Source organism: Sphingobacterium gobiense, from assembly GCF_002980575.1.
GTDB classification, from domain to species: domain Bacteria; phylum Bacteroidota; class Bacteroidia; order Sphingobacteriales; family Sphingobacteriaceae; genus Sphingobacterium; species Sphingobacterium gobiense.
Window position 1 is genome coordinate 115,344 of sequence record NZ_PVBS01000004.1, and the last position, 57,671, is coordinate 173,014.

The 57,671-nt window shown below is 43.7% G+C and carries 49 protein-coding genes (2 of these 49 cut by a window edge); 27 read left to right on the forward strand and 22 right to left on the reverse strand.

The genetic code is table 11. The annotated features are described in order from the left end of the window. From C5749_RS16805 to C5749_RS19910, 10 genes are all read right to left on the reverse strand, one after another. Window positions 1-406, reverse strand: partial view of a type 1 glutamine amidotransferase domain-containing protein gene (locus C5749_RS16805; protein WP_105727398.1) — the 5' portion only. It extends 368 nt beyond the left edge of the window; the window shows 406 of its 774 coding nt (coding positions 1-406); the start codon lies at window positions 404-406; its stop codon lies beyond the left edge, outside the window. A 71-nt stretch (window positions 407-477) separates the two neighbouring features. Further along, the gene (locus tag C5749_RS16810) at window positions 478-1,053 is read right to left on the reverse strand and encodes a Crp/Fnr family transcriptional regulator (RefSeq protein WP_105727399.1); all 576 of its coding nucleotides are present in this window, start codon (window positions 1,051-1,053) and stop codon (window positions 478-480) included. Window positions 1,054-1,078: 25 nt separating this feature from the next. After that, the gene (locus C5749_RS16815) at window positions 1,079-2,887 is read right to left on the reverse strand and encodes a heparinase II/III domain-containing protein (protein WP_105727400.1); all 1,809 of its coding nucleotides are present in this window, start codon (window positions 2,885-2,887) and stop codon (window positions 1,079-1,081) included. Continuing rightward, a complete protein-coding gene (locus tag C5749_RS16820) occupies window positions 2,884-3,882 on the reverse strand; it encodes a DUF4466 family protein (RefSeq protein ID WP_105727401.1) in 999 nt (332 codons plus the stop codon). Before C5749_RS16820 ends, C5749_RS16815 begins: the two co-directional genes overlap by 4 nt. 32 nt (window positions 3,883-3,914) lie before the next feature. Continuing rightward, window positions 3,915-4,337 (reverse strand): hypothetical protein, encoded by a 423-nt coding sequence (locus tag C5749_RS16825; protein ID WP_105727402.1) that lies wholly within the window; start codon window positions 4,335-4,337, stop codon window positions 3,915-3,917. A gap of 20 nt (window positions 4,338-4,357) precedes the next feature. Further along, the gene (locus C5749_RS16830; protein WP_105727403.1) at window positions 4,358-6,223 is read right to left on the reverse strand and encodes a RagB/SusD family nutrient uptake outer membrane protein; all 1,866 of its coding nucleotides are present in this window, start codon (window positions 6,221-6,223) and stop codon (window positions 4,358-4,360) included. A 12-nt stretch (window positions 6,224-6,235) separates the two neighbouring features. After that, window positions 6,236-9,409, reverse strand: coding sequence for a SusC/RagA family TonB-linked outer membrane protein (locus C5749_RS16835; protein WP_105727404.1), 3,174 nt, complete (start codon window positions 9,407-9,409; stop codon window positions 6,236-6,238). Window positions 9,410-9,457: 48 nt separating this feature from the next. Continuing rightward, a complete protein-coding gene (locus C5749_RS16840; protein ID WP_105727405.1) occupies window positions 9,458-10,816 on the reverse strand; it encodes an alpha-L-fucosidase in 1,359 nt (452 codons plus the stop codon). A gap of 27 nt (window positions 10,817-10,843) precedes the next feature. Continuing rightward, window positions 10,844-12,244 (reverse strand): alpha-L-fucosidase, encoded by a 1,401-nt coding sequence (locus C5749_RS16845; RefSeq protein ID WP_245893824.1) that lies wholly within the window; start codon window positions 12,242-12,244, stop codon window positions 10,844-10,846. Beyond that, on the reverse strand, window positions 12,234-14,855 hold the full coding sequence (locus C5749_RS19910) for a BNR-4 repeat-containing protein (protein WP_342748720.1): 2,622 nt from the start codon (window positions 14,853-14,855) through the stop codon (window positions 12,234-12,236). Before C5749_RS19910 ends, C5749_RS16845 begins: the two co-directional genes overlap by 11 nt. Before the next feature lie 229 nt (window positions 14,856-15,084). On the opposite strand from C5749_RS19910, the gene C5749_RS16855 reads away from it, so the two are divergent. Continuing rightward, window positions 15,085-15,990 (forward strand): helix-turn-helix domain-containing protein, encoded by a 906-nt coding sequence (locus C5749_RS16855; RefSeq protein ID WP_105727406.1) that lies wholly within the window; start codon window positions 15,085-15,087, stop codon window positions 15,988-15,990. A gap of 10 nt (window positions 15,991-16,000) precedes the next feature. Here the strand turns inward: C5749_RS16855 and C5749_RS16860 are convergent, their stop codons facing one another. Both C5749_RS16860 and C5749_RS16865 read right to left on the reverse strand, forming a co-directional pair. Further along, entirely contained in the window at window positions 16,001-16,831 is an 831-nt protein-coding gene (locus C5749_RS16860) for a CvfB family protein (RefSeq protein ID WP_105727407.1), read from the reverse strand. A gap of 172 nt (window positions 16,832-17,003) precedes the next feature. Further along, window positions 17,004-17,519 (reverse strand): RNA polymerase sigma factor, encoded by a 516-nt coding sequence (locus C5749_RS16865; RefSeq protein ID WP_105727408.1) that lies wholly within the window; start codon window positions 17,517-17,519, stop codon window positions 17,004-17,006. A 444-nt stretch (window positions 17,520-17,963) separates the two neighbouring features. Here C5749_RS16865 and C5749_RS16870 point away from each other — a divergent pair, with 444 nt between their 5' ends. Together C5749_RS16870 and bioB are read left to right on the forward strand one after the other, a co-directional pair. Beyond that, window positions 17,964-18,155 (forward strand): hypothetical protein, encoded by a 192-nt coding sequence (locus C5749_RS16870; protein WP_105727409.1) that lies wholly within the window; start codon window positions 17,964-17,966, stop codon window positions 18,153-18,155. A 190-nt stretch (window positions 18,156-18,345) separates the two neighbouring features. Further along, a complete protein-coding gene (gene bioB, locus C5749_RS16875) occupies window positions 18,346-19,338 on the forward strand; it encodes a biotin synthase BioB (protein WP_105727410.1) in 993 nt (330 codons plus the stop codon). Between the two features lie 193 nt (window positions 19,339-19,531). Here the strand turns inward: bioB and C5749_RS16880 are convergent, their stop codons facing one another. Further along, entirely contained in the window at window positions 19,532-20,686 is a 1,155-nt protein-coding gene (locus C5749_RS16880) for a PepSY-associated TM helix domain-containing protein (RefSeq protein ID WP_219848019.1), read from the reverse strand. Between the two features lie 105 nt (window positions 20,687-20,791). On the opposite strand from C5749_RS16880, the gene C5749_RS16885 reads away from it, so the two are divergent. Together C5749_RS16885 and C5749_RS16890 are read left to right on the forward strand one after the other, a co-directional pair. After that, window positions 20,792-22,993 carry a TonB-dependent receptor gene (locus C5749_RS16885; protein WP_105727412.1) on the forward strand — a complete coding sequence of 734 codons (2,202 nt, stop codon included), beginning with the start codon at window positions 20,792-20,794 and terminating at the stop codon, window positions 22,991-22,993. Window positions 22,994-22,999: 6 nt separating this feature from the next. Beyond that, complete coding sequence (locus tag C5749_RS16890) at window positions 23,000-24,238, forward strand: DUF4374 domain-containing protein (RefSeq protein WP_181151499.1); 1,239 nt, start codon at window positions 23,000-23,002, stop codon at window positions 24,236-24,238. A gap of 106 nt (window positions 24,239-24,344) precedes the next feature. On the opposite strand, the gene C5749_RS16895 is transcribed toward C5749_RS16890, so the two are convergent. From C5749_RS16895 to C5749_RS16910, 3 genes are all read right to left on the reverse strand, one after another. Next, window positions 24,345-24,806: an Hsp20/alpha crystallin family protein gene (locus tag C5749_RS16895; RefSeq protein ID WP_146113780.1), complete on the reverse strand. Its 462-nt coding sequence runs from the start codon at window positions 24,804-24,806 to the stop codon at window positions 24,345-24,347. Between the two features lie 374 nt (window positions 24,807-25,180). Beyond that, on the reverse strand, window positions 25,181-25,513 hold the full coding sequence (locus C5749_RS16905; protein WP_105727416.1) for a hypothetical protein: 333 nt from the start codon (window positions 25,511-25,513) through the stop codon (window positions 25,181-25,183). Between the two features lie 12 nt (window positions 25,514-25,525). Next, on the reverse strand, window positions 25,526-26,077 hold the full coding sequence (locus tag C5749_RS16910; RefSeq protein ID WP_105727532.1) for an RNA polymerase sigma factor: 552 nt from the start codon (window positions 26,075-26,077) through the stop codon (window positions 25,526-25,528). Window positions 26,078-26,447: 370 nt separating this feature from the next. Between C5749_RS16910 and C5749_RS16915 the strand changes: the two genes are divergently transcribed. Continuing rightward, entirely contained in the window at window positions 26,448-26,663 is a 216-nt protein-coding gene (locus tag C5749_RS16915; RefSeq protein WP_105727417.1) for a hypothetical protein, read from the forward strand. A gap of 118 nt (window positions 26,664-26,781) precedes the next feature. On the opposite strand, the gene C5749_RS16920 is transcribed toward C5749_RS16915, so the two are convergent. The 3 genes from C5749_RS16920 to C5749_RS16940 form a co-directional block, all read right to left on the reverse strand. Beyond that, window positions 26,782-27,441 (reverse strand): HIRAN domain-containing protein, encoded by a 660-nt coding sequence (locus tag C5749_RS16920; protein WP_105727418.1) that lies wholly within the window; start codon window positions 27,439-27,441, stop codon window positions 26,782-26,784. 631 nt (window positions 27,442-28,072) lie between these two features. Continuing rightward, window positions 28,073-29,536, reverse strand: coding sequence for an ATP-binding protein (locus tag C5749_RS16935; RefSeq protein ID WP_105727421.1), 1,464 nt, complete (start codon window positions 29,534-29,536; stop codon window positions 28,073-28,075). 39 nt (window positions 29,537-29,575) lie between these two features. Continuing rightward, window positions 29,576-30,184, reverse strand: a complete 609-nt coding sequence (locus tag C5749_RS16940; RefSeq protein ID WP_105727422.1) for a helix-turn-helix domain-containing protein — start codon at window positions 30,182-30,184, stop codon at window positions 29,576-29,578. 655 nt (window positions 30,185-30,839) lie between these two features. Here C5749_RS16940 and C5749_RS16945 point away from each other — a divergent pair. Genes C5749_RS16945 through C5749_RS16955 form a run of 3 tightly spaced genes read left to right on the forward strand, consistent with a single transcriptional unit; the run spans window position 30,840 to window position 36,225 of the window. Next, window positions 30,840-31,637: a TlpA family protein disulfide reductase gene (locus tag C5749_RS16945; RefSeq protein ID WP_181151500.1), complete on the forward strand. Its 798-nt coding sequence runs from the start codon at window positions 30,840-30,842 to the stop codon at window positions 31,635-31,637. Beyond that, complete coding sequence (locus C5749_RS16950; protein WP_105727424.1) at window positions 31,634-34,849, forward strand: SusC/RagA family TonB-linked outer membrane protein; 3,216 nt, start codon at window positions 31,634-31,636, stop codon at window positions 34,847-34,849. Before C5749_RS16945 ends, C5749_RS16950 begins: the two co-directional genes overlap by 4 nt. Before the next feature lie 11 nt (window positions 34,850-34,860). Further along, window positions 34,861-36,225, forward strand: coding sequence for a RagB/SusD family nutrient uptake outer membrane protein (locus C5749_RS16955; RefSeq protein ID WP_105727425.1), 1,365 nt, complete (start codon window positions 34,861-34,863; stop codon window positions 36,223-36,225). A gap of 62 nt (window positions 36,226-36,287) precedes the next feature. Here the strand turns inward: C5749_RS16955 and C5749_RS16960 are convergent, their stop codons facing one another. Both C5749_RS16960 and C5749_RS16965 read right to left on the reverse strand, forming a co-directional pair. After that, a complete protein-coding gene (locus C5749_RS16960; RefSeq protein ID WP_105727426.1) occupies window positions 36,288-36,671 on the reverse strand; it encodes a hypothetical protein in 384 nt (127 codons plus the stop codon). Window positions 36,672-36,922: 251 nt separating this feature from the next. Then, complete coding sequence (locus C5749_RS16965) at window positions 36,923-37,438, reverse strand: Crp/Fnr family transcriptional regulator (RefSeq protein ID WP_181151501.1); 516 nt, start codon at window positions 37,436-37,438, stop codon at window positions 36,923-36,925. 203 nt (window positions 37,439-37,641) lie between these two features. Here C5749_RS16965 and C5749_RS16970 point away from each other — a divergent pair, with 203 nt between their 5' ends. The 9 genes from C5749_RS16970 to C5749_RS17010 all read left to right on the forward strand — a co-directional run bounded on the left by C5749_RS16970 (window position 37,642) and on the right by C5749_RS17010 (window position 43,640). Further along, window positions 37,642-38,001: a hypothetical protein gene (locus tag C5749_RS16970; RefSeq protein WP_146113783.1), complete on the forward strand. Its 360-nt coding sequence runs from the start codon at window positions 37,642-37,644 to the stop codon at window positions 37,999-38,001. 63 nt (window positions 38,002-38,064) lie between these two features. After that, a complete protein-coding gene (locus tag C5749_RS16975) occupies window positions 38,065-39,024 on the forward strand; it encodes a hypothetical protein (protein WP_105727429.1) in 960 nt (319 codons plus the stop codon). 49 nt (window positions 39,025-39,073) lie between these two features. After that, window positions 39,074-40,162, forward strand: coding sequence for a sensor histidine kinase (locus C5749_RS16980; RefSeq protein ID WP_105727430.1), 1,089 nt, complete (start codon window positions 39,074-39,076; stop codon window positions 40,160-40,162). Continuing rightward, window positions 40,159-40,902 carry a LytR/AlgR family response regulator transcription factor gene (locus C5749_RS16985; RefSeq protein ID WP_105727431.1) on the forward strand — a complete coding sequence of 248 codons (744 nt, stop codon included), beginning with the start codon at window positions 40,159-40,161 and terminating at the stop codon, window positions 40,900-40,902. The genes C5749_RS16980 and C5749_RS16985 overlap by 4 nt, the downstream gene beginning before the upstream one ends. 11 nt (window positions 40,903-40,913) lie before the next feature. After that, complete coding sequence (locus C5749_RS16990; protein ID WP_105727432.1) at window positions 40,914-41,237, forward strand: helix-turn-helix domain-containing protein; 324 nt, start codon at window positions 40,914-40,916, stop codon at window positions 41,235-41,237. 381 nt (window positions 41,238-41,618) lie between these two features. After that, entirely contained in the window at window positions 41,619-42,260 is a 642-nt protein-coding gene (locus tag C5749_RS16995; protein WP_105727433.1) for a DUF6266 family protein, read from the forward strand. Between the two features lie 58 nt (window positions 42,261-42,318). Next, a complete protein-coding gene (locus C5749_RS17000) occupies window positions 42,319-42,705 on the forward strand; it encodes a hypothetical protein (RefSeq protein WP_146113784.1) in 387 nt (128 codons plus the stop codon). After that, window positions 42,624-43,193 carry a CHAP domain-containing protein gene (locus tag C5749_RS17005; RefSeq protein WP_146113785.1) on the forward strand — a complete coding sequence of 190 codons (570 nt, stop codon included), beginning with the start codon at window positions 42,624-42,626 and terminating at the stop codon, window positions 43,191-43,193. The genes C5749_RS17000 and C5749_RS17005 overlap by 82 nt, the downstream gene beginning before the upstream one ends. A gap of 12 nt (window positions 43,194-43,205) precedes the next feature. Further along, window positions 43,206-43,640 carry a hypothetical protein gene (locus C5749_RS17010; RefSeq protein ID WP_146113786.1) on the forward strand — a complete coding sequence of 145 codons (435 nt, stop codon included), beginning with the start codon at window positions 43,206-43,208 and terminating at the stop codon, window positions 43,638-43,640. A 46-nt stretch (window positions 43,641-43,686) separates the two neighbouring features. Here C5749_RS17010 and C5749_RS17015 read toward each other — a convergent pair whose 3' ends face one another. Continuing rightward, window positions 43,687-44,796: a Fic family protein gene (locus C5749_RS17015; RefSeq protein ID WP_105727437.1), complete on the reverse strand. Its 1,110-nt coding sequence runs from the start codon at window positions 44,794-44,796 to the stop codon at window positions 43,687-43,689. A 168-nt stretch (window positions 44,797-44,964) separates the two neighbouring features. Between C5749_RS17015 and C5749_RS17020 the strand changes: the two genes are divergently transcribed. From C5749_RS17020 to C5749_RS17060, 9 genes are all read left to right on the forward strand, one after another. Beyond that, a complete protein-coding gene (locus C5749_RS17020; RefSeq protein ID WP_105727438.1) occupies window positions 44,965-45,603 on the forward strand; it encodes an RNA polymerase sigma factor in 639 nt (212 codons plus the stop codon). Between the two features lie 105 nt (window positions 45,604-45,708). Beyond that, window positions 45,709-46,878, forward strand: a complete 1,170-nt coding sequence (locus C5749_RS17025) for a FecR family protein (protein ID WP_105727439.1) — start codon at window positions 45,709-45,711, stop codon at window positions 46,876-46,878. A 22-nt stretch (window positions 46,879-46,900) separates the two neighbouring features. Then, window positions 46,901-50,365 carry a SusC/RagA family TonB-linked outer membrane protein gene (locus C5749_RS17030; protein WP_105727440.1) on the forward strand — a complete coding sequence of 1,155 codons (3,465 nt, stop codon included), beginning with the start codon at window positions 46,901-46,903 and terminating at the stop codon, window positions 50,363-50,365. Window positions 50,366-50,398: 33 nt separating this feature from the next. After that, window positions 50,399-51,874: a RagB/SusD family nutrient uptake outer membrane protein gene (locus C5749_RS17035; RefSeq protein ID WP_181151503.1), complete on the forward strand. Its 1,476-nt coding sequence runs from the start codon at window positions 50,399-50,401 to the stop codon at window positions 51,872-51,874. Between the two features lie 21 nt (window positions 51,875-51,895). Then, a complete protein-coding gene (locus C5749_RS17040; protein WP_105727442.1) occupies window positions 51,896-53,107 on the forward strand; it encodes a TlpA disulfide reductase family protein in 1,212 nt (403 codons plus the stop codon). A gap of 11 nt (window positions 53,108-53,118) precedes the next feature. Next, window positions 53,119-54,336: a TlpA disulfide reductase family protein gene (locus C5749_RS17045; RefSeq protein WP_105727443.1), complete on the forward strand. Its 1,218-nt coding sequence runs from the start codon at window positions 53,119-53,121 to the stop codon at window positions 54,334-54,336. A 29-nt stretch (window positions 54,337-54,365) separates the two neighbouring features. Then, window positions 54,366-55,436, forward strand: coding sequence for a TlpA disulfide reductase family protein (locus C5749_RS17050; protein ID WP_105727444.1), 1,071 nt, complete (start codon window positions 54,366-54,368; stop codon window positions 55,434-55,436). Window positions 55,437-55,453: 17 nt separating this feature from the next. Further along, a complete protein-coding gene (locus tag C5749_RS17055) occupies window positions 55,454-56,653 on the forward strand; it encodes a TlpA disulfide reductase family protein (protein WP_105727445.1) in 1,200 nt (399 codons plus the stop codon). Between the two features lie 208 nt (window positions 56,654-56,861). Beyond that, window positions 56,862-57,671 carry the 5' portion of a gliding motility protein RemB gene (locus tag C5749_RS17060; RefSeq protein WP_105727446.1) on the forward strand. The gene runs 717 nt beyond the window's last position, so only the first 810 of its 1,527 coding nucleotides appear in the window; its start codon is at window positions 56,862-56,864; the stop codon falls past the right edge of the window.

A 57,671-nucleotide genomic window follows, 5' to 3' on the forward strand; every position in this document is an offset into this window, starting at 1 on the left:
TCATTAATCCTTGGCCCCCAGGAACAATCATGCCTGAATATCGATCGATGTTTTCCAGTACTTTTTCAAGTGTATGAGGCTTACTGAAGTTTTCATTGTTCCGAACGAAATCTTCAGCCTCCGCAATTAAATGACTTCTTTTACCCCAATATTTTTTATTACGGCTTTCAGCGTCAATCGATGGTTTGATGCCATTGGGAGTCGCAAAGTCCACCTCATAACCTAATAGCGTGATATCCTTATACGCCAGATAAAACTCACTCAGAAACACGCCTGTGCTATAGGTCTTGTTATCTTTAAGCTTTAGTTCGTTGGCACCGCTCATTACAAATAACACCCTTTTTTGTGCCACTGCCGTAACGGACGCCATAGCAAGCGTCGTCAATAGAAGAATTTGCTTTGTCATCTTTTTAAATGTTAATCCAATAACAAAGGAAATCTAATGGAACAACACTTTCATTTACATATGTAAAGGAATTACTTTTTACTAAATTTTCTTCTAATGCGGCTCAGTTGTGTGGGCGTAATTCCTAGATACGATGCAATATGATACTGGGGGATTAATTGTTCCAGATTCGGAAATTGACGTTGGAAAATAAGGTATCGTTTATCCGCCCCCAGCATCACAATATTGACTTCACGCTCCTCTTTATGTACGAAAAACATTTCGGCAAGCCTTCTTCCAAAACGTTCGAAATCCGGATGATCATCATAGAGCATGATCAGATCATGATAATTAGCCGTTAACAACTGACAGTCCGTAAGCGCTTGCAGATAAATTTTATTGGGCGTTTTTGTGACTAAAGATGAATATCCCCCCACGAGATTATTGGACGTAAAAAAATGCTTGTTATATTCCGAGCCTTCACCGTTTCGATAAAAGGCCCTGATAACACCATCTTTTAAAAAGCCAATCTTTCGAGCTGTCACCCCTTCCTCCAAAAAATAATCTCCTTTGTTAAGTCTTGTTTCCGTAAACAAGTCTTTCACCAGACCCCAGGTGCTGGCCTGAATAGGCGAAATCGAAGACAGGTATTTATAGAGTCCATCCATGGTTAAATTTGTGCAGATCAATATTTTATCTGCAAGGTACTAATTGTACCACAATTTCTCCCGTTTGATCAGGTGCGACTTTTATGTCGAAGCCAACGATTACCGTCTCGTTCTTTCTATAATCAACGCCAGTAGCCCACGTTTTTAAAATTACATCGTGTGGAGCGTTTACCTGTAACCGCAATTTTTTGCCACCTTTTGTGAGTTCCGCGCGCATGCCATCAACCAAGCGCACATCTGCATCCGTAAGCATCGACCACCGTATGGTATTTTCTTCTGTCCCACCAGCATATAAGTCACTGATGGTTACATTTTCCGCATTGTTGACCGTGATTTTACGCTTCAAGGCTTTCAATTGAGGGTAGAGCGTCGAAATATCCATTGTCGCTGTTGTACTTTCAGCCGTTTCGGAGAAATCGATCAAGGGTGCATGGCCTTTAACACTTTGCAATTCTCCGTTAACCGTCAACGTATTATGCGCCAAATTGGAGTATTTAAATACGCCCCATCGCTCAGAATCTTGGTCGAATTTCCAGATATTTATTTTTTGCGCTTCGAGCAGTCGGTAATCTTCCCGGCCAAAGTCTATCGCCCATCGCACGCCATCGGACTCCATGACAAAAGATCCAACATCCATATGCCCGTGATTGGTCGATGGCGACCCACCTTTAAATCCCACATATAGGGCTGTCGAGTCCACCCATGACGAACGCATGAGCGCTACCGGCGTCTTACCTTTACCTACCCACAGCTTACCTTTCGGAGGATCGATAGCTTGGAGATCGCTGTCCTTGCTCCATATCAACGTTAGTGGTAGCAAACGGTTATCTTCTCGCACATTCGCGCTTAACTTAATCATATGTTCTCTTTCGATCCAAAGCAAAGAAGGGTTATCCGTCTTTTGAGCAAACCAGAACATGGCCGGCTGCAAAACACCGCCCAGATCAGAATCAGAAAAATTAAATGAGTCCCCCGTCACGCCGGTCATATTTTGCATAAAGGAAGCCGTTCTTACGAAACCCGGGCTTGATGACAAATCATAAGCTTTGCCAAAAGCGCGTTCCATCGCATTTATAAATAACACATGGAACGTCGTTCCGTATCCCCAATACATATATCCTTCGGGGTATGCCCCGTCCGGTTCATAATCTTTCATCGGCAATTGGATGCTTTCCTTGCCCCTTTTGATGAGCTGTTCAGCAAGTTCAACGTCATCTTCATAAATGGCCAAGGCCCCCATGAGCATTCCGGCATTACATACTTGATTCCAATTATGGGTGGCCTTTAGCCACCAGTTATACTGGCTATCAAGCGAAGGCGCCAAGCCTTTCGTGCGGATCGCTTCCCTGATTTGCGCCCGTTCGTCCGACGACAATTCATCATATAGCCAATCATACCCGATGGCAGCGGCGATGGTCATTTCCGCGACATCCAAAAAATGCGATGGATTCCAGTCGCTAAATAACGAAATGGCGGCAAGCTCTTCCTTTGCCCGCTCCACATAGCGTTTGTCGTCGGTCATTCGCCAGGCATAGGAAAGGTAAAAAATGCGTAACATGGCTTCGCGAGAAGCCGAGAGCATACGCATCCCGATTTTGATGCGCTCTACCCGAACGGTGTGGAGGATTTCTTCGCACTCCGCGAGTATTTCGTTATGTACCTTGAGTTTGTACCGATCCGCTTTGACGGCTTGATCAAGTGCTTTTTCTTCTCCTTTTAACAAGAGTAAGCGCGGATGACTAGCTATGGTAGCCCTATCGCCGTTAAACTGTGCGTAAACCGTAGCATACGGAATAACTAAAACAAAAGCGATAAAAAAAGAGAAATATCTCATAATCTGTAACGCTTAATTCCGATTACGGCACTTCCATTCGTATTGATAGAATTGACATAAATATAGCCTCTGTATTTGCGGTCTGCCGTTTCTATCCATATCCCCGATTGCGCCAGTATATTGATAGCATAATTGGGGGCTGCACTAAGATTCAATGTCTTAAAATCTTCATCATCTAAATAGACATACGAGTTATTCCCAGTACCTGCATTGGCACCAAGATGGATATCTCTTACGTTCCAAGCTTTTTGTATTTTCGTATTTCGGTTAACCCCATTTGGCAGTGTTATCCCCGGACGATACTTAGCATCCGCTGCTGGAGCGACTAACGAGTGGCCAAATGTTATTCCGCTAATCGTTCTGAATAAGTAGAGCACGTCAATCTTATCTGGCCTTGCTGCAGCCTCCGCCTCGTCATAAACAGCCATGTCTTCTACGGAAACATAAAATTTGTTGCCATCGGAAACGGCCAAATTTGGTGCTACCTCCATTCTCCTGATCTTGTAAGGGCCCATTTTGTAGGTAACGGTCTGGCCATTACTACTCGTGGCAGAAAAAGTAAAAGAGACGTCCTTATCAACGGACGCGGCTGTCGGTCTGTAATAATACCTTAAAGTGGCCGCATTGGTATCCACGTCAAAAGTAACCTTAGTAACGGCACCATTAGTTACAGATGGTTTCGCTACAGGTATACCGATATCATCCCCAATAGCATTCGTGTGAAATGAGCGGTGCTCTAGATAGGTCTCGGAAGCTCCTGGGATGGAGGCCTCTACTTGTGCTGAGATGAGTTTCCCTTCACTTTCTTGAATCGCCATGGCATACATAAACTCCATGTCTATACCGGCTAGCCCAGGACCAACCGACTTCTTAATACAATCGTTTTGTAAACCACTTTTCGGTACTGGAACAGCATACTCCTCCTCCTTACACCCGACAATTAGCGTCGCGACACCGAGTAAAAATGTGGCTTTATATAATAGTTTACGAATCATAATTTTTACGTTTAATTTGCTAATATAGTGTTCTACGGCTGCTCTACGGTTACATTCACCGTGTACACTTTTCTCACCTGTCTGTTGCCCGATATGACGGTCCATTGTCTAGGTCTTGCTAAATCAGAAAAATCAACAAATCCGGTGATTTTAGGTTCCAGCTTCGCATCGGTAATCAAAGAAAAACGTGGCCATAGTCTTGTTAAGTCCGTACCAAAACGTACCTGTAAGTCTATTGTCTGCGCGACGGTGTCGACCACAGGTGTCCCCACTACCACCGTTTGATGGGTGGGGTCCCATAAATCAAAGCTTCCCACATAAGCGCTTGTTCGATCAGTGATTAATAGACCATCTTCATCTACGGGAAAGCTATCTTTCGAACACCGTACAATCGCAAAAGCTACAATCATCAAAAGCGCCAAATAGCAGTTTTTATATTTCGATATTTTCATCATTTTTTTATTAAAATTTACGTCTATAAATACGGTGCGTTTTGTCTCAGGTTTGGATTACGATCCATTTCACTCTGTGGTATCTTGAAAATATAACATTGCTGATAGGCTCTTTCACTTTTATTTTGAAAATAAGCCGTAACGTTATTACCCCATGTGTTTGTCGTAAACTTTCCCGGACCGTTGGGTGGCCCCCAGATATCTTCAATTTTTCGCCAGCGTCTGATATCAAATGCCCTATGCCCTTCTAATACCAACTCTACTATACGCTCCTGTTCTATGGCATCAAAGAACAAATCGCTGTTCGCGTACTTTTCAGGCTTAAGGCCCGGTAAATTTCCTCGAGCCCTTACTTTATCTACCAGACTCACGGCTTCAGGGGTAGGGCCAAAAGCCTCATTCGATGCTTCGGCAAACATCAGATATACGTCGGCAAGGCGGATCACCGGCCACGTCATATTTCCTTCTTCCCTGCCTTGTCCAGCATAGTTTCTGACGAACTTGCGGAACAAATAACCTGAGTTTGTCCCTGAATTATAATCTATATAGCGAACACCATTATTAACACCTTGGACTCCGTGATGGTAAGGAATTAGTCCCTCCGCCTGTAACCCTGCCAAGCGTTGGATGACTTCACCGTTCCAAAGAATAGTACTTTTCATCCGGTAATCTCTTCCGAGGTAGGTTTGTGGGTTGAGCGTTGAATTTGGTCGCGTAGCGGCATCTGCTGCATATTTAGCGTCCTGTGTCCGATCACTCAATTGCTCCATTGGCGGCAAAAAATCACCCGTTGTCGTAGACTGATAACGATCAGCCAACCAGTAGAGCGGTGACACATTTACTTCGGAACTTTCGGTCTCTCTTGGCCCGATATCGCGCATTAATTTATCACTGACCCCGGATCCAGGCCCTCCATGGGTAAAGCCAATAATGGTCTCATTGCTGGCATTCGAAGTCGGCATAAAAAGATGAAAATAATTAGGCAATGTTTCTGCTTTCCCCAGATCATCGATTTCGCCCGGCGCACCACCTCTAAATAAAGTTAATCCGTAGTCGTTGATGACCTTCCTGAAGTCTTCTGTAGCATCTCTAAAAGCCTGATCTGCCTTTGCTGCATCCGGCGTGAAGGTGTCCAGTTCAGGCCATCCATTCTTGTTCCAACTACCCCAGTAAAGATTGACTTTGCCCCTTAGCGCCAACGCTGCCGCTTTGGTTACTCTTTCTTTTTGATCAGGAGTACGCGTAGCAGGTAATTTTTCAAACGCATAGTCTAAATCCGCCAGAATACGATTCTTCACCTCTTCGATCGGTGTCCGTGGTATAGATATCACATCATCATTACTTACTACTATCTTATCGATGTATGGCACATCTCCCCACATCGTGATTAATCGGAAATAAACCAACGCCCGCATTAGTCTTGCCTCTCCAATAATTCCCTCCAAATTTTCTGTAGAAGCGGGTAAGCGAGGTAACATATTAGTCACATTATCAATTACATAGTTTGCTCTGTTAACGCCTCCATACAAGAAACGAAACATATTGTCATATGCGGATCCATACCCCTCCGGATAATAATGACCATTGGTACTTCCCGTCCAATAAGCCCCACCGTTACTTGGCGTCCCCAGAGAGGAGATACTACTTACCGCTCTCACCCGCACATAGTCACCGTGGCCGTCAAAGAAATAGTCTTTATGGAACACATTCTTAATATTATTATACATTGCCATTGCGCCACCCACGGCATCGGCTTCCGTTTGCCAGTACGAATTATTGTCAAGCTCTGTTGTCGCTGGCTGATCCAACAGATTTTTCACACAGGCAGATGTAGAAAGCAGTAAAGAGCCGGCAAAAAAAGAAACTAAAAGTTTATTTATCTTTTTCATATTATTTACATCTTATAGATTAATATTTAGTCCTAAAGAGAAGGATTTCAGCAGGGGATATACGTCGTTCATACTGGCTGTAGACTCGGGGTCTATCCCTCTGTAGGAGGTAAACGTATGTATGTTTTCTCCCGAAACAAATATTCGAAGGTTATTAATACTTGCTTTCCTTAATATACCCTCTGGGAGATTATAACCTAACTGTACGTTACGTAAACGTAAGTAGGACAAATTATCCAACCAAAACGTCGTTTGTGTCCTGTTTCCACCAGCAGTACTGTTTAACCTTGGCCAGATTCCATCTCTGTTATCCACACTCCACGGATTATTCCAGTGATCCCATGATGCCGCGTATCTTTCCCCTATACTCAGTTCATTATAGTTGCTTAACCAGTAATCTTTCCTACCTGCAGCCCCCTGCAGTTGGAAACTTAAATCAAAGCCCTTATAAGCGAAACTTGAATTCAAAGCAAAATTGGTATGCGGCATGTTGGTTTGCGTATTGGGATCAGCTTTCCTATCTTCATCCGTAATTCTCCCGTCTCCGTTCAGATCTAAACGGATGAGATCTCCTGGCACAATACCTTGAGGGGTCGCATCATAAACTTGTTGCCAGTTTTGTGCTATACCCACATCTTCGTAGCCGTATACGAAACTAATAGGCATATCAATAAACCGGTTCCCTCTTAACAACAATTGTCCCCATTTTTCCAGTGTATTTCTATTATAAGCAGCATGTAGATTAATGCGGTACTGAAAGCCGTTTTTATTATCGCTCCAAGTAACGTTCCCCTCGACACCACGATTACTCATTTCTCCTATGTTGTGCCGCGGTGCAGTATACATTCCGGAAATAAGCATCGAAATATCTAAAGCATCTGCCATCCCAGCAGTTTTGCGCTCATAGTAATTAAATTCCGTCGACAAGCGATTATTAAGCATGACGAGATCTAATCCAAGATTCAACGCGTTGACTTTCTCCCAACTGAACGCTTGGTTTATCATCCTGTTATTCGAGAATCCGCTTTGGGCCGAACCGCCTAGAATATAATTAAATGCCGTCAGTACTTCTCTTTGTTCATATAGAGAATTGGTGATTCTGTTATTGCCTAGCCCACCGTAGCTCGCTCTCAATTTACCGCTATTCACGCCCCACTCTTTGATCTTAGAAAGAAAACTTTCTTCTGTAAATCGCCATCCCACAGAGGCTGATGGAAAGAATCCCCACTGATGGCCTGGGAAAAACCTAGATGAGCCATCGTAGCGGGCATTCAGTTCCACTAAGTATTTATTAAAGGCAGCATAATTTAGTCTTCCAATGACAGACCGTAATCCCTCTTTTGTGGACGATCCCCTATTCGTTTGTCCGTCCACGCTTGCAGCATCTAGCTCCGTTAAGGAAGGATGTACCCGATTTAATCTTGCACCGGATAGGATACGGCTATTCCAAAACTCTTCGCTATACACGGCTAATGCTCCAAATTCGTGATTCTCAGCAAATACTTTATCATAACTTACCCTACCACTTGCCATTGTCTTATAACTATTCAAGTTATCATTGGTGATGCCCACGTTGGGTCCTAAAATCCACCTGCCGGTAAAAGCCTCATTCTGGAAATCATAAGCTTCGACCGCTTTGTTGGCGTTTACGGTAAACTGATCACTATAATTTAAGGAGTAATCCACTCGGGTTTTCAATCCTGCTATAGGCTCCCACTCCAAATGAAAAAGACTATTTAATTGCTTTTGCTCCCTTTTTGAGCTTAAGTGATCATACAAAGCCAAGGGATTAGCCACGAGCGTGTGCTCACCGTACGCCGATCTACCGCCGTAGAATCCGGTAAACGGATCGTAAGGCGTGACCCCTGCGACAGCGAAACGTAGGTCGTACGCATTTCCTGAACTACCGCCGGTAAACCCCTCATTAAAGCCGAACGTATAGTTAGACCAGTTGCCCGTGACCCTTGCGCCAATGCTGATATTTTTACGTATTTTATAATCGTAATTGATACGGGCATTATATCTTGAAAAATCGTTCCCGATTTGCAGCCCCCTTTCATCCATTATTCCGGCAGATATAAAAAAATTAGATACGTCATTGCCGCCATTAGCCGAAAGGTTGTAGTTTTGCTGAACGGCATCCCTCATCGTCACGTCGAACCAATCCGTATTCGCGTATCGAATGGGATCGACCATGCCTAAAGCCATCCATTGCTCAATGGTTCCGTACCTATACGTTGCGGTGTTAGCTGCGGCACTCATCGCCTGCGCGTTCCGATGAACCATTAAAGATCTAGGATAATCCGCCATAAAGCCGATTCCGTTCGTGGGGCTCTGCATGGCTAAATGAGAACTGAAATTGATGCTTGGCTTCTTGCCTGCCCCGGACTTGGTAGTTACCAAAATTACCCCGTTGGCAGCCCTAGAACCGTAGACAGAAGCAGCTGTCGCATCTTTCAAAACAGATACGCTTTCGATATCGTGCGTATTTAATCTGTTGATATCAACATCTGGTACACCATCTACCACGATTAAGGGGCCAGCGGCACCCGAAGCGAGGGTTCCCAAACCCCTGACCATCAATGTAGAGTTATTGTTACCTGCCATTCCGCTGGACTGGTTAACTGCCAACCCCGGCAATAAGCCATTCAGCGCAGTTGACACATTTGAGATAGACCTACTGGTTAATTTTTCATCAAAGGTCACACTTGCTACGGCACCTGTCAGATTCCCTTTTTTTTGGGTACCATATCCCACCACGACCACTTCATCTATGGTGGACATATCGGGCAGCAATGTTACGTTTATTACACGTTGGCTATTACTAAATGGAAACTCCCTACTCAAAAAACCGACAGATGTAAAGACGAGTACACCGCCAGTTTGCGGCGCATCCATTACAAAATTTCCATCTACGTTGGTCACCGTAGACGCGTTAGTACCTTTGAGATGAATGCCCACTCCCCCCAGAGGTTCGCCAGCACTATCCGTCACCCGACCGGTCACACGGGTAGTTTGTATTCCCTCGGTCGCTGCACGAGGTACGTCGGGACTGCTGTTTTTGGTTATCATGGCGATGGAGACGACTTCATTGCTTTCCTGAGCAAGAAGCCCAAAACTATGGAAAACAAACCCAATCCCCACACCGAGCTTACCCAACCAAAGTTTAGTTGTTTTGTGCATCATATGTTTTTAATTTGGTTTATAATAGATGATTAATAGTATTATTTTTAGTTATTCCCTGGAAGAAGCCTTATAAAGACCTAATTCTGCTAGTTGCACAGGTGATTTAGATTTCTTTACGGTAATTCTGATCTTGTCTGTGGTTGTCAACGGTACCCGCAATAAGCGCTTATAGCCGATAGTGGTAAGTTCACTTAACACTGTCCACGCTGTTCCATCCCAGTACTCCAGCAATGCTTCTTCATTTTTTTGCCCGTCTGCAATGTTTTCTTGAAGCGCAATCCGGTTAAAAGTCGCTTTTTTCTTCAATTTTACAACGAAAGGTTTATTTGTATGGAGGGTGGTGTAACTTTCTAGATGCCCGTCAGTTAAAGTTTTGTCAGCGCCTGCTTTTGCCAAGTTGTTGCGAAACGTTTCATCTAGGATCGACCGGTATTCATATAGATTTGCTACATCCTGTTCGGCAAATAACCCCTCTTTGTTTGGTGGAATATTGAGCAACAGTACACTGTTTCTCCCTACGGAAGTGTAATAAAGATCGACCAAGTTTTGAGCAGACCGTACCTTATCATCTTCTTCCTCATGATAAAACCAGCCTGGTCTGATCGACACATCTGTTTCTGTCGGTATCCATAATTTGCCGTTCGGGTCCCCTACATTTAGGTATTCTGGCGACATTTTTCCGGGTGCGTTCTCGGGTTTCACATCGATTGTAGACCACATCGTTTCGCCGGCGATTCCTTTCTCATTACCTACCCAGCGAACATCAGGACCTACGTCCGAAAACATCACCGCACCAGGCTGTAATTCACGAACCAAATCCCAATATCCGTCAAAATCGTACTCCATATCGATGGCCTTTTTATCCTTTGCGCCGTCAAACCAAACCTCGGCTACGTCGCCATAGTTCGTTAATAACTCCCGGAGTTGATTTTTATAGAACGCGTTGTATGCAGATGTGCCATAGGTAGGATGGTTTTGATCCCAAGGTGAAAGATAGAATCCAAACCCAATGCCGTATTCGCGACATGCCTGCTCGATCTCTTTTACCATATCGCCTTTGCCATTTTTCCATGGGCTGCTTTTGACAGAATGATCCGTGTATGCCGTCGGCCAAAGACAAAATCCATCGTGATGCTTAGCTGTTATTATTGCCATCTTAAACCCGGTTTCCTTCAGCACTTTGATCATCTTACCGGCATCAAAATTCACGGGATTAAAAATTTCAGGACTTTCGGTCCCATCTCCCCATTCTTTGCCGGTAAAAGTATTGACTGTAAAATGGATGAAAGCAGTTGTTTCCAGCTTCTGCCATTTCAATTGGATTTCACTAGGCACCGGCTCATCCTGTGCTCGAAGTGGTATACTTATTACAAAAAGTAATAAGATCATATATAGCTGTTTGTTCATCAGGTAATTTTATAGTACATGTTTATTTTAATGTGTCAGCAACATGGCGTCTGTCAACTTAAATACCCAAGCATGCTCACAAGGCGCGTTCGTCGGGTTAATTTGGGGTGGATGGATGCGCAACCTATTCTTTGCTGTTTTGCATTTTACGGGTAAATCTGTCCCTAGCAAAGTCACAGTGCGCGCATGGCGAACGCCGTCAACGATCAGTTCCTTCTCGGGCCACTTGGTACAGATGACATACAAGTCGTTACCTTTCCGGGTATAATAGATGCCATTTTCTTCCTGTAGCGGTCGTTCGTTCCATGCGGTCGTGCCGTAAATCGCCTCTCCGTTTACACGTAACCAATTACCGATAGCAAGCAAACGCTCTTCCATAACGACAGGAATCAGTCCCCTTGCATCCGGTCCGACATTAAGCAAAAGATTACCGCCGTTTCCGACTTTTTCTATCAGTAAATCGATCAACTGTTTGGAGGAGTAATAATGTGCGGTGGTTTCAAAACGATTATATCCATAAGAAGTTCCAATCCCGCGGCTCTCTTCCCAAGGATGTAGAATTCTACCCGTGGTTAGCGTGTCACCGATCAGGTTATATTCTGTCGTGTAATATCCCCCATGTTTGCTTCTTGTTTCTTTCCCCCATCTATCATTAACCACTACGGTATTTTTCACCGGGGACTCGTTGTAAAGCCATGTCAAGAATGTCGTACTTTTTAACTTGTCACTTGTATAATCCCATTCTCCGTCTGCGAAAATAATTTCTGGACGATAATTATTCACTAGATCTTTCATTTGTGGTATCATATGTTCTGTCGTCCAACGCTCCATATTGCCCGAGGTATAAAGTGAATTATTCCATTCCAACAGCGAATAATATAACCCAAATCGTAAACCAGCACCTCGTACCGCGTTAGATAGATCCTTTATGATATCGCGTTTAGGACCTGAGTCTACACTGTTCCAGCCTTTGCTGTGCACACTCGGCCATAAGCAGTAGCCATCATGATGTTTCGACGTCAATACCACGTAACCTGCGCCAGATCTTTTAAACAAATCGGCCCATTTGTCCGGATTGAAAAATTCTGCCTTAAACATCGGTGCGAAATCTGCATACGTCGAATTTGGTCCATAATTACGTTTTTGGTAATCGGTGAATGCACTATTTTTTTCCATAAGACGCATAAGGTAATGCTCAGCATATTTTTCGTAAACCCCCTCTACTTCGTCAACGGGCGCGTAGGCCGGGACAGAATAAAGCCCCCAATGGATGAATATGCCGAACTTGGCATCTGACCACCAGGATGGTATCGGTCTCGAGTGTAATGAGGTCCAGTTATTATCAAACTTTTGGGCAATCACCTGTCGTGTTAGCAGCGTGCATAAAAACACGGTTAAACACATCTTGATAGCTACGTTAGTTTTCATTTTCCTGTTTGATGAGGTTTTTATAGCGAAGTAGCGCTTCTACATAATAATAATCAGCATAGGTTAACGGAACATCGACTTCGCTATTGTGTGGAATCGAACCTACACTATGCTTCAGTAAAAAACCACCATTCGAACCCAGTTCAGCGGTATATGGCGCAGTAGACAAATTGTACAGCATGGTTTCCGCTGTTTTCAAGTAGTTTTTGGAAAGCTTTCCTTTCACCATAGTACTCATTTCAATAAGGGCGGATGCGGTTATTGCAGCCGTAGAAGCGTCTCGATAGTGTTTATATTTTACATATTTACTATCTGCTGGAAGGTCAGGTGCATCATAATCCCAATAGGCAATCAGGTCGTCGGGCATGTTGGGGTGCGCTAACATATATTTTGCGATTTTCTTCGCAAACGAAAGGTACTTCTTATCTTTTGTATCACGGTACATCATAACGTATCCATACAAGCCCCAAGCTTGACCTCTCGCCCACGCCGATTCATCAAAGGCGCCCTGGTTGGTTTTCTTCTTGATAATACCGCCCGTTTTGGGGTTGTAGTCGACCACATGGTAACAGCTATAATCCTTGCGATAATGATTTTTCATGGTCGTGTTGGCGTGCGTTACAGAGATATCATAAAATTTTTGGTCGCCACTCAATCGTGTTGCGCTGTTCAAGAACTCCAAGTTCATCATATTGTCTATAATGACCGGAAAGTTGTCAAAGTCCCACGAACGAATTGATTTTGTTACTGGGCTGTACCGGGTAGCCAACGATTCGGCGCCTTTAAGTAAAATTTCCTTATATGCGGCTGTATCTCCAGTAATACGCATCGCATTTCCAAAACTGCAGTACAACATAAAACCCAGATCATGTGTTGTCGTATTAAATTGTTCTTTTTCCAGAAGTTTCAATTTCTGCTTTGCTAACGTCAATAATTCTTTATCACCCGAATGTTCGTACAGATAAAGTAATGTACCCGGATAGAATCCTGATGTCCACCAACCTGTTTCTGAATCAAAGTTCTTTCCATTGTCGTAAGTCTTTGGCAACATATTTTTGGCGGAACGCTGCGCCAGCACTTTTATCTGCTGTACAGCGTTATCCAACTTCTCGTCTATCATACTAACAGCTAATTTTTCCTGTGCCTGTGCGGTAGTTAAATTCAATTTTTGCGGTTCAAAAAAATCCGTTGTCGCCTGACGCGGAAGCATGAATACCGCTCCTTCCTTAGTCGTAAAGTAGATGTTGGATTCCGAAGGTTTACGCCCATCGCCATCAGCCCATAGGCCGTAAAAATCTTTTTTCGCATTAGTAGGCTTCCGAACATAAGCGTGGTTCCGAGAGCTGTTTTGGGTTATTTCCTTTTTCTTTTTCCAGTTCGTTCCCCCGTCTTGGCTTACCCATATCGCAAGTTCGCCACCGGGATTGTACGCCTGCGGCCCTGTCTCCGTCGGACCAATGATCCTCACGCGCCCGTTGCTCTCCGCATAGACCGAGCCCATATCATAATTACTGTCCGAAGAGGTAATGACCGTATTATTCCATTTTTTCGATTTTTTGTCTACATGGAAGAAATGCCAATCCCGAGACCCATTTCGTGGTCCAGGTTGCGGTCCTTTACTAGAGATTGTTAAAATCAACGGATTCCCGTTTTCATCAAGATCGATATCGAGCAGATAGTTGTTCAATTTATCCGAAGTAAAATCTTTCACTAACGCAGTGTTGTTCCGGGTTGTTAAGGGCAGTTTCATGATATGCTTGTCCACTGTCTGCCACGATTTACCCCAATCGGATGTTTCGAGGTAATATAAGTTTGTCCTGTAGTCCAACCCTTTCCCATCGGGATGAAAATCAAAGGCGACTCCGATTTTGCCATTTGACATCGCACTAATTTGGTAATGTCCGCCCTCTATATTACCTAGCACCTTCCATTCATCCCAATGTTGACCGTCTTTACTGGTATTATAGCCTATGACCCGTCTATGTTTGGCATCGTATCTTGAAAAAAGAGCAAGAAAGCCCTTGTCGTCATCGTAATAGACTTGGAAATAAGAAAAATTAGTAAAGGGTTTCTTCTCCCCATTTACCATCTCTGTTGCTTCAACCAATTCGAATTGATCAATGTCGTGTGGTTTGGTCGATTTTGAGATATAGGATGGCCGTTCGACCCCGTGTGATGTAGAAAATATCCAGATATAGCCTGCGGCATCGACAGCGATTACGGGGTTATCGTGCGCATCCACGGTTTTTTTATCGAGAACCGTAGTGGGATTTGCTATCTTCTTGGTGCGGTGATCATAAAAAGAAACATTATGCAATAATGTACTGTTGTTTTCATCCGTGCCACCATAACAGAAGTAGGTCCTGTTTACTTTTTCAACATAGACTGCGAAAGGCCTATGATTGGCAGGGTAAGTCCCTAGCCCGCCACTATACTTAAAGGCGTATTCGTCGCCCGTAGGCTGGATCATGTACCATATTCCCCTAAACCCATTCGCTTTACTATTGGTCAACTCTTTCGTTTTGTTTGGCGTATGCTGTGCAGTAGCGACGGAACAAAACATAGCGCATAAAAATAGAATGCGGTAAAAACTTGCAAAATGTAATTTCATATTAATCAATTAGTTAGTTTGCATCCCCACAATTACAATAAATCGAAGGGCTGAAAACGGATTTTTAGACTTTTACGCTTCTTTATATATTGCTGTTAAGAAAAATAAATAATGTTAATACTTTATAATTGTATCTTTTCTGTTTAAAATTGTTGATGTAAAGTACTGAAACAAATTTTAGTGATACTGTATCTTAACTAAACCATTTTATGTACAAAATAAACATACCATGATTAACAGGGTTCCTCACGAAATTAAAATTGATCCCTCTTCCATACGGCAGACATTCAGGGAAATAAACATAAAACTCTTCTGCTGTAGATACTGGATATTGGAAGAGTGGGCGTGCTTTGACTTATCTGTGCCGTTTTGGCGTATCTATTACAACACCGTCGACGGTGCCGAGATCATCCATAATAATAGATCTATTATGCTGAACAAAGATAATCTGGTTATTATACCGCCCAACACTTCATTTTCAACTCGTTTAAATACAACCAACGTTCGAGGCAATAATGAAAGTATCTCCGGACGGAAGTTTACCGAGGCCGATATACTAGAACAAATAGAAGCAACAAATAAGGTGGATCATCTCTTCATCCACTTTTCGTTAGGATTTCCGTTAGACTACGCCGGTGGTGGCGTGTATTGTTTGGAGCTGACTGATCAAAAGCTGAGTTTGATAGCGGAAATTATACACACCTGTATACAAGACCACCCGTTCAATTTTTTTGATTGTCTCAAAGTTAATATGTTAATAGGTTTATGTTTAGTACAGCTAGAGAATTTGCTCACTGAATTTAAGACGATGGATCAACGTATTTTTGGAGCGATGGCATATGTGGATAATAATTACGATAAAATGATTACCAATGATGCACTCGCGACGATGGCAAACATGGCGGCCAACTCATTTGCTAGACTTTTTAAGAGAGCAACAGGAATCACCATTCAGCAATATATCATAAAAAAACGCATTGAAAATGCGCTTAACCTAATGCATCACTCTGATAAAAGTTTAGATGAAATCGCGCATGATTGTGGTTTTTCCGACCGTTTCCATTTTTCTAAATCTTTTAAGAAACATGTACATATGAGCCCATCCTACTATCGGAAAAACCTAACGCTTTTTTAAATGATAAACGCTATGATATGAGTTTAATCTCATAATCGCTTAAGATGATGCGCTTCTCTTTATATAGCCCGCCTATCGCTTTTTTGAATGCTTTTTTGCTTATCTGAAAGCGATCATGTATTTCTTCCGGATCACTTTTGTCGCCCAAGGGGATGCGTCCACCTTCATCCATGAGGACACGTAGCAGCATTTCCTTGGTGTCAAGCACATGCCCAAAACCCTGTGGTTGCAAGCTGAGGTCTACTTTGCCGGCTATGGTGATGTTTTTTACCCAGCCTTTACGCTTATCGCCAACGGCGATATTTGCAAATAGCTCGTTGTGGTATAATAATCCAATGTAACGGTTGTCGATGATGGCGTTGAAACCCAAATCGGTCTCTTCGGCGATCAACAGATCAACTTCGTCCCCTACTTCTAGGTCTACATCTTCCTCCTCAATAAACCTGCGTAGTTTTGTAGAGGCAAGCATACGTTCGTTTTCTTCATCCAAATATAAGTATACCACATAGGCTTCGCCTTTTCGCATGGGCCAGCGCTGTTCTTTAGTAGGAACAAAAATATCCTTGTCGATACCCAGATCCAAAAATGCGCCTATTTCAGAGGCAGCGACAACGTTTAGAAACGCGAAATCACCGACTTCGGCCAATGCCGGTTTGGTGGTTGCGACCGTCTCTCCCGCTTTATTGACAAAAACAAACACCCGGATGTCGTCATCGATCGTCACTTCTGAGGGTACCTCGGCCGAAGGCAATAAAATTTCTGTTTCACCATCGGATAATCGTAAACCATTACTGTTCTGACCGGTGACTTTAAGGGTGTTGTATGTTCCTATTGCTATCATTGTTTTTTAATTATCGTTGTAAATGCTCATTTATCATACATAAAGAGACTTCGGTATAAAGTAAAGAAAAAATATAAGGATAGCGCATAAAAAGATAGAATTTTGGGTGCTAATAAAAAAGTCCGCAGGGAGAGACCTGCAGACCGATAAGCATTGGATTAGATGCACTATGCTAACTAACCTTATTATATGTAGACAGCTGTGCCTGTAGAAATTTACGTGCATGGTGTATACGTGTTTTGACCGTACCATCTGGCATGTTAAAATACTCCGCTATCTCCCTGTATTTATAGCCTTCGATATGCATGTTAAAAATTTCACTGCTCTCAGCTGGTAATTTTTTCATTGCCGATTCAATATCCTCCATCGTAAATTTCCCGTAAGCGTTGTTTTGGCTAAAGGGTTCACTGTAACCCATAGCACGCACGTCGCACATATGTGCGTTTTCATATTCTAACCTCCTTTGGCCGCGACGGTATTGATTGATAAACAGATTTTTCATGATAACGTAAAGCCACGACATAATTCGAGGGTTATTATCGTACTCATCAATGTACTTGATCGACTTGACTAACGTTTCCTGTACCAGATCTTGGATATCATCCGGATCCTTTGTAAACTTTCTTGCAAACTTAGTAAGAACAGATCTGCTTTGCTCAATTTGTTGCTGTAACTGAATTGTGTTCATAATCAATGTTTTGTATGTAGGTAGACTAATTTTTAATGTCGGGAATATGTATACAAAAGCTGTGCTAAAATTGATCGGTTTTGCAGCGGTAGACACGTTCAGCGCAGCGGTATGCGAGAAATACCTAGAGCACGTATTTATACGTATAAAGCGCTCTTTTAGAGCTTAGGTCGAGTCTAAAGTTTGTTTTCTAGCTTCTGGCATGGACTTTCAGTATTATTTTATTTATTGTTTTTCGGTATTTATTTTTTCCGATAACGTATTTTACGTGTTTCTTGACGTAGCTTTTGTGTCCTAACCCTCTTTTGTTCTACCATGCTCTGTTTGGCCAGATACAACTAGGATCCGTACGTGAGGAATAATGCGCAATAACTGGTTATTTGGGCTTATATTTGATATCGGAAATGTAGATGAAATATAGGAAATCAAAAAAGTGAAATAACAATGCTTAACGATAAACAAATTAAAGAGATTGCTGATTCCCTTCTTTCGACTTTTTTGCCGAAGGACGACTCAGCTACAGAACTGACGTTTAATTTCACTGTCCCGCCAAATCACACTTATAAAGTTTGGTATGAAAAACGCCATACTGCCTGGACGTTTACGAAATTTGAAAAAGTACAGATTCAAAAATGACAGAAGCACTTATATTAGTTTGGATAATTTAAATTCTAACTATAGAAATATTATGCCAGAGCATCTTGATATTATTTCTAGACCAATATATCTTTGGCATCTAATACAGGTAGTATTTTTAGTAGCGGACTATCTGAATTGTTAAAACCGGAGCGGCAGGTTAATAAGCTGGTCTATTACCTTTGTCACTATGTTATTAGATGAAAACATAGAACATAAAAAGGAGCTTAGGCACGATTGGAGCCGACAGGAAATAACAGCAATCTACAACAAACCCCTGCTGAATTTGATCTATGAAGCCGCCACCGTGCATCGGATGTGGCATAAGGCTGACGAAATTCAGCTATCAACCTTACTTTCTATCAAGACCGGGGGATGCCCGGAAGACTGTTCCTACTGTGGACAAGCTGCCCGCTATCATACCGATATACAAGTACAGGCATTACTTCCGCTGGATACGGTACTAGACCATGCCCGCCGGGCGCAAGCAAACGGCGCTTCTCGTTTTTGTATGGCCGCGGCATGGCGCGAAGTTAGGGATAACCGTGATTTTGACAGGGTGCTGGAGATGGTTTCTGCTATCAACGCGATGGGATTAGAAGTCTGTTGCACACTAGGCATGCTTACCGAAGATCAAGCAAAAAGATTACAGGAAGCTGGGCTCTTTGCTTATAACCACAATTTAGATACTTCTGAAGCCTATTACGACAAGATAATTTCGACACGCAAGTTCGATAATCGGCTTCATACGATCAACAATGTCCGAAAGGCCGGGATGACCGTATGCTCGGGAGGAATAATCGGACTAGGCGAGACTGTTGAAGACCGGATAGCGATGCTTTGTACATTATCCAATATGCCCCAGCATCCCGAATCTGTTCCTATCAATGCGCTTGCACGCGTGGAAGGGACGCCACTTGAAAATCTACCAAAAGTTAGAATTTGGGATATGGTACGGATGATAGCGACAGCAAGGATTATTATGCCTTCCACGATGATTCGCCTAAGTGCAGGGCGTATGGAAATGGAAGAGGAAGAACAAGCTTGGTGCTTCATGGCAGGAGCAAATTCCATATTCACGGGAGAAAAAGAGACGTTGCTAGTCACTCCAAATCCAGGTGTTTCGGAAGATATGGCTATGCTTGATAACCTTGGATTAAAGCCTATGGTTAAGAAAGATTAAAGCTCCGTCATTAAAAAATCGATAAGGTTTTTTTCTTAGATTTTTTATCAAAAAAAGAAAGTTTTATGTATATCGTATCTATACGTATAAAGAACTGTTCCATAGATTTATTATTGTCCTGCCAAGTCATACTTACAAAGTTTGGTATGAAAAGCGCCACACGGTTTGGGCTCGCCCGCCTCTATGATCACCTTCACTTCTTATTCCACCACACCAAAAAACCCGTAATAGGCAGGCTGGCACAAATCAAACTGATAAAAAAAGCGAAAATTTTACCGGCCAGACCACCTATGGAGCCCACGTGGATATCATAGTTCATCATGGCCAGCTGATCAGCAAATGATGCTTCCCTATATTTGCTGCCTTCCATTTCCAAGGGGGCTAAGGTGTATCGATCATAAAAATATTCACTATGGTCGTACCACTGGCCCCTGAGGTGATAAACGGTAATGTCAATAGGGTCGTCGTCATCCGCAGGGTAAGGCGTCATGTACATGCCGTTAATATCATCCGCTGTTTCCAGTGTCGTGTACCAAGCCCTGTCGAGCGGTGTCATGGCATCTTCCCATGGCAAATCTTTATTAGATAGATCGGAGTGGGGATGATGGTGCCCCTGCTTCATCTCGCCTCCAGAAACGACGTAGTATACGGCTTTATCGAACCATTCAAAACTCCATACCAATCCTGTTACGGCGAGGATGAACGCAAAAATTAGGCTATAGAACCCAAGCACATTGTGTAAATCATAGTTAGCCCGCTTGAAGCTTCCTGTAAGTTTGATCTTAAAACTCTTGTTCCTAGTTGCTTTACGCCATCTTTTCGGCCACCACATCACTAAACCAGTAAATAACAGCACAACAAAGATCAACGTAGCTACGCCCACAACCGGTTTCCCGATTTTGTAAGGTAACCACAATGCTGTATGCCCATCCAAGATGAAATTAAAGAAATTGAACTCACCACCTCCACGGGGTGTCTGTTTTTTCAAAAACTCGCCCGTATATGGATTAATGAAAACCACCGAAAATGTCGCCTTACCATTTGTCCGCCCTATATAGCCGACAGCTGCAGCTTCGCCGCTATGTCCGTAGGTCAGGCCGGTAGGCTGCTGCCCGGGCATATACACCGCTGCCATATCCAAGATGCGGCTCGGCGGTACAAAGGGCTCTGTGCGTTTTTCCACGAAGCGCCATGGCTCGATTCGATCTTTTATTTCCTGCTGAAAGGCGTAGAAGCAGCCTGTGATACTCACAATAAATACGATAATACCCGAGATTAACCCCAACCAAAGATGCAGCCAATCATTAATCCGCCGTATGGTTGTCTTTTTTTTCTTTTTTTTCTTCACCCGTTGCATCGTGCCATGCGACCACTTTTTTATGCGTGATCTTTGTTTTTGTTTAAATTCAGTCTAAATAATATTATATTTGCCCACAAATATAATAACTCCTCTATGGATAGGTGGAAAATGATGGCAAAAAAGATGACTCTATATCCAAAAAGCGTACGGGTTCTGTTGTTACTACCCTTAATTTGGACAGCCCACACCCGCTTGGCGATGGCACAAGATACCACCAAAACTGTATCACAGCAAAAAGAAATTGATGCGGTTCATATCCATAAAAAAACAGAAAGCCGTGAAATTAAAGAGGAACCTTTTAATGTCAACGTCGTAGAAACCAAGCAATATTATAATTCTACACTCGATATCAACCAACTACTGACGCGTACCACAGGCATCCGTGTCCGTGAAGATGGTGGACTTGGTTCCAACTTTAATTTTTCCTTGAACGGTTTCAGCGGCAAGTCCCTCAAGTTTTTCCTAGACGGCATCCCGATGGATAACTTTGGTTCGTCGTTCTCGCTCAACAACTTTCCGGCGAACATGGCAGAAAGAATTGAAGTTTATAAAGGCGTCGTACCTGTTTCGTTGGGTGCCGATGCCCTCGGTGGAGCCATCAATATGGTTACCCGCCGCAACCTCAACTATATGGATGTCTCCTATAGTATAGGATCCTTCAATACCCATAAGGCCGGTTTGAACGGTGCGTATACAAATGCAAAAACCGGGTTGGCTGTCCGATTCAATGGATTTTACAATTATTCCGACAACAGCTATAAAGTGAACGTGGAACCGATCAGAGGCAACACCGTGCTCCCGGAGCAAGAGGTGAAACGTTTCCACGACGGCTACAGTTCGCTGGGAGGGCAGGTGGAGGTCGGCGTGCGCGATAAAGCCTTTGCGGATCAGTTGTTTGTAGGGATCCTTGCCGGGCAGAACGATAAAGATATCCAAACCGGTGTGGTGATGGACCAAGTATTTGGTGCCATGACCCAATCGAGTAATTCGATCATTCCTACCTTGAAGTATAAAAAGGACAACCTGTTTGTGAACGGATTGGATTTCAACCTCTACGGAGCCTACAATAGTACCCGCAACCATTTTGTCGATACCGTAGGTTTAACATACAACTGGCTACAGGAAACCACGCCCCGCAGTGGCGGTGCCGAACGGCAGCGTACCCAGTTGCGCCAACGCGATGGCGAAAGCCTGCTGACAGCCAACCTCGCTTATACACTGCACCAAGACCACCGGCTGTCCCTAAACTACGTATTAACAGACTTTAAGCGGAAGTCCAGTGATGTTGAACAGCCGAATAATGTGGCTTATACTATGCCGCAGCGTCTGCAGAAGCAAAACCTGGGACTGGGGTTGGACAGTCGTTTTGGTGCATTGCGCACCAACGTATTTGCCAAGTATTATGGCCTCCATGCCGAATCCTTTGAGAATATTTCCCAAACACTGACGCCCGAGTATGCCGAAATAGCCACCAGCCAGGATAATGTAGGGTATGGTCTTGCAGGGACTTATTTTTTACTGCCCCGAATGCAGGTAAAAGCTTCCTACGAACATGCTTATCGGCTGCCTGAACCGCTGGAGCTGCTGGGCGATGGATTGTTCACCATTCGCAATGAAACCTTAACGCCAGAAAAAAGCGATAACATCAATATTGGGGGCTTATATGCCTTTACCGTCAATCAAGTACACAACTTCCAGACGGAAGCCAATTTTATTTACCGGAATTCTACTGACTTCATCCGGCAGGAGCAAGGCCGGAATCAACCCACGGGACGTAAATTCATCAACGTAGGCGATGTCAGAACCACGGGCGTGGAAGGCGAGATACGCTACAATTGGAAAAACAGGCTCTACAGCAGTGTCAATCTAAGCTATCAAAATATCATTGATAAAACGGAATTCACTACCGGTGGAAATCTGAGTGGCGAGACCACCCAACCGAACCTCAATTACGGATACAAGGTGCCCAATATACCTTACCTCTTTGGTAATTTTGATCTGGGGCTGCAGTTACCGAAAGTGGGCGGCAAAGGAGGGGCGGCCAACATCCAGTACCGGCTCAATTTTATTGAGGAATACTACCTTACCCCAGAACAGCTGGGCGCTAATAATCCCGACATGATCCCGCGGCAGTTTGCACACAGCATTCTGGCAGACTACAGTATCGGCCAGGGCAAATACAACATTGCCGTAGAATGCCATAACCTAACGAATAGTAGGCTGTTTGACAACTACAGGATGCAGAAACCCGGACGCTCTTTCAACGTAAAAATTAGATACTTTATACAAAAATAAATGGCTATGAGAAAGTTAAAACAATACAGGAGTGTGGCCTTGGCTTTAGGCTTTGCAGTTGCTGCCTCTTCTTGCAGTAAAGATGACAATGGGGGCAATGACCGCCCCAACGAACCGATAATAGAAGGTGGTCAAGCTTACGTTTTAGGCGTAGGTGTAGAGGCCGGTACCGATTATATCAACTATATCGTGCATACCAAGGACCTGTTGAATGGCAAGATTTCCCTGTTGAATAATGGTATCCTGCAGGAGGGTTACCGCGAATACCTGAACATCAACAATTACTTTTATTCCATCGGCGGATTGGGCGTCAACAACGTCGATGCGTATTACATTAATAACGAGAGCCGACTGACCGCGAAAACAGGGGTTACTTCCAATACTGGAGCCGAGGATTACCTGAGCGTCAATAATGACAAAACCTTCTTGGGCGCTAAGCTCGTGGTTGATGATAAATTTGACGGCAACATGGAATTTTTTGAGGTTGATACCGATGGTTACACCGTGAAAGAGACGGTAAAAGTTCCGGCCAAAGATGTCTACAAAGATCCGGAAAACAAACACGGCTGGCGCCATACCGGCATGGCGGTCAGCGGCGACCGGGTTTACCAAACCATCTTTCCTTACGCGAACGGCGTTAGCCCGAATTTAGACACGAACTACGTTGCGGTATATAGCTATCCAGAATTTGAACTGGAAACCGTTATCAAAGACGACCGTACCGGCCCGGCAGGTGCTCCCGTTAACATATCGGGTATATTCACGGCAGAGAATGGCGACGTGTATACGGTTTATCACGGCGGCTATGGATTCGACCCAAAAGGAAATTATAAAGAAGGTGGTATTTTACGCATCAAGGCAGGTACTACCGAATTTGATAAAGGCTATCATTTTAAAACCGAAGGTATACCGAATGGCGGTAAGCTTATCAAAGCAACCTACATAGGTAATAATAAGCTACTGGCGCACAAGTATACGGCCGAACAAAATGGACAGTGGGATCAAACCAACCTCACGTTCGTTATTGTGGACCTGGTCGCGCGAACCATTACAGCGGTGAAGGATGCACCCATCTATCAGTATTCTGAGCCGGCCTTTGTGGATGGCGATAAAGCTTATGTACCAGCCAAAGTAGGGGCATCATTACATATCTATCAAATCGATATCCCTACAGCAACAGCTACAAAAGGAATTGAGATCGAAGCTTCCTATGTAAAGGGAATAGGTAAGTTGCACAAACAATAACGATAGGATTTGTTTTAATGTTTAAGCCTCGGTCGTATCCGAGGCTTAAACATTATGATTTATCCATAGCTGAAGCACCTATTAAGTACCCATTTTACGTTAGGTGTTAGGACACTAAAACTTCTTGTCCCGCAGGCATTTTATCTGGATCTTTTTTCAAGATGATCGTCAAGATCCCTTCTTCGTAGCTTGCGTGCACATTTTCAATTAGTAAATCGTCTTGTAATCGAAATGCACGTTTAAAAGCACCTACATGTTGTTCTTGGTAAACATATTTTAACCCAGGTTCTATTTCTGCCTCTTTGCAAGTAATCGTGAGCACCTGCTCTGTGATATTTACTTGAAACTGATCTTTTTTTCTGCCTGCTGCAAATACTTGGATTTGATAGAATTCATCGTTCTCCGCGATATTTACCGGAATATAAGTTTTCTGATCACCTTTGCTGGCAAACGGAGGTGAATCGTTGAATAGGTGATGTTGTAATTTTTCAAACTTTCTTCTAAAATCCCCACGGCAGTCCCTGCCGAGGCCTTGATTTACACTGTTGTATGCATCTTTTCTAAACATTTTTTTTTCTTTTAATACGTTAATAGATAGGAACAATTTTCGGTGTATCCTGTAAAGAATTTTCTAATGGCATAACTGCGTGCTGTGGATCGCTATGCGCTGCTTTCATTCTACGCTTCTGGATCTTTGCGTGCACTAACGTGCCAATAGTAAATAATGCCGTTGCGAGCAGGAGGATTTTAAATATCGCTCCTATCACTATTGTAACTAATCCAATTACTGCCGTTATGAGGAGTAATCTGGGTAGTAAAAATTGAAATTTATTTTTCATGTTCTTTTAATTATTTATTTTGTAAAGGCCTTTGTCGTAGTAGACGTACAATAAGAAGCTTTTACTTTAAACTTTTTGAAATTTTTCGATTTTTTTTCCAAGACTAAAATTTACAACGTGAATCAAAGCGTCGTTTCCATTCCTCACGCAAACGCTGACGATCTTCTTCCGAAATGTCTTCCCTATCCATATCTCTATTTTTAAATCTTCGTCTGAAACCACCCGGTCTACCGAATCCTCGGCCAAATAATAATTTAGATAATAGGAATAACCCTAAGGCTTGCCAGTAACTAATAGCTTTAAACCCAAAGATTTCAGGGACTAAAGTATTCCATAAAAATTGGAGCAGGGCAATGACTAGGAAGAAGAAGACTACGATGGCGAGTCCTATAAAAATCTTTTTACCCTTTCTTTTACTACTCATAAATCTTTTCATCACTATTTAATTTTAAGAATTTAACTCATCATACAACCCCCTCAAGCGAAGACGCAAATGTTTAACAGCATAGCTTTTTCGACTGATGATGGTTTTAAGGTTTTCATTTTCTTGATTGGCAATCTCTTGGAGGGTCATATCCTCGATCTCATTCATAACAAATACTTTCTTTTGCTTCTCCGGCAACTCGTCCAAGGCTTGCATCAGCTCATCCCAAAAAATCTCTTTAAACATCTTGAGTTCCGGACTACTGGATTCATCCGCAACGAGGAGATGGGCAATAGAGAATGATTCATCATCTCCTTCACCAGCGAGTTCTTCTAGTGATTCATGCTTCTTCTTTCGATAAGAGTCTGTAATTTTATTTCTAGTTACCGAATACAGCCATGCCCCGGCATTGCCCAAATCGTCTATATTGGTAACCCTTGAAAACTGATACCAAACTTCTTGCAGAATGTCTTCAGCGTCAGCAGTACGCTTGACCCTCGCTTTTACGAAGCGTAGTAATTGGGCGCCATAAGTCTTGACGGTTTCTCTAAAAGATTTTGTATCTCTCGCTGACATTATTTGTTGCTCTGCCCGGTCCATGTATACGTAGACGAATCCAAAAGCATTTTACTTTAAATAATCTGCATTATTTAAATATATAGAATTTATGGTGACGATCTCAAGAATAATTCTTATTTCACCTTGCTGAATAAGGTCATAAGAATTAGGACGGCTCAAAATTGAAATAACGTTTACTATAAAGTAAATAACCTCAAATGCTCCCCATCACCGTAGAAGTGACCAAACTCTATTTTTGCTATCCTCTAAAAGACTGTTCTTTAATTTTGTAATCTGCCGCGCAATACTCATCGGTTCCTCTCGTTGTTAAGAAAATTTCTATATCTTTGAGAAAGAGGTTGAAACAAAATTAGGCAGGAGTGATACCATGGGAACAAGAGAATATTTATTGGACAAAGCGAAGAGGCAGGGCTTGGAGAAAGGTCTTCAGAAAGGCAAGCAAGAAGAGCGTGCTAAAGCCGAGGCTGAAAAGTTGGCTGAGAAACTGAAGTCCGCTTTAAATTTCAAAAAAATGGGTATCCCCGCACGGGATATTGCCGAAGGTTTGGGACTTACAGTTGAGCAGGTTGAAAAATTGAAATAACGCTTACTATAAAGTAAATAACAGAGATAGCCGAACAAAAATACGTTCGGCTTTATTGTTTTAGAGATTCCTACATCCATACTACCGGCCGTTCGCCATTGCAATAGATAAAAGTAATTTACCCTGCCGACACCGTCACAAATATCTTTCTCATGATGCCATTCTGCTCAACAGCTTTCACTTGTATACGTAAAGATTGCTCGGGAGCCTGATGAAAGACTCGGCAATGGATTTTCTTGATGTATCCAATCTCATGTCCATTAAAAGATAATTTCACTGCTTCTTTGTCAAACTGATTGTCATCTTCAAATGTATACTGGAGAAAATCTCCTTTTTTAACGGTATCCTTTGGCAGGTTAATATGGGAGAGGCCGGAAAGATCTGTTAGAAAATGTACATTTGAATGATATATATACTCTGCAAGAAACTCAAAGTTATCACTTGCTGTCAACCCCTGCGTTTTCCCTAATAAATAGAATCTGTCATCCGCTTTGGAAGGATCGACCTCCCAAAACGCGTAAAAGTTATTTATGTCCGGCCGTTCAGCCTTAATCAATCTATGGGAAAAAATTTGCAGGACATTATTGTCGTAGACTTTATCTAAATGTTGAAATTCAAAATAAGGAATAAAGCCCTCGGATTTTACTAAATCTTTTGTTTGCGGAAGATATTGAAACGTTACATTATTATCTTCACTTCTTTCCAAAAGTCCAACAATATGCCTACGGGAACCCTTTCCCTTACGCCATGCAAGATATATTTTTGAAAACTCAGCCATGGTGAATGTTTGTAATGCGTTATAATAACATATTAGTTCTCTGCCGGGTGATAATGCTGGGGAATTTTGTTTATGATGTTGTCATAATATATCATTACCGCTAAAAGTTTCGGGTCGATCCAGTCTGTTATTTGGAATATAAATTTTCGGATTTGTATAGCTTGCGAAAAATCGACGATATTGCCTTTAAAGCAAATAGGTTCTTTATGGTACACTCTGTTCCTGAATTCACGAATTTCTCTTAGCATAAACTTTTTGTATATTTGCATTGTTATGCTTGGTCAAGCCTCTTTCCTAACGGAAACGTAACCAAGTCAAGGTTTAAGCTTCGGTCGTATCCGGGGCTTTTTTTGTGGAAATATTTTTCAGCGGTATTTGATATTTCCCAAGCTTGCATAGCACTTCGTTGCAGGAGATTCAAATGATCTGCAATTGGCAAATGATGTTTTGTGAATATGAGCATGAATTGGTTTTAAAGTTTATAAATAAAAAGACCCGCAAGCTGTTCTGGTGGGAAGCAATACGAGTACCGTTATAGCAAAGATAGAAAAAAGATTTTAGAAAAACTATTTATAATTTGTTTTTACAACGAAACCCACATACCGGGCGTACTAGGGGACTTCTAACTGAATTATGAATTCCTAATTTCGTGATTTTTTGGTAGTAATTTCCAATAGCCCGACCTCTCGCCTTCCTTCCTAATCACCAAATTTTGGTTCCTAAGATTGCGTATGTTTTTTTCTACCGCCCGCTCTGTTATCCCTAGTCTTTTAGCCATCTCAGGTATTGTTATAAATTGGTTTATATAAACCATTTCTAAGATTTTCAATGCGCTTTTTCCTATTTTTACCGGAGATTTAGCTATTAGAAGTTCTATAGTCTCCGCCCAAGTACGCTCGGAACTTTTCCCCGAACTTTTCCCCGAACTTTCCCCCGAACTTTTCTCTTCTGCTCTTTGAAAAACCACTGTAAACATCCCATCAGTTTTAAACTGAGGTTCGGGAAGTTTAGCAGATTTCATTAGATCCCGAATCCTGCTAATACCTGAGCCTACCTGTTCCACCATGTGGATGCGAACAAATAGACCGAATATGAGAGGATTTCGGCTGTGGCTCTTTGTTCCAAATTCAGCTAACGAAATGGCACTGGTTAAGCCTCCAGGGTTGCTAATTTCAACTCGGTCTTTAAATAGCTCGATGGTTATCCTTGCGCCTTTATCATAGTAATCCCGGTGCGAGAGCGCATTGATAATAGCCTCTTTAAAAGCTGTTTCAGGGATTTCCCAAATTTCCTTCCTTGGTCCGCTGCCTTCAATTTCATAACGAACAGAAAGTTTCCCTTTTAGCCATTGCATGGTTTGTTCGTATTGTTTCATTAAGGCACCGCCGTAAACCTTATCGTCAATAATGTTGGTTTTATTGATTCCGTCAAAAGCTATACAACGGATGACAGCGGTTTCTATAAATTGCTCCGGTGCAGTTCCAAAAAATAGTACCCCTCCATTTTTTATGCTCCCATCTAGTAGTATCAATTTTAAATTATGAATGATTTGCTCTTGACTAACGGTATTGGATAAGCCACTTTGCAGCCTAAATTCTTCAAACCAATTTGGGTCTATGTCTTTTGATAAATCAAAATCATTGCAAGGAGCTTCATCAAAATAAATGCGATCTGACTGTTGGAAGAAATCACGCATCTGTTCAACCGTAGTGAGTTTTTGAGTATTTGGTCCTTGGCGGACGTAAATAACACCAGATAGGGCATAAGGTTTTTGGATGCCGGTATTCACCTCAATCACCCAAATAGTTTTCCCCTCAACTTCCACTGAATAAAAATCAGTTGCCAAATGGGGATTAATTTCATTTATAGAATTTTGTATGGCAGACCTTTTGGCATTATCGAGCGTTGTGCCATGAACTACATTATCATCACTCACTCCGATCAGCAAAACACCTCCGGCAGAATTAGCAAAAGCACAAATCTCTTCTGTTATCTCTTTTACCTTATTGGGCACATGTATTTTGAACTCGGCATTGTAGCCTTCTCCTGCTTGCGCAATGCTTTTTATATCTTCGGGTGTGAGTTGTTTGTTCATAATTATCTTTGGTTAGCAGTTTTATTAAGAGTAAATCCATCACTCCGCCTTTCCGAGCCGCAAAACTTTCTTGCCTGCTTCTGTAGTATAATATTTTTGATCGTGGCGACGGGGGGATTCGGGATAGAGCATCGCTATCCAATTATTCTTAAGTGCTATGCTGAAAACTATATTAAAGTTCTTACTTCTAGAAAGTAATCCCACTTTTTGGACAAATATATTTTTTGGAACCGTTGTAAAGCCAACAATAAGTATTTTTCCTAGTCGCTGGATATCTTCATCTCGTAAAGTGATCAATATTTCATTTCCATTCAATTTTTTCACTTGGTTCTTTACATGTGTTATCTGTTCTGTCGACAACGGCTTATCCGACTTTTCGATCAAAGGTTCAGATAAGTTGGCCAGTTGTTCGGCGATATTTTCACTTCCTTCTCGAAGGCCTTTAAATATCTTATGCAAGGTTTTTAGCGTCATCGGTATTTCGCCTCTTTCGTACTTTCGGAGCTGATCTTCATCCATGTCGATTGAATTAGCGAAGGTTTCCGCGCTCTTGTGGCCTCGGGATTTTCTTTTTTCTCGGATAAAATCCCCTAGCGTTTTCAGAAAATTTTCGAATTCCTTGTCCTGTTCTTCATTGGTGTTTGCCATAAAGCAATTACGATATTAAGTTTCTTAGTAAACAGGAGTTATAATTATTGTTTTTAATTTGATTTTGTGGATTTATATAGTTATGTTTGTTCTGTGAAATATGCGATGTAGTATGTAAAAGTGTATGCGAATCGTATAAAATATTATTATTGTGCAAAGGGCTTTTGCATAATAACAACATAGAATAACTTAAAATCTTGCGGAGAAAAGTAGGACGTTCGAGCGCAAGGAGTAGGAAAGGCCTTCGTCTTATACTATCTTTGTATAGTCATAAGGCGGGTCGCCCTGCTTGCTCTGTGCTCGGCCGTTGAAAAACGGTGGCCGTCCTACGCCTTCTCGGCAGAGCAAGCAATAGGGTGGCTTTTTACATTCATTTTCTTCTCTGCTAGTTTCTCCTCAGCCAGAAAATAGAAGAGTATGAACCACAAAAAACAACTTTATAAAAATCTAATAGCGGCCCCCGAGTAGCTCGGATGACCATTGTAAACCATGGATGCGTGTTACGAAACCGATTACTAAAAATTATGAATACCCGGCCTTCTCGCATTCCAATTACATTTTATTTATTAACCGCGAAGCGGTAAAAGCTAGAACAGCGGGATAGCTGCAGAATCTTGCTCCATAGTTTCAACCGCTTCGGCTAAAACCAAAAAGAATGCAAAAATTATGCAATAGGGAGAACTATGCGCTGTGGCGAAGCATACTATCCCGAACTTATAACCGCCTTTTTAAATCAAGATATAACCGAAGCCGAACGTTGTTCAGCTTTGCGGTGTCCGTATGTTTTTCAATCCGATCATTTTCATTAATGGCATTGAAGAACAAAGGAGTCCTTCTTTATGGACTTCTTTGTTTCATGTTGTTTAATCTATCAACAGCCCAGGCGCAGTCTCCCGAGAACGGGGAGGCTGCCGAAGGGCAAACCGAGATCCGTCCTTTACAAATAGGAGAAACGATACCGGAGGAATTATGGAACATGCCTTTACAGGTGGTAAATCATCCCACGGGAAAAGAAACCATTTCGTTAAATGATTATCGGCATAAGGAGTTGATCATACTGGATTTCTGGGCAACGTGGTGTGGGAGTTGTTTGAGTTCAATCCGAACCTTATATCATCTATCTGACAATAACCCCGATGTTGGAATGCTGCCGGTAGCCAAACAAACGGCTGACGAGATCGATAAAGCGCAATCTATCAAATATTGGTTTAAAGATATCAAACAGGTATCTGTTGTTAACGCGGATTTCCTTTCTCGTATTTTCAATAGTGTGTCCGTGCCCCATCTCGTGTGGATTAGCGATGGCCAGGTTAGGGCGATAACAAACGGTTTGGCACTTACACAAGATAATATTGATGATGCTGTCTCTGGGAGGTGGTTTAAAATTCCTTTGAAAGCACTTGATCCCTATAACACAATTTCGCGGCAAAATAAAAAAGGGGGTAGGGAATGAGAACATTTATTTTATGCATCCTTTTCGTTTTGCCCTACACAGTTTTCAGTCAGGAAGGTGTAGTTTTCTCGGGAACAATTAGGGATGCCGAGACGGGTATCGCGATTCAAGGGGCTGTGGTGAGCTTGAGGAAGTCGAATATCTCGGCATTGACTAATCCGGAAGGCAGGTATAGACTTTTAATTAAGCGATCTAATGCAAATGATACGCTGTCAGTGAGAAATATCGGCTACGAACCTTTGAGTCAGAGGGTTTCTCTCGGCATAGATAGGCATTTCGAAATCAACCTCGAACGAAAAAATACAATTTTGGAAGAGGTGGAAATTAATACAGGATACCAAACACAAAAGAGGCGCTCATCTACCGGATCCGTTGAACTGATCAGTAAAGAAGACTTAGACTACGGTGCGGGAGCAAATCTTCTGGACAGGATAGAGGGGCTTTTTTCCGGCGGGACATTTGACAGGACGAATTATAACTTTAACGGGATTCCTCAGCAACCTGATCTCACGGTTCGAGGCGCGTCAAGCCTGATGGCTGAAACGTTTCCGTTAATTGTTGTCGACAATTTCCCTTTTGAGGGGTCGTTGGACGACATAAACCCAGATGATATTGAAAATATAACTATTCTGAAGGATGCGGCCGCTTCATCGATTTGGGGTGTTAAGGCGGGTAATGGTGTGTTGGTAATAACGACAAAAAAGGGTAAGCTAAACCAACCGCTAACCATTGATGTTGGAACCAATCTTATATTGGGAGCCAAGCCCGATCTGTTCTCGGAACAAATAGTTTCTGCCGCCGATTTTATCGAAATGGAAACCTTTTTGTTTGACAAGGGTTTCTATACGAACCAAATCAATGACAGTCGAAAGCCACCACTATCACCAGTTATACACCTCTTACTTCAACATGAACGAAACGAGATTGACAGAGCGGAAATGGAAAAGCAATTTGGCGTCCTACGAAATAGAGACGTGAGAAATGATTTTTTGAAACATGTATATAGAAATCCTGTTGAAAGCAATACTACTTTCAACATGAGGGGAGGGGGTGATAAAACAACATATTCGTTTACTTTGGGCTATAACAGCAACTTGTATAATATGCCGATGAATGCAAGAAAACGATTGACCGCACGGTATAACCAATCGTATAGACCTATTGATAAGCTTTCCATATCGACTGATCTGGCCTATACTTACCTAACTACATCGCAATATAATAGTAGCAATATGATAGGGTACAATCAAATGCTCGTGAATGGTAAGAAATTATACCCTTATGCCCAGTTGCATGATGCGCTGGGAGGCAATGCTATTTTGTACAAAGATTACGATAAATCCTTTATTGACGATAATGAATCCAAAGTGACAAGGGATTGGTCTTTTAGGCCGCTGGATGAGATGAATAATCACGGAAGCAAATTGCAGCGGGATCAGATCGTTGCAGGATTAAATTTGGATTATGAGTTTGTGCAAGGGGTCAGGGTCTCCATAAATTCACAGTTTAACAGAGCTATATCGGAATCTTCTTCCTATTACGAGGAAGAAAGCTATTTTACTAGAAATCTTTTCAATAGGTTTACATATGTAAGCGATTCGGAAATAGAGCATAATATTCCCAAGGGCGGAATCATGGATAAAGATAATACTAAACTTTGGGGGTACGCACTTCGTTCACAATTATCTGCCAACAGGATGTTTGGTGATAGGCATAGTTTTGATGGTTTACTAGGGGCAGAGGTAAGGGAGGTGAATAATAGTGGTGATCAAAGGAGAAACTACGGCGTGTATGAAGATAGAAATATCTACGAATTAGTCGATTTTACCGCGACGAAGAGAATATTTCCCGTGTTGGGCAATCGGGCATTTATACCCAATCGGATCGGGTTTAGCAGGACGAGCAACCGATTTGTGTCTTTTTACTCAAATTTCAATTACGGCCTAGATGAGCGTTATTATCTTTCATTAAGCGTAAGAAACGACGCATCCAATATCTTTGGAGTAGATATGAAAAACAAATGGTCGCCATTGTGGTCGGTTGGAGGCGCCTGGGAAGTATCGAGAGAACCGTTTTTTAAATCAAATCTTGTCGACTACTTCAAACTGCGTGCGAGTTTCGGTTATAGTGGAAATGTGGACTCGCAGATCCCGGCCGAACTGGTTCTTCAACGTGTGTCATATTTAGATTTCTACACAAACTTACCGTTTAATTCAATCGTTTCCCTTCAAAATCCCGAACTGAGCTGGGAGAAGGTGAGGACGTTTAACGTTGCAGCAGACTGGCGTATGCTTAACAACCAATTAGCTGTTACGATAGACTACTATAGGAAAAAGTCAATGGACCTTCTAGGTTCCGCTATTGTCGATCCTACGTTGGGCGTAAGTGCAGTCACCATGAATTCAGCACAGTTAATGGGGCAGGGACTAGATTTAAGTATCAGTGCAAATGTTAGAAGAGGGGAGTGGGGCTGGAATGGAACACTGAGGGCAGGTTATAATAAAACAATACTGGATAAATATTTCGCTAGGCCCCAGACGGTAACTAGCAATGCAATCAACGCGGCTGATTTTGTTGGAAAGGAACATAAGGTATTAACAAGTTTAAAATGGCACGGATTAACAGAAGATAGTGGCGCTCCCGTTGGCTATATAGGAGAGGAGCCATCAACTGCATATCTAGATATACTTCGCAACACGCCTCTTGACGAGTTAGTTTACCATGGTTCCAGTATTCCGAGAACGAGTCTTCTGCTTAGAAATATCCTGAAATATAAATCCTGGGAAGTAGGCTTTACGTTTTCTGGCCAATTTTTTTACTTTTTTAGAAGAAACAGCATTGACTATGGCCAGTTTTTTAATAGATGGGAAGGACATGCGGATTTCGCCGATAGATGGCAACAACCGGGCGATGAGAAAACGACTAGTATACCTGCATTCAACTATCCAGTCGATACCAACAGAGAGGGCTTCTATGGGTTAAGCGAAATTTTGGTTAGGAGAGGCGATCATCTTCGTCTACAGGACATACGTGCTGCCTACCGGACTGCAATAAATAATAGAAAAATGGGTGCAAGAAATATAGAACTGTTCATGATGGCTTCCAATCTTGGATTGGTCTGGACAAAAAATGCAGAGAGAATTGACCCTGTTTATGATTCTGGAATTGGTCCGTCGACGACAATAACGGGCGGGTTAAAAGTTGGATTTTAAAAATTAGAAATATGAAAAAGACACTTATAAGTTTGTTTTTTGTGACTATCGTATTTGTCGTCAGTTCTTGCAATGATTATCTAGATAAGAAACCGGATGACAGTTTTGCTTTGCCACAAACGCTTGATGATTTGGAAGGATTGTTAAATAGCAGTGATCTGACCATGAATTTTGCCACGGTGGCACTTGGTGAGATCGCGAGCGATAGTTATTATCTGGATGAAGCGGCTTGGCGGGCTATGCCTAACGAATCTGATCGCACAATATATACTTGGCAACCATATAGTCCGGAACTTGCTCATTGGACATTGCCCTACCAAGCAATCTTATATGCAAACGCTGTATTGGAATATTTGCCGGGTATTGCAGCAGCTGAAAATGAGGTGCATCGTGCAGAAAGACTAAGAGGTTCGGCGTTGTTCTTTAGGGCGCATCAGTTATTCAATCTGCTGCATGTTTTTTCAAAACCATACCTTCCGGGAGGCGAGAATGCACAGATGGGTGTAGTATTGAGAAGTAAAGCCTCATTAAATGAAGAATTGAAGCGAAGTTCTGTTGAAGAAAGTTATGATTTTCTGATACGGGACCTAATGGAAGCGTCACAACTTTTGCCCGAAGCAAGTGGACATGCAACTCAGCCGTCGAAGGCAGCGGCGTATGGTGAACTGGCGCGCGTATTTCTTGTCCGGGGAGACATGGCTAGCGCTAAAGAATATGCTGATTCGGCTTTGTTTCTGCAATCGGATCTTATGGATTACCAAAATGAGATAGATCCATCGGCTACCTTACCTATCCCGCGTTGGAACAAAGAGGTGCTGGTCGATCTCTCGTTGAATGGTCATACTTTTTTAAACACAACCCGGATACGTGTTCCGTTGAAGGAATACAACAATTACGAAAGTACAGATATACGTAAACAAGCTTTCTTTACGGAGAATGCAAACGGCGAAATCATCTTTAAAGGAAACTACAACGCAAGAAACGGGAATAGGTTTTTTTGTGGTCCGACCACAGGTGAAATGTATTTAATAAGAGCCGAAGCGAACATTCGGCGGAATTTGTTGTCGGATGGACTGAAAGATATTAATTATCTTAGACAACATAGGTTCCGAGAGGATGATTTCGTATCGCTGGATTTCGACGACAAAGAGCATGCGTTGGCGATCTTGAAAGCGGAGCGTAGAAGGGAACTTATTTTTAGAGGTGTTAGATGGTCAGATATTAAGCGGTATATTATTTTAGATGAGACCGAAGAAAGCATGGAAAGGTTAATAGATGGTAAAGTTTACAAGATGACGGCTGAGGATATAATTGACTATATATATAAATTACCAGATGCTGTAGTTGATAGTGGGAATCTAATTCAAAACTATTGAAAAGCGCGCCGTGAAGAACAGATAAACAGATAGGGGAACCTCCCCTATCTGTCGTTAGCAATCTACTGGCGTAACTTTACATTCGCGGATTCTACTCCCGACGAAGTAGCGTTATTAATTTCGGTTTGCAGATTGCTGTCAATATCAGGCTGATTATTAGATCCCATTGGCGCATTTAAGATGCACACTTGGTTTCCTGAAGGACAGTCTGGAAGAGGTTCATTCTCCTCTAAAGCACGATATTTTGTGTGGTCCGTCGGCGAGTCGGAAGGTGTACCGATGAACTCAAACCATTGAGTGGATTGTACCGTCTTTTCAGCCTTCACCTCTTTCTTCGTCTCCTTCTCATCTCCGTTCCCATTTGGAGCAGCTGTCGCTGTTCCGATTAAACATAGTGTAAAAAGTGTAACCGCACCTTTTACATATTTTATTATTGAACTTGCCATCGTAAATAATTTAAAATTTTCAATTAAGTTTTTTTATAACCAGTTAAAGGGCATGCCCTACCGCCAGTATAGACACCTGCAGGTGCCTTGGGCATTGATGTGCTCACCCGGCTACCGGGGAATACCGCAAACTTTTTTCTGTACTTTTCCATTTCTTTTTCGTTGTTTCTTATTCAATGGACTCAATAGCCACCGTCCACATTTCAAAGATCGAAACACTAAGAGGTTGATTCTGGTATGGTTTAAGCAGGCTATTTTAAATGTGCTTTGGACATCAGCAGGAACTTTTGTGCTTTTTGGACGGTATCGCGCGAAATGCCGAGAAAATCGGCCTGTTCGCGTTGACTGGTAACCTGGCGTATTTCGGGCATCAGTTTGTCAAACAGGAGGTAGCGCTCAAAGGGAGAGGTGCTGTGCAGAATCTGAATATGCGCTTCCAGCTGCCGTTTCTTTTTATGGGTCAGGATATCGACCAACGTTTCGATAGCGGGCTCTTCTGCCTTAAAGGCTTTGATCGCCTTATAGGAAATGCCGACCACAATGCCCGAGCGGAGCGCTACAATATCACCTTCATGCGGCGTGTTGCGGTACAAATGGGTGGTACTGGTTAGCGCTAACCCGGGCAAGGCTATGCTCATGATCTTGCGTTTGGCAATCCCGTTGACCTCGATGTCGATTATCCGGCCAAGCATTCCCTTACATACAAAATAGACCTTCTTTGTTCGATCGCCCGACCAAGACAACACTTCTCCTCTAGGTATCCGCATCACATCGATATGTTGATGCGCCCATTGCGCATGCCATGGACTGAGGTCGCAATAACGCGACCAGAAAGCAAGCAGCGCACGCAGTCCTGGATTATGCTTTCGGATGCGGTTAACTTGCCTGGTCTCATACAGGTCTGATTTTGAGTACTTGTGGCTCATAGTCAGGTAGATAGTGTACTGTGTAAAGGTGCAAACAATATTTCATGGATTTTTTTTGTAGTGGACATTTGGCGTTTGCTCCCCGTTTAAACCGATTTGCCCCGGAAATTTGGGGCAAACTGCAAATGTCAGATGGCAAGCCACAGATGTTAGCTAAGGATTTGGAACAGGTTTTTTTAACACTAATCTTTACCGCAGATCGATCTAAAAGTCTTCAGGCCGGAAGCCGTAAAGGTAGTGCGAGACTACCGTATGGTTTTATTTTAATGGATAAAAACATGGACACACAATTGTTTTTAGATCTATACGCCCTATTGGATGTCGCCCCCATCTCAGTCGATGAGATGATGGAAATGGCATCTAAGGACGCTCCTCGGAAATGCAAAATAGTTTTTCCGACCTAATGAATGTAATGTGTACGGCCACTCGCGCCGTACACTTTTATAAACCTAAACATAAGTACGCACATGGATTTTATTTGGGAAAGCATCCAAACCGATAGGGATGCAACAGAATGGATGGAATTTGCATTTTTTTCAGCCAACTTTCAACATGTTATGCAGCTATATGGTCATCCATTACAACTACAATATTTTGATCAAACGGTAGAATTTGCCCAGCAACAAACGAGGGCCGATCTATCTACTGGATTGGCGGCAGCTTGTAGCCCGATGCTGAGTCAAGCTTTGGAAGACAATGCCGTTATCGTCACCTTTCACTTCGGGTTCTACCGGACCATCCCTGTATCCTTACTGCGCATGGGATACCGTGTAGCCCTCCTTGTTTCGCGCGAGGTGTTTGAAAGCCAGCAGGCATTTTATGCCCAGGTGCTGCAACCCGAATGGTTTGCCCGACTGCTATTCGTACTGGCCGAGAATCCGAAGCTGTTTTTCAGGGTCCGGCAGCTAAGGGAGCAGGGCTATCAAGTGCTGTGCTACGCCGATGGCGGTGCCGGCGTAAAGCAGGGGCAGATGGGGGCCGAAAAAAGGACGCAGGTTAGGTTGGGGGAGGCCTATCTCCCCGCGAGGTCCGGCTTTGCCGATATGGCTTATTTGCTGCAGGTGCCCCTTTGCCTGTTGATGCCGCCAGCGGTACCACCAGTGACAGACTGGGTGTTACAGGAACTCGAAATCCACTCGCCAAAGGAGTATCCGTCGCGGCAAGCATATGTAGAAAAAGTGATGCATAGCGCTTACGGACATTTGGGCAACGCGATAAGGCAGACGCCGCACGCTTGGGAATGCTGGTTTTACCTGCACCGCACCATGCAGCCTCGCTCGTTTATGGAGGGCTGGCCCATTGCCGAGCGGTTTATACCGCTTCTCCATGGCCAGCAGGGCTTTGTACTGGATAAAGGCCTGTACAGGGTGTATCGCTTAAAGGAGTCGAAGCTGAAAAAAATAGCTGAATTGATTTTGCAACATTAGGTAAAATTTTTAATTTAAAGGATTCTAGCGGAGAAATAACAATACTCATATGATCAATTTAAACATCAAAAGGGAGCACATCGGCTTTTGGGTGCTCTATGGACTTTACTTCTATGCGTTGAATGCACTTGGAAATGAGGAGATGACGATAGGAATGGCTTTGCTTTCGCTACCCTTCTTTGTCTTCGTGTTTTACACGGTCCATTACATCATAAAACGGTTTTTCGCGCGGCGGCGCTATTTGAGCGGTACACTGATGTTAGCGTGTTTTTATATCTTTTCCTCCGGTCTCATTTATATGCTTTCTTATGGACAAAGCGGTGCGTTGGTTTACGGAAAGTATATTGTTGCCGGTTATGAGTTCAGCTGGAGGGAGTTTCTACAAACGTTGTTGGTCCTCCATGGGCATTTCAGCATACTCGCGCTTTTATATTTTTACTACCGCGAAAAGCTGCGTGCTACGCAAGAAAAGCTGGCCGAAACAGAACGGAGGCTGGCATTAGAGCAACAGAAGGTGGCGCTGGAGGAACAGAAAAAGCGTTATGAGTATGCAGCGCTGGCGGCTCAAGTAAGTCCGCACATGATGGCCAATATCTTTCAAAACTGGAAACAGGAGCTAAAGGCCCTCAAACCGGCTCTAGGTCAGCAGGTTGATAGGCTATATCATCTTATGCGCTTCTATATGAAGGCGGATCATGCTGATCGACTTCGGACTATTTTGTTGGACGACGAGGTTAAAGCCGTGTACAACTATGTTGAGGTCCGACGGGGAAGCTTAGACCGCAGGTTCTTCATAGAATTCGATATAACCGGCAATCTGCTGGGATTCTCCGTGGCGCCGACGACCTTGTTGACACTGGTCGAAAACGCATTCAAACACGGTGAGGTACACCATCCCGATTTTCCGATCCATGTCCAGGTTCGTACCCAACGGACGGGTTACAGGATCGTGGTGGAGAACAGAAAAGCACGCGTTGACAAAAATATCATTCGCCACGGATACGGGCTAAAAAACCTTAAGCGGCGCTTGGAAATTTTGTACGGTTCCCAAGCGTCCATAACTATTAAAGATACAGAAGAGTATTACCACGTTATTATCTTAATCAAATTTAAACACTTGAAACATCTACAACCATGAGAACATTGACAGCAATTGTTATTGACGACCAACAGTTAGCCATTGACCACATTCTAGACCTGACTAAAGAAATCGACTACGTGGAAATCGTAGCAACTTTTACAGACGAAAAACTCGCACGGGGCTTTATCCAAGTGAATCCTGTGGATTTTATTATCCTCGATGTCGAGTTGAAACACACAGACGCATTTCGGTTCCTGAGAACGTTACCCGACCCGAAAATACCTACAATTCTCTACACAGGGCACCAACAATATGAAGACCAGGGTTACGAACGCGACATGGTGGACGTTCTTCTGAAGCCTGTTAGTGAAAACCGTCTAATGGCAGCATTACGTCGGATGCATAAAGACCTTCGCGCCACGACTTCGGTCGACGATGACAGTCTGGAGGCTTATGAGCAATATTTTCAGATCAAAGGCCCCGTGCGGGCTGGACGCCAAATGGTGCGGCTAAAGGAGCTTGTGTATGTAGCTTCCGAGGGAGGAAAGGTTATCATCCACTTAGTCGATGGGCAGAAACTGGAGAGTGCCGTGTCGTTTAAGGCTGTTGTGAGCAAATTGCCTCGGAAATGGTTTAAGCAATGTTACCAAAATATCGCTTTCAACGTAAATTTCTACGCAGGTTATCGTGAAAAGCAGGTACTATTGACCGTTACGGATAAGACTTTGCCTGCTGGAGGTAAAGCTCGCTATACTGATTTTTATGCGTTTGTGAATAGCAATTTATTAGAAGACTAAACGGGACAAACATGAAAGAGAAAAGGAAAAATAGTAAAGAATATATGAAATGGCGGGCTAGAACGACGGCGAAAATATTGCTGGCCAGAAAAGCTGTATATAAAGAGATCCGGACGCTATTGCGTAAGCGAGCATCTGCAGAAGTGGACACGCAACTCTTATCGGCAAAAGACGTTCAGGCTTTGTTTAAAATTGGCCACAGCACCTACTATCGTTGGATTGCCTCGGGATGGCTAAATCCTACACGGATACATGGACGACATTATTTCCAAAAACAGGTAATTATGGACCTTTTGGAAAAACGTCGGTATAGATCTCGAGGCGGGTTGGATTAGCCAATTTTCTTCGGGCGTTGTTCGGGTAACCTTCGGGAGCTGTTCGAGCGGCCTTCGGGACTGCTTCGGGATTGCTTCGGGACTGGTTCGCTTTTCGTTCGGGTGGTGTTCGGGTGCGTGCCGAACACCACCCGAACACCACTCGAACACTATCCGAAGCCCACTCGAAGAAATCCCCTACATGGTCCGGAACGCTCCCGAACGAAAGCCATACCGCTGCCGAATATTTCTCGAACAGCTATCCCATAATATCCCGAATTGTCCCGAATTATCCCTTTAATTTTTTGACCATCGAAACCACTTTACTTTAGCTCTCGATATCACAGAATGGATAGCCGAGCATGCCGGCTGATGGTTTAATAAATTTAATAACATAAGAAAATGGCAAAGTTTTTAAAAGGGATTCACGGAGCGTACTCCGGAAAAGTTGGAAATGTGGTGGGCAGCAATTGGCGGCAAGTAGATTATGTCCGCTCCCTGCCAAAACCTAGTAAGAAACCGGCGACACCAGATCAATTGGCGCAACGGGCAAGATTTGGGCTGGCAGTTTCGTTTCTTTCTCCGATCAATGATTTATTGAAACTGGGTTTTTCGGATAAACAGCAGGGTAAATCAACGGGGTATAACAGGGCGCTTCAACATCTGATTAATCATGGTATCAGCGGCGAGCACCCTGAATACGAGATAGATTACGAAGGTGTGGTGATCGCTCGAGGTGGTCTGTCAAATTTGATGGGCGTAGCTTGGGAGGAAATTGCACCGAAAAACATCGAGGTGAGCTGGTTGCCCGAGATCAACAAATTCAATGCGTTTCCAGATGATTCGGTGATTTTACTGTTTTACAACATCGAACGTTCGTTCTTCAGCATCCTCGAAGAGGGAACACGAGCGGATGGTAGTCTAGGATTTACATTACCGGATGTTTATGAAGGGGACCGTATCGTTGGTTGGGTATTCACCGGACACCGTGACGGCGTGAAGACCTCTAGTAGTTTTTATCTTGGCGAGATCACGATTTCGTAATGACAATGGGCACTCCGCGTGAGTGCCCTTGTTCTATTTTGCATAACAAATGGAAAAAATGAATACACTACAAACAAAAACACCATGGCTTATCAAGGATATGGCCATGGAACTCTCCGGAAAACATAAGGTCGCATTGGCATTGCTTTTCCTGCTGGGCACCTTCCTACTGGCAGGCACGATATTTCAGTTCATCGATCCAACAGCAGCGGTACTGGACATCGGCATCCTGTCGGTGTTGTTACTCGGCCTGCTTGGCGGAGTCGCTGCGGTGTTTTGCAGCCTTTGGCTACAGGAAATATTATGGCAGCCATTCAAATTCTTTCGTAAGAATCTAATCTATCACACCCAACAATTAACATCATGGCAACAATGTATTCTTTATTTCTCGGTATTCTTTTTACTGCTGTATGCAGCAATCTGGATGCTGTCGATCATACTATAAGTGCGCAAACTTCTTTGCATCAGGGAAATGGTGATAATGTGATACGCGTCCGGATAGTCGAAATCGCTGCAGCCGAGATCGGCGTTCGGGAAGCCACCGGCAATAACGATGGAGAACGCGTGGAAGCGTACCTCGCCTACACGGGCTTGAGCAAGGGACATGCGTGGTGTGCCGCCTTTATTTCTTGGTGCTACGGGCAGGCAGGCTTAACCGAACCCTGTAATCCCTGGAGTCCAGCACTGTTTCCCAATGCGCGGACATATTGTAGGAGCAATGCTTGCGCGCATTCCAAGATAATGATAAAACCTGCAGACGTTTTCGGTATCTACAGCCACAGCGCGAACCGGATCAATCATGTAGGGCTGGTGCGAGGCATAGCGGGGAAATACCTGCTTACAATAGAAGGCAATGTAGAGAACAAGGTGCTGTCAAAAAGGAGGCATTTGGCAACGGTTTACGCGCTGGCGAATTGGATAACGCATGATTAATTCTTCTTCACCATGAAACATATACTCATTTTATTCATTATAACAGCTATGTTCTCCTGCCGTTCCTATCGGGAAAAGACTCGTCAGGAGCGTAGCGCGGTTCAGTTCTTGGAGGCAAGCAGTGATATCAGTTACGGTTTCCGGCTTACCGAAAAAGACAGTCAAAACCGCGCCTGGTATTTTGCTACAGACAGTGTGCTGTATTTCCATCCCGAATATGGATTGATCAGCAACGGCGGGCGTCTCCATGTCAGTGAAAGTCGAATCGGCCTGCAACAAGTGCAGGTCGAGGTTGACTCTCTGGAAAAGCAGCGGACGGAGATAGCCACGCAGACACAGGAGCATGAGTCGCGAACCCGGTACAGCACCCCATGGTGGATTTGGGGACTGGGTGGGTTAAGCATTATCGCAGCCATAATCGCTCGAAGGGTTTACGGCAGAGGGTAGAGATAAGTGTACCGATGGTCAAGGAAAAGGTTCATTAAGCAGACAACTATGGTAGGTTCAATTGATACCGAACAGAACGCCCAGCTCCCTCCTGAACCAATACCCCCATTTCATGCAATTGCTGTAAATCGCGCGTAGCGGTGGCTTTTGAGACCTTGGTAATGCCCATGTACTTCTTGGCCGTCATCCCTCCATCGAAACCCTCGGCTCCCTTGTCCAGCATTTTATTGATCGCCTTCCATTGCCGCTCGTCAAGCCGGGTTTTATACCGATCATAAAATTGCGCTTTCTTCAACGTAAACAGTACCATGGCTTTGGCAGCCCGCTGCGCATCCAGGATCACGCTTGCAAAATAAACCATCCATGCAGTGATGTCCAACGCACGCTGCGCTTCCTTCAACGCATCGTAATAAGCTTTTTTATTCGCCTCGATGGTTTTAGATAGGCTCAGCATAATGGGGCGTCCAAGCGATTGTGATAGTGCATTCTCCGCTATCGCCCGTCCGATGCGACCGTTGCCGTCTTCAAAGGGATGGATCGATTCGAAATACAGGTGTGCGATTGTCGACTTCAGTATGGCCTCGGGCACTTGCCCTTTTAGTGTGAAGTTTGCTGAATTGTACCATCCGACAAAGCGTTCCATTTCCTCCGGTACCCGTGTCGATGGCGGTGCTTCGTAATGGACGATTTCCCGACCGTAGGCTCCAGAAACAATTTGCATAGGGGTATCGCCCTGTCGCCACTCGCCCGGATTGATACGCCCTACATTGGCAGCAAAAAGTAAGCGGTGCCAAGCTTTGAGCGTATCCAGAGTCAGCGGCTGTTGAAAGTTCTGTCTTACTTCCACCATCAATTGGGCCACGCCCGATGCCCGCTGATCTTTAACGCGGACCGGCGTATCGTTTAATCCCAGATTATTCCGGATGGAAGACATCACGTCCTCACGACTTAAGTACTCTCCTTCGATTTCGGAGGTTTTTACCGCTTCCGAAAGCATGAGCTGGAGCAGAGTTTCTTGCTTGAGCGTATCCGGTAATCCTTGGATAAGGCCATTGACTTCTCCCGTTTCCTGTGCGAAAGCAAGAATAAATGGCTGAATTTCCGCGATGTCGTAAGTAAAGTTAGGCCATCCCTGTAGTTGCCAATTATACATCATGAGCTAATCATATTTCTTAATCGGCTCAAATTTAAGCAAAAAGTGAGCCGATTACAAGTTTTATTCGGCTCATTAATCAATCTTTCAGACACGCTCAGATCGGGACTGTCGCAATCGAAAAGCAGGTAATACGAGCGCCATGTTTTTGCCAAATCATTTCAAGATAACTTGTTCGCTACGAAAAAAGTTGTTTATTTTACCGGCGCAATAGACACGATCAACTTGAAGACTTACCACAGCTTTTCTGACGAAGAATTATGGATCTTGATCCGAGACGGAAACCAGTTCGCATTTGCAGCGCTTTACAACAGGTATTGGGAGAAGTTGCTAAACACAGCGTACAGTCGATTGGACGACCCGGTGGCTGCTCAAGATGTTGTTCAACAGCTGTTTATTGATATCTACGTCAATCGGGATAAGATCGTCATCCAGTCTTCGTTGGTCGCCTATCTGCAGGTTGCCTTAAAATACAAAGTGATCGATCGTTATCGGCAGCGATTAAAAATCGATAATAAGCTGGTATCGCTGAAGGAGGCTGCTACGATGTGTTCGGATTCCATGGAAGAAGCGATCGAAGCTAAGCATGCAATGGATAAGCTTGGGGAACTACTGATTCTATTGCCTGAAAAATGCCGCCAGGTATTTGAGTTGAGTCGATTTGAAGAAAAATCCCAAGCGGAAATCAGCGAAGAGCTGAATATCTCCGTTAGTACGGTAAAAAAACACATGAATAAGGCGATCAGCATACTACGATCGGCCATGAAGAGCGATTTCTTGCTCTTTATTTTGCTTTACAGGTATCTGTAGAAAAAATATTTACAATTCGAGTAGAACCTACGTTAATTTATTGCGACTTTATTATTAACAAGCGGTGAATTATTCACGTAAGGACTAACGTATTACAGCAAGGTTATGAGCGATAAAGCGATGAAGATCCGTCTCCAACAGCTTATGGACAGGTTTATGGAGGGCACATTGACGGACGTGGAAGCAGAGGAGCTTTCCATCTGGTACGAACAGCACGCGGAGGTTAATTTTTTTGATGATTTTCCAGATATCGACCGGGAGTCGCTACGCCATATCATGATGGAGAATGTCATGCATGGCGCAGGGATCCGCCAGCCAACTCGTGCCCCTTGGATGCGGCGAATGTTTCCGATAATTGCCGCCGCTGCTGCCGCAGTGATTGTTATGATGACGGTTTACTGGCGAGACTATGCTTCCAACAAACGAAATACGATCGCTAGTGAAACAATCTTGCCGGCCAATGAAGATGCCACGCTTCAACTTTCCGATGGGCAGTTGCTGGATTTGGCAACTATGGCTACTGGCGACAGTACAATCGACGAAGGAATTGCTATTTATAAAAACCAAAACGGAGAGATCGAATATAAAGTGGTTTCCGATAGGGCACATCTCGGGGTCAATGTGGTGCGGTCGCCATTGGGTAGTGTGGTTCGGGTTGTCTTGCCAGACGGTAGTCGCGTGGTTTTAAATGCGCGCTCTGAGTTGCGCTATAGTCTAAATATGATGCAGGATAGTGTTCGATATATCCAGCTCAGCGGAGAGGCCCATTTTACGGTCAAGCATACCGATAATGACAAACCCTTCGTCGTTCAGTCAGCAGGTCAGGAGGTGTTTGTATTGGGAACCGTGTTCAACGTCGAAGCTTATGCCGGAAGTGAGCCTATCAAAACGAGCCTCCAAGAGGGGCGTGTGGAATTAAAGATTAATCAAGTAAAAGGTAGGATACCGTTGCGCCCAGGACAACAGCTCGTTCTCGAGCGGCAAAAGCATGATTATGTGATTAAACCTTTTAGTGCAGAAACAGAGCTCGATTGGGTGGATGGTAACTTCATTTTTCAGGGTGACGAGCTATTTGGCGTACTGAAACGTATTGCGGACTGGTATGATCTGGAACTCGATGTTCCACACAAAAAAGTCAAACAATATACGGTCTACGGCGTCATTTCACGTAAAAAACCGCTGAGCGATATCCTTTCCGTCTTAGAACAATCGGTCGGTTTACGGTTTGGTGTGGAGGAAGAGCCATCAGGAAAGAAACTACTAGTTCTATTGTAAATATATTTATTAATCAACCATTATGAAGAAAAATTTCTTATTTATGTTCGTCCTTTTACTGGTCGTCAATGCTTATGGATATGCCGTTGCACAAAAGGTATCGATCCGAGGGAAGCAACTGTCGCTTTTTCAAGCATTGACCGAGATTCGTAAGCAGACGGGCATTGATTTTGTGATTACGGGAGATCACCAACGGCAAAGCCGCAAGATGGATCTTCAATTGAATGAGGTCTCATTAACCGAAGCATTGAAAGTCATTTTCAACCAACAAGACTTCGGTTATGAACTATCTAAAGAAACGATCGTCACGGTAAGGCGGACAACGACCGAGCGCAGTGCCGATAAGGTAGTGCAAGCCCTGCCGCAAGAGCGGATTAACGTACGCGGTCGGGTGGTTGACTCGTTGGGGAATGCCATACCGGGCGTGTCGGTTCATATCATTCCACTAGATTCCAATAAGCCTATTATCCGGCAGACCTATACCAATCAGGACGGCGATTTTCTATTGGAAAATGTTCCCGACCAGACACGGGTCGAATTTCGGTTGATTGGATACAAGGTACAGGTCATGCCACGTCGCGCCGATTTAGGTACGATTATCCTACAAAGGGAAATAAATGTGCTGGAGAGACTGGTTGTCACCGGTTATCAAACCCGTAGAGCTTCCGAAGTTACTGGATCTGTTCAATCTGTCAGTGGCGAAGAACTCCGTAGCACTGTAAGTACGCCTAACGTACTATCGATGTTGAAAGGAAAGACCAGTGGTTTGTACATAACCGAGAGTAATGGTGAAGCTGGGCAAAGAGGTCAGGTCGTGATGCGCGGCCAATCTTCGATGACGACGCAATCTACTCAAACCAATAATTACCTAGGACCACTGATTGTTGTAGATGGTGTCATCACCAACTACCAGTCCTTGCAGGACGCGGTCAACCCCGCAGATATTGAAGATGTATCTGTGCTACGGGATGCCGCTTCGACGGCGATCTATGGATCGCGCGCAGCGCAAGGTGTCATTCTCGTGACCACCAAGCGGGGGCAGTTGGGTAAGAGTATGGTCGAAGCACGTGTGCAGACCGGCGTAATCCAACCGGTCCGGGATATCCGTTTTATGAATACCACCGAATTGATTGACTTTATGGATACCCAGATGACTCGGTATTGGGAACAGACGCCCTCCATACGTGTTACCTATCCCAACGTGGCCGACTTTATTCGAGAGCGGCGGGTATACACCGACGAGGATCGTACCCGTAATTTCAACTGGGAGGATGCGATTTATAGCAACGGCAATTTTACCAATACCGAAGTTGGGGTACGACATGGGGGAGAGAAAACAAGCTTTTACGCCGGTGTGGGTTGGTTTAAAGAAAACGGAGCGCTCTACGATAATACCTTTGACCGGAAGAATATACGGATCAATATCGACCATCAGGTATCGCAGAAATTCCATACCTCGATTAACGTGAGTTCGATTATTGATCGTCGGTCACGGCGAAACGGTGTTCCTGACTTATACATGATCCAACCTTTTATGTATCCGTATGATGCCAATGGCAATTTACGGGACAGCCTTCCCGTGAGACAATCGAGCAACTACGGCGAACCCTTTACGACCTGGTCACAAAACTTTCTGGCCGAGACGCCGTACGATAATACAAACTTAAATACAACTCAAAATCATTTGGCGAGTTTGCGTTTGAAATATGACATCCTTCCCTATCTGAGTGTACAAAGTTCCAATTCGGTAAATTATATGGGGACAAGCGGCAACTCCTATATGGATCCGCGGTCATATACCGGTAAGTATGCAGGCTTTCCTTATCTGTTTAGTCCTACAAGCCCTATATTGCCCAATGGATCTTTGCAAATTAGCGAGACTAAATTTTTCGATTACTTGATGTCAAACACATTGAATTTTCGAAAGACCTATGGCGAAGCACATACTTTTACAGCCCTTGTTGGACAGGAATGGGGGAAACGGACAACTGAGAATATGGCCATCGATTTTTATGGTCTTTTGCCCGGTGAGCGTAATGCAGGGGCTGCGCAATCTGTTGGAGACGTAATTGGCCTTGCTTACGGTTGGCCATACAGGCCCGATGGCTATGTACGCGAGCGCGCGACTTTTTCTGTGTTTGGACAAGCGGATTACAATTATGCCGGACGTTATATGCTTTCCGGATCCGTCCGTACCGATGCCACGACTAATTTTGGGCGGGACAGTCGGTATGGAACGTTCTTTTCCTTCAGTGGCGGCTGGTTAATTTCCCAAGAGGACTTTTTTAAGGATGTCCGTGTTGTGAATAACTTGCGGCTTCGTGCATCCTACGGTACTTCTGGTCGGGACCTCGGTGATGGTTATTTAAATACGACATTTTACCAAGAAGGACGACGTTATGAACAATTGGAAAATATTGGAGCAACGATTTCGCAATTGGAAAACCCGGTAATTTCTTGGGAGACTTTACACAATACCAATCTTGGACTGGATGCGACATTTCTAAATAACCGTATTGACCTGGTTCTCGATGTGTATCATAAACGCAGTGATGGCTTATTACAACAGGTGATCTTGCCTTCTGCGCAGGGTGCGCTCAGTCAATTTCAGAACGTCGGTCAGATTGTGAACCGCGGTATAGAGGTGATGCTCAATACACATAATGTGAAAACAACAAATTTCAACTGGCATTCGAGTTTTAATTTCAGCTATAATAAGAATGAGATTACCAAACTTTATCAGGATTCATTATTAGATTCCTATTCGCGCTCGTATTATCGAAATATAGGTGATGATATTAACGTCATCAAGGCCGTCCGTTTTGCGGGAATCAATCCCGAAAATGGAAATATGCAGCACTATAACTTTGATGAGAACGGTAATGAGATTATTGTCGAAGGGATCGGATCTGCAACCAATTTGCGGAACTGGCAAACCGTTGGGCAGGCAACCCCACGTTTTTTTGGAGGCTTTTCCAATACCTTTCAATACAAGAACTTTACCTTGAGCGCCGACTGGTGGTTTCAGGTAGGAAATTACACACAGATGGCCTTAGTGAACAATTTTCAGGCGCCTACTGCTCCGCGGTTAGGACGTAATAATGTGGTGTTTGCTGACAACCAACGTGTCTGGCAGGGGCCGGGTGATACCGACGCGAATTATCCTGATGTATTTAGCCTAGACCCTAATGCTTGGCAGGCATTGACATATCGATCGTCAAGAATCTGGGGTAACGCCAGCCATGCGCGGTTACGGACTGCCCGATTGACCTATAGCTTGTCTGAAACAGCGTTGACGACACTCAGAATGAGCAGGGCCGACATCTTTATCAGCGGCGACAACTTATGGGTAATCAAGCATAAAGATTTTGTGGGCGCTGATCCCGAAGGTGCCGTATTAGGGGGGGTTAATACAAGTTTTGGCGGCGCAGGGACAGGTTTTGCTAACCCGAGACGCTTTGTGGTAGGTGTTCAAGTTACATTTTAACCGATATTATCAATCATGAAAAAGATACAAAAAATGACAATATATAAGCAACGTATATTCTTGGTGTCGGTTTTCCTAACTATTTTATTTGTTGTGGGATGTGGCAAGCAGTTGGATGAACTCCGCCCACACAATGTGATTTTTGAGGACGCACAGTTCGACCGGCCCGAGGGGTACAGTAAGGCGGTTACGGGACTTTATGCATTGGTAGCTAGTGGACCAGAGGCCTCATATGTTGGAGGCTTTACCGATCAACAGATTTTCTTTTCAGAAGCAAAGGGCAACACGATCAAATCCCTGGATGCGCAGATCAATAGACTAACGGACGTATTTGACTACATCAACTCTTCCAATAAGGATCTTTCAGATAGTTATACCTATTGGCGCAATGCTTACAATGTGATGCTGCATATCAATAAAATTCTTGGAAGGATAGCTCCTGAGGAAACCAATCCAACCATATTGCAGGCCAAAGGAGAAGCACTTTTTATGAGAGCCTATGTGTATTTTAATCTCGTACGGCTCTATGGCAAGCCTTACTATCAGGAACCAAATACTTCGCCAGGTGTCATGTTGGTGCTGATGGATGATTTATCCCCGGACTTTGCTCCGGCGCGCGCCTCCGTCGAGGAAGTGTATCAGCAAGTTATTGCAGATCTCGAAGCTGCTATGCCTTTGCTGCAAGAGCAGAAATCGAACAGTTATGCCAGCCGGAGTGCAGCCGATGCGCTACTTTCCCGCGTGCAATTGTATAGAGGCGGTACGTTTACTGCTCCTAATCGCGAAGCCAACGAAAAAGCCTTTACGCACGCTGATCGGGTGATTCGCGAAGGCGGATATACGCTGTTGCAAGGTGAAGAATACCGGACGTATTACGATACGGGCAATATTGGGAATAAAGAAGATATTTTCGCCATCAATGGGGAATATATGAATGGACAGATTGCTAGCCGCTGGAAAATGCCCCCGCAAATAAACTACACCGGGGGCTTGTATCGGCCATCACCATACTTACTTTCCCTGATGGAAGAGGAGGACATGCGCTGGGCTTTCTATGTGGAAAATCTGACGCCCGGATTTCCCGATGATAATATCGCGGTCAATAAGTACAACATTGGCTACGATGCTATATACAGTCGTTCTCCGTACCGCGTGTTGCGGCTTGCTGAAATGTATTTGAACCGGGCAGAGGCGCTCGTGAAGCTAGGGCGCGATGCGGAGGCACTTGCAGATGTCAATACCATTCGGCAGCGCGCAGGCTTGGAAATTCTCTCCGGACTTTCAGGAGAGGTATTATTCAGAGAGATTCTCAAGCAGCGGAAAATTGAGCTGGCATTCGAAGGCCACGCAAGCTATGATGAGTTCCGAAATGGTCTTCCCATGGTACGTAATTATGTATCTGGTCGTTCTGGAGAAATGACGGTACAACCCACAGATCCGGGGATATTGATGCAGATTCCAGATGAAGAAATTGCAGACAATCCGAATTTGGTGCCAAATCCGCGTTAAATAACTTATAAAAAAGACGATATGCATACAGTAAAAAAGAAAATGGTATTGGTATTCGTGGCGATAGTTGCCCTTATGCCAACAGTAGTTGCGCAAAAGAAATTTCAGTTAAAGGGAGAGATTGGCGGGGCTAACGGAGAAGTTATCCGTCTAACTTATGGTCAAGCGGCTAAAGGCGAGATGACTTCGGACAGTGTAACAGTAGCCGAAGGTAAATTTAGTTTCGAAGGTGTCATTGAAGGTTCCACATTTGGTTACATTACAGTGGGTAACCGGGATTCCAGGTCTCGTAATTATTTTATGATGATTATGGAGCCGACATCCATGAAACTCGTCTTGAATAAAGAGCAGCTAGATCAAAGTATCTTAACAGGTTCAAAGGAGCATGCGAAATATGCTGCTCTAGAATTGCAAAAGAAACCGATTATAGAGGAGATGAAACCTTTACAGGATCGCTATTCGGAAGCAAGCACTGCGTATGCTGAGGCAAATAAAGCTTTGAAAGCGCTAGAAGCGAAAGCGGATAGTCTAAAGGAAGAAAGTGCGGCGATCCGGGAGCAGTTTTCGCCATACCAAGAGCGTATGGGGAGAATCGATGAGGAGTTCATACGTCAAAATCCAGGGTCAGTCGTGTCGGCGTATTTATTACGGTTCAAAGTATCGAGTATGTCTTTGGAAGAAGTCGAAGCGTATTACAACGCATTTACCAAAGACGTACAAAATAGCAGCTTTGGACAGGATGTGTGGAATGAAATTCAAAAAATGCGTAGCGGATCACCGGGGAGTAAAGCATTCGTTTTTGCCAAAGAGGACATCCACGGCGAACCATTAAGTCTAGCAGATTTTAAGGGGAAGTACGTACTAGTCGATTTCTGGGCGAGCTGGTGTGTGCCTTGTCGCAAGGGTAATCCGCACCTGATTGATTTATACAATAAATACAAAGCAGATGGTTTTGAAATAATAGGTGTATCCGATGACGATCGTGATGAAGTGGCTTGGAAGAAAGCGGTTGAGAAAGATCAAATTGGTATTTGGAAACATGTGTTACGCGGTCTGAAACGGGTTGGAAATACCTTTGACCGTTCACAAGATATATCAGAACACTATGGTGTGCATACCTTGCCTACAAAGATTCTGATCGATCCGGATGGTGCGATCATAGGTCGTTATGCAAGTGGTGCAGGGTCAGACGCAGAACTTGATGCGAAATTGAAAGAAGTTTTTGATAAATAAATAAAGAATCCATGAAAAAAGTATTTCCAATTTTTGGTTTTGCAGCATTGTTCATATGTTGCATACATGGAGTGTTTGCGCAAGCGCAAACCAAGGCATTTCGGATCGATGGACGGCTAAATGGGAAAACGAATATTCCAATCTATTTGCACTACGAACGAGAGAGTGACCAAAAGCCCACGGTGGATAGTACGAAGGTAGAATCAGGAAAATTTTATTTCTCAGGTTCCATTTCACATCCGACCGCTGCAACCATTACGACAGAAAGAGAATTAACCTACTTTACTGATAAAAGTCTATCGGTCATATTGGAGCCATCGGCAATGACCCTGAACATCGATTATGCTCATTTCGATCAGGGGAGCTTGCAAGGCTCGATAGCTAATCAAGAGCAATATGCGCTCAATGTCGCGCAGGCAGACGTACAGAAAAAAATGCGACCGTTATATGAAGAATACCAAAAAGCCACATCCATTCTGATGTCCAACCGGGAAAACAGCGATCCTGCAGTGGTGGAGGCTGCGAGAAAGAAATTGGATGAGGTTCAAGCCAAGATGGCACCGTATTCCAAACAACTGAATACGATACAGGATAGCATTGTTCAGGTTTTCCCCGGAGGCTTTACAGCGGCTCAACAGTTGATGCATCGCCTCAGTGATCTTCCATTGTCCGAAGCCGAAGCTGCATATAATACCCTATCGGCGGGTGCGAAAATGAGCGTAAACGGGCGCTATATTGCCGAAAAGCTCATTGGAAAGCGCAAGGGATCGGTAGGAGCAAAAGCCCCTCAATTTGCCGGCAAAGAGTTGCGAGGAGAACAGCTACGATTATCCGATTACCGCGGTCAGTATGTGTTATTGGATTTTTGGGCTTCTTGGTGCGTGCCATGCCGAAAAGGCAATCCTCATCTGTTGGATCTTTATGCGTCTTATAAAGACAAAGGTTTTGAAATCATCGGGATTGCGTCCGATGACGGAAAAAAAGAAGCCTGGAAGAAAGCCGTAGAGGACGACCAAATCGGCATATGGAAACACGTATTATCAGGACAAGATATGGAAAAGCGTCGTCGTGGGGAGAAGAACGAGTTGTACATTGGCGGACAATATGGAATAGCTACATTGCCAACAAAAATATTAATTGATCCCAAAGGAGTAATTATCGGTCGCTATGGAAGCGATGGCGGTACAGATGACGATCTGGATAGGAAATTAGCAGAAATATTTGAATAAGTAAAGACTGAATAAAAAAACGTGATATCATGAACAAAATTAAATTATTAGCCGTCATGATGACGGTATCGGGAGCGGTGATGGCACAAAAGGCGGAAATCACAGGTAATATAACCGGTTTGGAAGATGGACAAATCGTATTTACGCGATTAGTTGACGGCGAGTATAAGCAAGATTCTGTTGAAACAGCAGGTGGTAATTTTACATGGTCCGCCGATTTGAAGACGCCGCAAAAGATCGGTATGATGTTCCCAAGCCGGTATTTTAGTTTCTTTGCGGCAGGCAATGAGCAAATTAAGATAGCTGGAACCGCAGATTCGCTGTGGGCACTAAAAGTTTCCGGTTCGAAACTGCAAGATGAAGCCGTTGCGTATGAGAAGAATTTGCAGGACCTAACAGATCAAGAGATGCCCCTTTATCAGAAGTGGGGCAAAGGGACGGAAGAGGAGCAGCGGGAACTCGAAGAGAAAATTGGGGAACTCCGTCGTCAAAAGCGTGAACGTGCGCGTGCCTATATTGTGGCACATCCAAATAGCTATTTTAGTTTAGATCTGGTAAATGAACGCGCGATGATGGGGGCTTATGAGGATATCAAACCGGTATTTGATCTTCTATCTGCGGAAAAAAGAAATACAGAAGTTGGCCAAGCCCTCGTGAAACGTTTGGATGTGTTAAAGCGCAGCGCAATTGGTGAACCCATGCTTAATTTTACACAGAACGACCAAAACGGTAATCCGGTAATCTTCGAAGACTTTAAAGGCAAATATGTGCTGGTCGATTTCTGGGCGAGCTGGTGTGGGCCATGTCGTGCTGAGAATCCCAATGTACTGAAAGAATATAACCTGTATAAAGATAAAAACTTTACGGTGCTGGGTGTTTCCCTTGACGACAATGCAGATCGTTGGAAAAAGGCCATCGAGGAAGACAAGATGCCTTGGACCCAGGTCTCCGATCTAAAAGGGTTCAAAAATGAGGTGTCCACGTATTATGGTATCATGGGGATTCCAAGTACCTTGTTGGTTGATCCTAGTGGAAAAATTATTGCAAAGGATCTTCGGGGTGAAATGTTAGCCAAAAAATTAGACGAATTATTTAATTAATCCTTTATTTAATTACCATGATAAGTTTACAGAGTATAAAGAAAGGGATTATCCCAGCCATCGCGATCGTTGTAATGGCAAGCTGTGGACAAGCAGAGAAAACCGAATACCATATCAAGGGGTCCATTGCCGGGGTGGAGACAGGTATGCTGAAAATGATTCGTTATAATGACGAAGATCGTACGTCCGAGACACTCGACAGCGTTCAATTAAAGGATGGAACATTCGCATTCTCCGGTAAGCTCGCCCATCCCGAAATGTTAAGCTTTTTAGTAACACCGGGCAACTGGCGCTTTATGGCTTTTATAGAGAATGGCGACCTAACATTAGAAGCTGATACGACAGGTGCTGCTCATTACGATTACAGCGAATACGGAGGTGCTAAAGGCGCAAATATAGAAACGATACAAGTTATAGGTTCAAGTAGTCACGATCAGTATTTATCCTATCAGAATGATGCGAAAAATGTGGCTTTTAAGTCGGCTCTGAAGGAAATACATGCCCGCTACGAGAAACCCGGCATCACAGCGAAAGAACAGGACGAAGTCCGGTCAGAAGTAGATTCTATCCGCAAGTTACAGCAAGCTTGGGAGATCGATTGGATTGGCAAATTTGTCGATGATCATCCTGAATCGGTAGTAGGTCCCTATCTATTTTACAATCATTATATCTTTAATACCAGCCTACCTTTACAACAGATGGAAGCGATAGTTGCATCATTCGAAGGAGAGGCTACACAGTCTGCGCATTATAAATTATTGGACAAAGACGTCAAAAAGCGCTCAGCATTGATGCCGGGTAATAGTGCGCCTGATTTTACTGCACTACGTCCAGATAGCACGGAGTTTGCTCTTTCGTCCTTACGTGGTAAACACGTCTTATTAGACTTTTGGGCGAGCTGGTGCGTCCCTTGTAGAAAAGCGATTCCGCATTGGAAAGAGGTCTACGCGAAGTATCAGGACAAGGGTCTCGAGATTGTTGCGGTCACCAATGATAACAACTGGGATGCTTGGTTCAAAGCCCTTGAGGTGGAAAAAATGCCTTGGATCCAAGTTGCTGATGACTTTCCAATAAAAAATATGCCATCTCGCATCGGAACGATGTATATGGTACCCGCATTACCTTCTTATACGCTTTTAGACGCTGATGGAAAGATTGTGCTGCACAATGCATCCAAGGAAGAAATTACGGGTGCGATTGAAGAAAGATTGAAGTAAATTTTTGTGATAATAAGTATATGCCCCAGATGTATCGTTTGGGGCATATTTATTTTATAGCGTACAAAATTGCACAAGCAGTTTAAATATGATTCAAAGTTTGAGATAGCCCTTCTCTTAAAAATTATTCAAAACGGTATACTTTTTGAAGTTACGAGCGGATACCGTTAAATAAAATATTACTTTTGGGGCTATACCGCATAAAAATATGAGATATCTACGCGTAACGTTTTTCATCCTAGCCTTCCTTTTTGCCAAGGAAACCATCTCCCAAATCCATTACCAGCCCTATTCATACGAGCAATACCAACGCCATATGCAGCAGGTATACCCAGATAGCTTGACCCACACCGCGGTTAAACCATTTGTGGGAGCGAATATCGATACACGCCACGCGATCACGCAGCCAGATACCGCTAATAGCTGGTGGTACCGCAAGCTGTTTAATGAGCACTTGATTGAGGTGGCTAAAGACGACCATACCTTTTACCTGGATTTTATGCCGGATTTCATCATTGGAGGCGAGCGCGGCACCAACAGTAAAACACTGTGGACAAATACACGTGGCGCGCAGGCAGGGCTCTCCGTGAATAAGAAATTTTCTTTATACGTTAGCTTCTACGAAAACCAAGGGCGCTTTGCCAGTTTTATCGATAGCACCGCGCAGCGGAACGGTAATCTACCGGGACAAGGCTTTTCGAAAAACCTACGTACGGCCGAATACGACTGGATGAACGCCACGGCCAATATGAGCTATCATTTCTCGGATGCCGTTCAAGTGGCCGTAGCCTACGATAAACTTCATATCGGCGAGGGATACCGCTCGGTCTTAGTTTCAGACAATCCGTATAATTTCACGCATGCACGCGTATCGGGAACCGTCGGCCGCTGGCAGTACCATTCAATTTGGGCATATATGAATGATTTACGGAATCCCCGCTTGGCAGATGTCAACGATCCCTTTTCGACGAGATTGGGGGAGGGAATCAAATATGGGGCCTTCCAGTATGTCGATTAC

Coding starts and splice junctions, on each gene's coding strand:
- C5749_RS16825 (WP_105727402.1), bottom strand. CDS start 4,337: ATGATGAAAATATCGAAATATAAAAACTGCTATTTGGCGCTTTTGATG.
- C5749_RS16980 (WP_105727430.1), top strand. CDS start 39,074: ATGATCAATTTAAACATCAAAAGGGAGCACATCGGCTTTTGGGTGCTC.
- C5749_RS16950 (WP_105727424.1), top strand. CDS start 31,634: ATGAGAACATTTATTTTATGCATCCTTTTCGTTTTGCCCTACACAGTT.
- C5749_RS16955 (WP_105727425.1), top strand. CDS start 34,861: ATGAAAAAGACACTTATAAGTTTGTTTTTTGTGACTATCGTATTTGTC.
- C5749_RS16935 (WP_105727421.1), bottom strand. CDS start 29,536: ATGAACAAACAACTCACACCCGAAGATATAAAAAGCATTGCGCAAGCA.
- C5749_RS16910 (WP_105727532.1), bottom strand. CDS start 26,077: ATGTCAGCGAGAGATACAAAATCTTTTAGAGAAACCGTCAAGACTTAT.
- C5749_RS17025 (WP_105727439.1), top strand. CDS start 45,709: ATGAGCGATAAAGCGATGAAGATCCGTCTCCAACAGCTTATGGACAGG.
- C5749_RS17000 (WP_146113784.1), top strand. CDS start 42,319: ATGAATACACTACAAACAAAAACACCATGGCTTATCAAGGATATGGCC.
- C5749_RS17035 (WP_181151503.1), top strand. CDS start 50,399: ATGACAATATATAAGCAACGTATATTCTTGGTGTCGGTTTTCCTAACT.
- C5749_RS16895 (WP_146113780.1), bottom strand. CDS start 24,806: ATGTTTAGAAAAGATGCATACAACAGTGTAAATCAAGGCCTCGGCAGG.
- C5749_RS16890 (WP_181151499.1), top strand. CDS start 23,000: ATGAGAAAGTTAAAACAATACAGGAGTGTGGCCTTGGCTTTAGGCTTT.
- C5749_RS16845 (WP_245893824.1), bottom strand. CDS start 12,244: ATGAAAACTAACGTAGCTATCAAGATGTGTTTAACCGTGTTTTTATGC.
- C5749_RS16990 (WP_105727432.1), top strand. CDS start 40,914: ATGAAAGAGAAAAGGAAAAATAGTAAAGAATATATGAAATGGCGGGCT.
- C5749_RS17055 (WP_105727445.1), top strand. CDS start 55,454: ATGATAAGTTTACAGAGTATAAAGAAAGGGATTATCCCAGCCATCGCG.
- C5749_RS16870 (WP_105727409.1), top strand. CDS start 17,964: ATGCTTAACGATAAACAAATTAAAGAGATTGCTGATTCCCTTCTTTCG.
- C5749_RS17015 (WP_105727437.1), bottom strand. CDS start 44,796: ATGATGTATAATTGGCAACTACAGGGATGGCCTAACTTTACTTACGAC.
- C5749_RS17040 (WP_105727442.1), top strand. CDS start 51,896: ATGCATACAGTAAAAAAGAAAATGGTATTGGTATTCGTGGCGATAGTT.
- C5749_RS17045 (WP_105727443.1), top strand. CDS start 53,119: ATGAAAAAAGTATTTCCAATTTTTGGTTTTGCAGCATTGTTCATATGT.
- C5749_RS16865 (WP_105727408.1), bottom strand. CDS start 17,519: ATGAACACAATTCAGTTACAGCAACAAATTGAGCAAAGCAGATCTGTT.
- C5749_RS17030 (WP_105727440.1), top strand. CDS start 46,901: ATGAAGAAAAATTTCTTATTTATGTTCGTCCTTTTACTGGTCGTCAAT.
- C5749_RS17005 (WP_146113785.1), top strand. CDS start 42,624: ATGGCAACAATGTATTCTTTATTTCTCGGTATTCTTTTTACTGCTGTA.
- C5749_RS16810 (WP_105727399.1), bottom strand. CDS start 1,053: ATGGATGGACTCTATAAATACCTGTCTTCGATTTCGCCTATTCAGGCC.
- C5749_RS16820 (WP_105727401.1), bottom strand. CDS start 3,882: ATGATTCGTAAACTATTATATAAAGCCACATTTTTACTCGGTGTCGCG.
- C5749_RS16905 (WP_105727416.1), bottom strand. CDS start 25,513: ATGAAAAGATTTATGAGTAGTAAAAGAAAGGGTAAAAAGATTTTTATA.
- C5749_RS19910 (WP_342748720.1), bottom strand. CDS start 14,855: ATGAAATTACATTTTGCAAGTTTTTACCGCATTCTATTTTTATGCGCT.
- C5749_RS16915 (WP_105727417.1), top strand. CDS start 26,448: ATGGGAACAAGAGAATATTTATTGGACAAAGCGAAGAGGCAGGGCTTG.
- C5749_RS16995 (WP_105727433.1), top strand. CDS start 41,619: ATGGCAAAGTTTTTAAAAGGGATTCACGGAGCGTACTCCGGAAAAGTT.
- C5749_RS17050 (WP_105727444.1), top strand. CDS start 54,366: ATGAACAAAATTAAATTATTAGCCGTCATGATGACGGTATCGGGAGCG.
- C5749_RS16885 (WP_105727412.1), top strand. CDS start 20,792: ATGGATAGGTGGAAAATGATGGCAAAAAAGATGACTCTATATCCAAAA.
- C5749_RS16985 (WP_105727431.1), top strand. CDS start 40,159: ATGAGAACATTGACAGCAATTGTTATTGACGACCAACAGTTAGCCATT.
- C5749_RS16860 (WP_105727407.1), bottom strand. CDS start 16,831: ATGATAGCAATAGGAACATACAACACCCTTAAAGTCACCGGTCAGAAC.
- C5749_RS16835 (WP_105727404.1), bottom strand. CDS start 9,409: ATGATGCACAAAACAACTAAACTTTGGTTGGGTAAGCTCGGTGTGGGG.
- C5749_RS16960 (WP_105727426.1), bottom strand. CDS start 36,671: ATGGCAAGTTCAATAATAAAATATGTAAAAGGTGCGGTTACACTTTTT.
- C5749_RS16830 (WP_105727403.1), bottom strand. CDS start 6,223: ATGAAAAAGATAAATAAACTTTTAGTTTCTTTTTTTGCCGGCTCTTTA.
- C5749_RS16975 (WP_105727429.1), top strand. CDS start 38,065: ATGGATTTTATTTGGGAAAGCATCCAAACCGATAGGGATGCAACAGAA.
- C5749_RS16840 (WP_105727405.1), bottom strand. CDS start 10,816: ATGAACAAACAGCTATATATGATCTTATTACTTTTTGTAATAAGTATA.
- C5749_RS16945 (WP_181151500.1), top strand. CDS start 30,840: ATGCAAAAATTATGCAATAGGGAGAACTATGCGCTGTGGCGAAGCATA.
- C5749_RS16815 (WP_105727400.1), bottom strand. CDS start 2,887: ATGAGATATTTCTCTTTTTTTATCGCTTTTGTTTTAGTTATTCCGTAT.
- C5749_RS16965 (WP_181151501.1), bottom strand. CDS start 37,438: ATGCGGATACCTAGAGGAGAAGTGTTGTCTTGGTCGGGCGATCGAACA.
- bioB (WP_105727410.1), top strand. CDS start 18,346: ATGTTATTAGATGAAAACATAGAACATAAAAAGGAGCTTAGGCACGAT.
- C5749_RS17010 (WP_146113786.1), top strand. CDS start 43,206: ATGAAACATATACTCATTTTATTCATTATAACAGCTATGTTCTCCTGC.
- C5749_RS16940 (WP_105727422.1), bottom strand. CDS start 30,184: ATGGCAAACACCAATGAAGAACAGGACAAGGAATTCGAAAATTTTCTG.
- C5749_RS16855 (WP_105727406.1), top strand. CDS start 15,085: ATGATTAACAGGGTTCCTCACGAAATTAAAATTGATCCCTCTTCCATA.
- C5749_RS16970 (WP_146113783.1), top strand. CDS start 37,642: ATGGATTTTTTTTGTAGTGGACATTTGGCGTTTGCTCCCCGTTTAAAC.
- C5749_RS16920 (WP_105727418.1), bottom strand. CDS start 27,441: ATGGCTGAGTTTTCAAAAATATATCTTGCATGGCGTAAGGGAAAGGGT.